We start from the raw sequence: 56,144 nt of genomic DNA on the forward strand, positions 1-56,144 counted from the left end.
TCGGACTGCCATCTGTTCGATGAAAGTGGCGTCGCATTCGAGCGACGGGTGGACATGTCTGCAATTGCGCTCGGCCTGTAAAATGCGCGCGCGCCTTCATTCTCGTGATTACCACACCAGCCCACGCGCGGCGACCGGCTCGACGCGCGTGACAACACCGTTGCGGTGAAATGTCATCACGTCCTGAAGGTTCGAGACGACGCAGGTGTGATTGGGGACGATACGTATCTTCTCTCCAATGTCCGGTCGCTTGCCGGTACATTTCGACAGATCGACGGTACCGTGTTCTTCGGACAGGCCGGTTATGACGGCCTCGGGATATTCGACGATCAGTCCGTAATCGGAAAAGCCCAAAAGATCTGACGTCAGCGCCTTGGAGCCTGCGTCCAGAATGGCGCGGTCCGGCGTCGGGCGGGAGACAACCGTGGCCAGAATGGTCATGGCGCAATCTTCCACCGTGCAGTGGCCTGCACGAACCATCGAGCGATCATTATAAACATATGTTCCGGCCCGGTGCTCCGTTGCGGATGGCACGAGGTGCGCGTCGAACAGGCTCGGCGATCCACCATTGGTGACGATAGCGCATTGGATGTTTTTCGACTTCAGTATCGCGATTGTGTGGGACAGAAATGCTTCGACCGCTTCAGCGCTATCCGGTTTGGGATAGGTCATCAGGCCGCCGAAATGGAGGCCATCAGATGCGGCGATATGCGATGCCAGTGCCGCCGCATCTTCCGGGCTTTGCACACCGCAGCGGCCACCACCGGTGTCACACTCGACAAGAACCATCAGCGGACGATCTTGAGAAAAGCGACGCGCAAGGCCGTCAACGGTCGCTGCGCTATCGGCCACAACCTTCAGGCCGCTAATGCGGGCGTTGAGCGCGTGCAGACGATCCAGCTTTTCTGGTCCGAGAATATTGAAGGTGATCAGGATATCTTCAAAACCGGCATCGGCAAAAACCTCCGCTTCCGTCACCTTCTGGCAGTTGATGCCCTTGGCACCGAGCTTGACCTGCAATGCCGCGATTGCCGGGATCTTGTGGGTTTTGATATGTGGTCGAAAAGCGAGATCATGCTCGTCCATATAGGTCTGGACGCGCTTTATGTTGGCTTCCATCCGGTCTTCGTCAATCAGCGCCAACGGCGTGGAAAGATTGTGGATGGGATCGCCCGGGCGTCCGTTTTGGAGTATCATGTCAGCCTGCCTCGTCGCCATGGGGATTATCTACCATCGGCCATATATCACGCGGCGCATGTTGATAGGGCGTGGTTGCGGGATTGTTGGGATAGGGTGTTCCAGCCGAACAATAGATGATGTCGGACGCGATCTTCGAGAATGCTGCGTAGAAATGATTGGTCGATTTGATGACGAGGATTTTCTTCGACATCGGATCGATGCCCATCGCTGAAAAGAGCGACGGATCGTAGCTCTGGGCGCGAATGGAATTCAGAATGATATCGATGCCGTTCAGGCGGATATGCGCTGAATCGCCGAAAGGCGCGATGCTTTCTCCGAAACGCATTTCCGCACCGCGCACCAGACGGATGATCGTCACGCGACCATCGATGGGATTGCCGGTGCCGGGGGCGGATTTTGCGCCGAATCGCAATGGAATTTCCGCACCTTCGCCAGCAGCCATGCAGATTTGAACGGCAATCGGGTCCCATATGGTGCCGATGGCAGCATCGGTGACATCTCGATCAAATAGTTCAGCGAGCACAACCGTCGCGTCACCGGCCGTGCCACCTCCCGGATTGTCCCACATGTCGGCAATCACCACCGGGCCCTTTGGTGCCGAGATAGCCTTGGCGACGGCCTCTTTCTCGTCGGTCCACGGCATCATGTGTTTGCCGCGATTGGCATACAGTTCCAGACCAAGATCGCGCGCCAGGCACTCACCCTTGTCTTTTTTGCCGTTTGTAACAGCGATCGTCTTGGTTCCCATTTCAGGAACATCACCGGCCATGAAACCATGGATGACCGAGAGCGAAAGCACATCGTCGTCCTCTCGTTCGATCTGTGTCAACTTGTCGACAAATGATCGCATCGGCTCGCGGGAGGTCGGGAAGACGTCGATCATGCGACAATCGAAGGTGGACATGACGGGTTTGACCCGACCCTCAAGCGTATCGATTGCGATCCTCCAGAGATCGTGTGCGCGGTCCACGAAATCCGTGTGCGGGAATTCCTTGAACACCACGAAGAAATCCGCAGCAGTGACGCGTTTTTGTGTCAGATGGCTGTGCGGGTCCAGTTCGGCGCAAACGAGAATATCCGGCCCGACGATCTCACGAATACGCGTTAAAAAATCGCCTTCCGGATCGGCATATCCGTCCGCCACCATGGCGCCGTGCAGACCGAGAACGACGGCATTCACCGGCATGGCTGCGTGCAACTGCCCCAGAATTTCGTCACGTAAACCTTCATAAGTCTGGCGATTGACCAGTCCGGCCGGGTCTGCCCATGCCGCACTGCCCTCTATCAGCGTCCAGCCTTTCTGCGCCATCAAACGGCGGCCGACGGGAACCGGGGCGGTGCAGAGCGTGGCTGTTTCTGGATGCTGGCCGGGACCAGCATAAAAGGATTCCTCGAAAGCCTTCCTATCGATGCAGATCGGTGAAAACGTGTTGGTCTCGGTTGCCAGTGCAGCAGTGAAAATGCGCAATGTCTTGCCTTCTTATAAAGCGCTGCCCATTGGGTTCGGTAGGTAGCCGGTAAAGCCGCTGATCTTCCAGCGACCGTCGTGGAATCGGCAATAATACAGCGTCTGCCACTTCATGACATCAAGCGAGCCATCGGCCTTGCGAATGCCGCCATCGAACTTCTTGCGCACCAGTGCGGTGTCGCCTTCGATCTCGATCTCTTCAAGCGTTGTTGTCGTAAAGATCGCACTGCGGGTATCTTCGGCAAAACTCTGCGTCTGGAAATCCCGCGCCTGACGCAGCCACTCGTCGCGATATGCGATTAGATTCGGAAATCCAAGACGCCATTTGTCGGGGTTGTCAGCGCGGTTTGCGTTGATCGCCAGAAAGCCGTCTTCGACGAAATCACCTTCCACTTTGGACCAGTCCGCTGCCAGAAACGCATCGATATCGCGCGGCACAAGCATTTCCCAGATGGCGTGGCGCGCAGCATCTGTTTCAGGGAAGGGGTTTTTGAACGGGTCGCGCATGCAAGTGATCCGATATTGAAATTATTTTCATAATTACTGTTTTTCACTGGCAAAGATCCCTTTTCTATGGTGTCCTGTCAACGAATAAAGAAAATAATTTGCATTGGTGCTGATAATGACGATCAAGCGTTACGGGGCTGAGAAGGCCGGTGCAGGCGGGCAGAGACTGCCGTTTGCAAGAGCAGTCGAGGCCGATGGTTGGCTGCATGTTTCCGGTCAGGTCGCAATGGTTGACGGCGAGATCATCGCTGGCGGCATCGTGGAGCAGACGCATAAAACCATCGAGAACCTGATCGCCATTTTGCACGAAGCCGGTTACGGCGTCGAGCATGTGGTGCGGTGCGGCGTTTGGCTGGATGACCCGCGCGACTTCTGGAGTTTCAACAAGATATATGAGGGTTATTTCGGAGAACATCCTCCCGCCCGCGCATGTGTGCAGGCGTCGATGATGGTTGATTGCAAGGTTGAAATAGACTGCATCGCTTATAAAGCCAAAGTCTGACCTTTGGCATCAATCGGAGCGATGTGGTAATGGATATTTTTGCGAAATTGCAGGACAATAAAGAGCAGTTTTCGCAATCAGAACGGCGAATTGCGGATATTCTGCTGGCCGATTTTGAGTTCGCCGTCAATGCTTCGATCATCGAACTGGCTGGACGTGCGCAAGTTTCTCCGCCAACGGTGACGCGTTTCTGCCGCAGGCTTGGTCTTCAAAGTTTTTCCGATTTCAAGGTCAATCTGGCAAAGACCGCCTATGTGGGTGCGCGCTATCTCAACCCGGAGATACCCCGGACTGGGCCTTCGGATGTCGCTGAAGACATCCTCACAAAGGCGCAAGATGCGCTTTTCCTGCTCCACCGCACACTTGACCCTGCCGTTCTGGCTCAGGCTGCCGCTACCATTTCGGGCAGTGGCACTATCTATGCATTCGGGTCAGGCGGGAATTCCTCGATGATCGCGGGTGAAATCCAGAACCGTCTTTTCCGTCTGGGCCTGCGCGTGACCACCAGCAGCGATCACAGCATGCAATTGATGATGACGGCTGCCGCCCGGCCGAATGACGTGATTGTCGGCTCGTCCTTTTCCGGAAGAAATATGGAATTGGTGAAGTGCTTCAAGCTGGCGCGTGAGATGGGCGTTTCCTCGATCGCTCTCACCCAGAGTGACAGCCCGGTGGCGCTTGCGGCAGACATCGTTGTTCCGGTGGATGTGCCAGAGGGCAGCAATATCTTCAGGCCGACATCATCGCGCTACGCTTATCTGGCTGTTGTCGACATGATCGCCAGCCTCGTTGCTTACGAGAACAAGCAGCAGTCCATGATCACGCTGCGCCATATCAAGCAACAACTGATTGAACATCGGGACGGCGATGACCGTCAGTTGCTCGGCGATTGACCGAAGAAGAGGTATGAGGATGGCGGAAACGATAGCAGTAGTCACCGGTGGGGCAGGCGATATCGGCCGTGCCATCGCAGTCAAGTTGGCGGAAAGCCACGACCGAGTGGTGCTGGTAGATATCGATGGTGCCGCCGTGGAGCGTGCGGTCGCGACGCTTGGCGGTTCGGCTTTTATCGCGATGGCCTGCGATGTGACGGACGCGACAAGCCTTGCGGATCTGTCCGAAAAAATTTCCGCCTTGGGCTCGGTTCGCACGCTCGTCAACAATGCCGGTGCGGCGAAAGCCGTCAGCCTGCATGACACGACGCCGGAGATTTGGCGTCACGACAATGCTCTTAACCTCGAGGCACCGTTTCTGTGTTTTCGCGCCTTCGAGGACGCACTGAAACAGTCCCAAGGGTCGCTCATCAACATCGCTTCGGTCAACGGCATGTCCGTCTTTGGCCACCCGGCCTATAGCGCGGCCAAGGCCGGGCTCATTCATCTGACCAAGCTGATCGCCGTCGAATACGGGAAATTCGGCATCCGCGCCAATGCCGTGGCGCCCGGAACGGTGCGCACGCAGGCGTGGGAAGCCCGCGCAGAAGCCAATCCGCAGGTCTTTGAGGAAGCAAAGCACTGGTATCCACTCCGGCGGATCGTTTTGCCTGATGATGTGGCCAACGCCGTCGGTTTTCTGGCCAGCGATCAGGCCGCTGCCATCAGTGGCGTCTGTTTAGCCGTGGACTGCGGTTTGACAGCCGGTCAAGCGCCGCTTGCGCACACATTTTCGCAATCAGAGCACTACTGAATTCCGGCCAGCAAGGTCGCAGAAATACAAAAGGGAACGATCATGACGCTTGCACAATACCGTCTTGAAAATGCGTGGCATCCCAATAAGGATGATCCAAGTGGCGGTTTCGTCTTCACGCTGTTTAATCTTTCCAACAAGCCCCTGAAAGACTTCCGTGTTGTTTACACGTCACTGACGCGTACGATCGACAAGCCGGTCTGCGGCAATGCCGTGTATCTGCGCCGTAACGCCAATTTCCATGAATTTGCTCCTCCTGCTGGTTTCGAACTGAAACCGGGTCAGGCATGGCGTTTTACGGTCGATGGATTATTACGCCCCGCACGCCATCGCACGGATGGCGCAAAATCCGCCTATGTCAGCCTTTCCGATGGTACGCATCGCACGGTTGCCGTTGGCGATCTCATCCTGGAGGGTCGTCACAGCGAACCGCCGCCTGTGCTTTTGCCTGAGGGAGAACTGGACTTGCCGTTCGCCATCCAGCCGTGGCCGGCGGATGTCTCGGCTGCCGGTGGGGATGCGTTTCCCGTCGCACTGTTCCCGGCTGAGGGTGCAAAACCGGATGATGTTCTGGCGGTTGACACGGCAATTTCGCTTTTCCGCAGGCTCTATACCAGCGCCCATGTGCCGTTTTGTCTCGCGCCTGTCCATGAAGGACGCACGTTGACGTTCGAGCAAAAGAGCGGGCTGGAGACGGAAGCCTACTGCCTTTCTTTTTCCGAAACCGATGTGGTTCTGGAGTACTCGGGATCTGCAGGACGGCAATATGGCCTGACAGTGCTCGCACAATTGCTGCATGGCGCACGAACAGAGCCGGCAAAATTCCGCTTCCCGATCTCGGGTACCATCAAAGACGCGCCGCGCTACAGCTGGCGCGGATGCCATCTGGATGTGTCGCGCCAATTCTATCCGACCGATGATGTCGCGCGGCTGATCGACATCATGGCCTGGTATCGCATGAACCGCTTCCACTGGCACTTGTCCGATGACGAGGCATGGCGACTGGAGATCAAGGCCTACCCGCTTTTGACGACCGTGGGCGTGAAGCGGGGCCCAGACGAACCTCTATTGCCGCAGCTCGGCAACAGTGCAGAGCCGGTCGAGGGGCATTATACGCAGGATGACATCAGGGTCATCGTTGCCCACGCCGCTCTGCTGAATGTCGAGGTTGTCCCTGAGATCGATATTCCTGGCCATAGCACGGCGGCGCTCGTTGCCTATCCTGAACTGACCGACGGGCAGGAAGCACCGGATAGCTATCGTTCCGTTCAGGGTTTTCCAAACAACGCGCTCAATCCGGCAATTGAATTCACCTATGAGTTCATCGGCAAGATATTCGATGAAATGGTTGACCTCTTCCCATCCAGGCTTATCCATATCGGTGGTGACGAAGTCGCCAATGGCTCATGGCTTGCCTCACCGCTCGCCAAGCAACTGATGGACAGGGAAGGGCTGGACGGCACTTTCGGCATCCAGTCCTATTTCATGAAGCGCATTCAGGGCATGTTGCACGAGCGCGGTCGCGATATTGCCGGCTGGGACGAGGTGTCTCATGGTGGTGGCGTCAACCCGCAAGGCACATTGCTGATGGCATGGCAGAAGCCTGAAGTCGGCATCGAGCTGGCGAAGCAGGGTTACGATGTGGTGATGACGCCGGGGCAGGCCTATTATCTGGATATGGTTCAGGATGAGGCATGGCAGGAGCCGGGCGCCAGCTGGGCTGGAACCGTGCCGCCTTATCACACCTACCATTACGAAGCGGAAGGTGATTTTCCTGATGACCTGAAGGACAGGATGAAGGGCGTACAGGCCTGCATCTGGACCGAGCATTTCCTGACGCGTGATTATTTCAATCATCTCGTCTTCCCACGCTTGCCAGCCATCGCGGAAGCGGCATGGACGCCGAAAACGAAGAAAGACTGGCTACGTTTTGCCGCCATTGTTCCTTCGCACCCGGTCTTTTAAGAGAGGTTTTCATGCGAATTGCGTTCGGTGGAATTCATACGGAATGCAGCACCTATTCGACGGTGCTGATGCAGGTTGAAGATTTTCGCGTTTTCAGGGGCAATGAACTTCGCGGCATGGACTATTTCAATTTCCTCGATGCAGACGGTATCGAGCACCTGCCGCTCCTGCATGCGCGCGCGGTTCCGGGAGGGCCCCTTTCGCGTGAGACCTACGAAACCTTCAAGGAGGATTTTCTGAAGCGGCTGAGCGCCGCTCTGCCGGTGGACGGGCTTTATCTTGCCATGCATGGGGCGATGAATGTGGATGGCATGGATGATGCCGAGGGGGACTGGATTTCAGCGGCGCGCGCCATCGTCGGGCCCGATGTGATCGTTGCGGCAAGTTACGATCTACACGGCAATGTCAGCCAGAGGATCGTAGACCAGCTCGATATATTCGCTGCCTATCGTACCGCCCCGCACATCGACGTGCGCGAAACTATGGTGCGTGCGTGGTTCATGCTGGTGAATGCGCTGAAGACGGGCGTGAGGCCAGGGGTCGCATGGGCCAAGGTGCCCGTTCTTCTGCCGGGCGAAAAAACCTCCACCGAGGATGAGCCCGCAAAAAGTCTTTATTCTGCGCTGCCAGCCTTCGATTCAAGGCCCGGCATATTGGATGCCAATCTGATGATTGGTTATGTCTGGGCAGACGAACCCCGCGCGACGGCCTGTGCTGTCGTGACCGGCACGGACGTGGCTGCTGCGGAGCAGGTGGCAACTGAGATTGCGCAATCCTACTGGGATGCGCGCCAGTCGTTCCGTTTTGGGCCGGTGACGGAGGTGCTGGACGACATTCTCGATATTGCAGAGACGACCGGAACGGGACCCATCATTCTAGCCGATTCCGGCGACAACCCGACGGGCGGTGGCGTCGGCGATCGTGCAGATGTGTTGCAGGCACTGATCAAACGAAACTGGCAGGGCGCGCTTTTGGGTGGCATCACCGATCGCCCGGCAGTTGACGCATGTTTTGCAGCAGGCGAGGGCACCATCATCGACCTGAAGATCGGTGGCAGTCTTGATCCGTCCAGCCCTTCTGTCGAGGTCGCCGCAAAGATTTTGAAGCTGGACGATCAGGAGGCTGCGAACGAGCGGCAGGCCGTCGTCGAAATCGGTGGTATCATCGTCATCCTCGCGTCTCGACGTCGGCCCTATCACATGATCTCGGATTTCACGCGCCTTGGCTTTGATCCCGCCAAAGTCAGGCTTCTGGTTGTCAAATCCGGCTATCTTTCACCGGAACTCGCTCCCATTGCCAATCCCAATCTGATGGCTTTGACCAACGGTGTCATCAAACAGAATATAGAAAGCCTACGGAACGAACGCAGAGAAGGAAATATCTATCCTTTCCAGGCGAATTTCCAGTATGTGCCGCAGGCACGACCATCTTCGCGCTGGCATCGGCTGTAGACATCAGCCGACGGAAACGCCTGCTTTAGACGATTTTTGGCTGCCAGCCTACAGCAGGACATAAGACCATGCGCTCCGCCTTTTCCATCGTCGTTAGAAACCCATCGATAAGAGTGGCTGCACTTGCCATTCTGTTTTTTGGTTTCTCCAATGCAGCGACAGCGCCCTATCAGGCGGTCATCGGCATCCGGGAACTGGGGCTAGGCGATGGCGTCTACTCGCTATTGATGCTGGTCGCTGCCGTCATCAACGTCAGCGCCAGCGTGTTGATGGGCATCCTCGCCGATCGGCTTGGTGAGTATCGCAGGCCGATACTGTGTATCGCGCTGTTTGGTATCTCTGGCTATTTCCTGGTATATTTTGCGGCAAACGCGCCTGCCTTCATCGCCGCCAAGTTGCTGTTGTTGCCGATTTTCGGCGCCATGAATTCACTGATCTTCGCACATGTGCGCGCTGATGCCAAAGACCTGCCTCCAAACGAGATGATATCGGTAAACTCCGTCATGCGGGCAACGATCTCGCTCTCATGGGTGTTGGTCCCGGGAATTGTCGGCATTTTTCTCGCCGCCTCAAACAACATGCTGTCTGCGTTTCTGCTATCGGGCATCTTTGCGACTGTCTGTTTCCTGTTGGTCGCATTTTATCTCCCAAAGACTGCTGCACCGGTCGTGCGAAGTGGCGAGGGGCGGTTCGGCCTTTTTGCGTCACTACGCGAAATCTGTTCGCGCCATGTCTTGCTGCGCGTCATCAGTATCGCGCTGATCTCCTCCATGCTGCATCTCAATGATTTCGTACGTGCGCTGATTATTACAGGTTCCGCTAATGGAACGGTCACAGATGTCGGCATCGTCGTCGGCATTGTTGCTGGACTAGAGATTGTTTTCATCATCATGTGGGGCATGGTGGAGCGGCGCTTTGCGCAAACGACTACCCTTGCCGCAGGGGCCGTCATCTATTCAGTCTACCTTGTGTTGCAGGGGTTCGCTACGCAGCCTTGGCACATCTACGCGCAAACACTGATCAGCGGGTTGGGAGCCGCAGCCCTTATCAGCATACCCATAACCTATCTTCAGGAGTTGATTGCCGACCGACCGGGGCTTGGCAGTTCGCTGATTGCGGTCAACATCTTTCTGAGTGCGGGTATCGGCTCCTTGGTGTTTGCGATCGGCACCTATGTCTCCGATTATTCGGGAGCATCGATCCTTGGTGCTGTCTTTGGTTTGGCAGGCATCGTCATGCTCTTTACCCTGGATGGACCAGGAAAACGGCGATAGCCCGTATTTTTGCAAATCATGCCAGTTCAGCTTATGGATGCAGATGAAAAGGAATTCCCATGATTCTTGAGATTTGCGTCGATGACGGTGCCGGGCTGGACGCAGCGATTAGGGGCGGAGCAGATCGTATCGAGCTTTGTGCGGCGCTTTCCGGTGGTGGTGTGACGCCATCCAAAGGGTTCATGCAGCTTGCTGGCGCCAAGAATATGCCCGTCAGTGTCATGATACGCCCGCGTTCGGGTGATTTCGTCTTTGAACGTGCTGAAGTGGATATGATGAAGCACGATATCGATGCCGCGCGAAGCGCGGGTGTTTCAGGTGTCGTGCTGGGTGCTTCTCTTGGGAACGGGGCACTTGACACCAAAACGTTGGAGGAGCTCTGTGCTCATGCGCATGGTCTCGACACGACGCTCCACCGTGCCGTAGACGTCGTGCCCGATTTCCCTGAGGCGGTCGAAGCGGCGATTGCGCTGGGGTTTTCCCGAATTCTGACATCGGGCGGTGCAAGGTCAGCGCTTGAGGGAATCGACCAACTCGCGGAGATGATCGAGGTCGCGCGCGGGCGCATCTCCATCATGCCAGGGGCTGGCATTCGGCCACATATGGTTGCCGATATTTTGCACCGTCTCGTCATCAACGAAATCCACGCATCCTGTTCCGCCAATGTCCCATCCGGGACAAATGGAAAGCTTTCGATGCTTGGGTTCACAGGCCCTGAGCGCAAGCAAACCGATGAGGCAACCGTCCGTGAGTTGAAGCAGCTTTTGAAAACTTAGGGATAGTGAGGAACGGCGGCGTTTAAACTGCCACATGGTCGTTGAGGACCGTCTGATTGTCGTTCCGTCCGAGCGGCGTAAACCGTGTAGCCTTCATGGCCATATTGATCATGACGGCAAAGTTCAACCACATTGATCCTCAGGCATGGTTGGACGACGTTCTCAGTTCACCCGGATAGAAATTGCCAGCGAACCCTGCTCGACGTCGGCTAGAACGCCGGACGCACTTATCGTCGCCATGTACGGATAGCGTGTCGAGAGAGAGTTCGTTCGTCGGATGGATGATGTATGAGTGTGCAAGCCCGAGGCATATGTCGGTGTCGACTGCTCAGCTATTCCGGCTGGTATAACCATCGGGCATGTCAAAACGGCTCGGTATCGGCACATATTGGACTAAGCAGTAGAAGGAAGGCTAACTGGCCTTATCCGACGAGATCCTGAAAAAGGGAAAGCCCGGTGATCCCTGGCGGGATTATTGACGTTACGACCGTCGCATCCGTTAAACGCAAACAAACGAGATCGGTCTAGCCTGCCGGTATGAGCGGCAGGCTAGCGCGCACAAGCGTTAAAGAACGCTGACGTTTTCTGCCTTCGACTTGCCCGTCTTACGGTCCTGGCCGATTTCGAAGCTGACCTTGTCACCTTCTCTAAGCGAACCACCCTGCTGCAGGGAAGACACGTGAACGAACACGTCTGTTCCGCCGTTTTCAGGTGTAATGAAGCCGAAGCCTTTGTCGTCGTTAAAAAATTTCACAGTACCGGTAGGCATGACAGTTCCTTTTTATTTCCGTAGCCGTTTGACTCCGCGACAAACTCTTTATAGCGCGTTTGCGCCTCCATCAACTCCCAAGGTTATAACAGAAAGCCAATGAGTCAAATTAAACGCGATTAGAGACCAAAAAATCTCTTATCAGCGGGTCGCCACGGCAAATTTGCGCTCAAGATGGGCTCCAAAAATCGTCAGCGGGCAGCACATCACGAAGTAGAGGGCGCCGACGATGCTGAAAACGGTCAGCGGTTCGAATATCTGGTTTGAGATAATGTTGCCGGCGCGCGTCAGTTCTGTGAAGCCGACGATGGAAGCCAGCGACGTTCCTTTGATCAGCTGGACAAGGAAACCCACCGTTGCCGGAAGCGAGATTCGAATCGCCTGCGGCAGAACGACGTCTTTCGTACGGGAAACATAGCGAAGGCTGAGAGCCTTCGCCGCTTCGATCTGCCCCTTGGGAACGGCATCGATGGAGCCGCGCCAGATTTCCCCCAGATAGGCGCTGGCATGAAGGGTCAAACCGATGGCGACCGCAATCCAAGCATCGAGCCGCAATCCGATGAGCGCGAGCCCGTAATAAACCACGAAGAGCTGCATCAGAAGCGGCGTGCCCTGAAACACGGCTATATAGGCAGACGTCAACCGCTCCAGAAGCACGATGCCGGATGTTCTCGCCAGTGCGACCAGAAGCCCTGCCATGCAGCCAAACACAAACCCGACAGCCGACAGCGCGACTGTCCACTTGAGACCGATCAACAGGAACACAAATTCATCATAACCCATATCGCAGCTCCTACTTGACGGGGTAAGCGAAGTAGCGCGCCGAAAACAGGGAGAAGAGGCGCATCATGATCCAGGACATCACGAGATAGAGAAGCGTGATGGTGAAATAGATTTCAAAACTGCGGAAGCTTTCGGATTCGATGCGTTGAGAGACCGACGTCAACTCATAGGCCGAGATCGCGGACGCAATGCTCGTGGACAGCGTCAGGAGGACGAACTGACTTGTCAGTGAGGGATAAATCGCACGCAGAGCGGGCTTGAGGATAATCAGCCGGAAGACTTGTGCCTTATGAAGGCCCAGGGCGAGACCCGCTTCCATTTGTCCTTTGGAGATGGACTGGACACCGCCGCGAATAATCTCGATCGCATAGGCACCACCGTTGATCCCCAGCGCGATGATCGCTGTTGGGGTCGGGTCGAGCCGAACACCCGCAAGAGGCAACGCAAAATAGATAAAGAATATCTGCACCAGAAACGGCGTGTTGCGGATGATTTCCACAAAGCCGATGACGAGCCATCGCACCGCCTTGAAACGGGAATCGCGCAAGGCGACGCCACCGATTCCGATGATGATCGCCAGAACCATGCCGCACAAGGCCAGCGTGAATGTTCCAAGGCAAGCAGACAGCAGGCTTGGAAGGCCGTCTATTACGGGTGTGAAATCGAGCTGGTAATTCATGATGCCTCCACGGTTGTCACCATGCCGACCATCGCCTGAATGGCCAGTTCATAGCCTGCGGCACCAAAGCCGATCAGAATGGAGGTCGCAACACGGGAGATCAGCGAAGTGTGGTAGATGCTTTCGCGGGCATGAACATTTGAAATGTGAAGTTCAATCTTGGGCGGATCGAACGTTTTCAGGGCATCCAGAAGTGCGATGGACGTGAAGGTATATCCGGCAGGGTTGATGATAATCCCGCAAGCTTCTTCGCGGGCTTGATGCACGCTCTCGACCAGTTCACCCTCGAAATTTGTCTGCCGGAATTCGATATCGAAACCCAAGCTGTTCGACTTTGCGATACATCGATCCTTGATGTCCTGAAGCGTGGTCGTGCCGTAGATCGAAGGTTCTCTCTGCCCCAGAAGATTGAGGTTCGGTCCATTCAAGATGAATATTTTTTTGCTCATGGTCGGGCTCTTCGGACTACCGTCAGATGCATATCGCGCGCTGGAAGGGTGCCGGTGGGCGTCGATTTGCGCCCACCGTTTTTCAGACAGAAAGGCCGGCCTGACGGCTATTTCGCGACGAAGGAAATGCCTTCGAGACTGTCCGGAAATTCCGGTACGGACACTTTCATCCACTTGTCGTAGATTGACTTGAGCTCGCCATTCGTTTTGATCTTGTCTATAAAGGTGTTGAGCGCAGCATTGATTTCTTTTTCGCCTAAACGTGTGCACGCGCCGTTGTAGAGCTTCTGGAATTCCAGCTTGTTTTCAAACTCGCCCGGGCGCGCTTTCTCGACGCGGTCCATGTAAAAAATATTACCGCCCAATGCCTGCACCTGACCGGAAGCCAGAGCCTGAACGCTTGCCGCGTCGCCGTCATAACGGCGGATCGTTGCGGTCGAAGGCGCATTTTTCGTGACCTGGGTGTCCTGCGCTGCACCCTTTGCAACGGAGATCGTCAGGTTTGACATGTCGTCATTGGTCTTGATCGACATCGATTTCGGACCGATCAAGACGATGGTGTTTGCAACATATGGCTTGCTGAACTGCACGGCTTTTGCGCGGTCTGGCAGCATGGCCATGGTTGCAAACAGAAGGTCAACACGTCCACTGGTCAGGGCGGGAATACGGTTGTTGACCTCAAGCGGCACGAATTCGACGGGTACGCCGAGTTCCTTGCCGAACAGTGTGGCAATATCCGCGTCAAGCCCGTCTTGTTTTCCTGCGCTGGTGACAAAGCCCCAAGGCGGGTTGTCTCCTTGGATTCCAACAATGAGCTTGCCTCGAGCCTTGATCTCATCGGGTGTAATCGCAGCAGCCGGTTGGGCAAGGCCCAGTCCTGCTGCCATCATTGCTGTCGCCAGCAAGATATGTCGACGTGTCCACGTTGATTTGAACATTGAATTCCTCCTCCTGTTTTGAAACGGCATGTGCCTTGCAGCTATTCCTCACCCTTCACTGCTCAACACATATTTGCAGTAACTGATATGCAAATCAACAGGTATTATAAAAAACATATTCTAATTTGTAAATTAGAGTTGTCAGGTATCAGGAGAGAAAACCGCTTTTCAAAACATGTTCGACGCCGCTCAAGATATGATTTCTGACGATTGCTTTTGCGCCTACGATATCTCTCTTAAGAGCGGCTTCGAACAGTAGTTTGTGGTCACTCACAACCGCAGCGCCGCGAAATGTCTTTGCGAGCAAGTGGTAGCGCAGAAAACGATCAAACACGGATGACAAGGCTGCCATCAATGTTAGGGAATTACAGGCTGAAACGATTGCATGATGAAATTCCCAGTCGTAGCGCACCCAGTCGATCGTGCGCGACGCGTCGCCGCTCAAAAGTTTGCGCTCTGCCGCAGACAGCTTGTAATGGGCTGCTACGATGCACCCTTCCCAGTCAAGATCACCTTCGACGAGGGCTAATCCCAGCGCGTGTGTTTCCAATACGATCCGAAGATCAGCAAGTTCGGAAAGCTCTTGTCGTGATACCGGGCTGACTTCAAAGCCGCGCTGCCCCTCGGCCACGACGAGATTTTCCATGGCCAAGCGGCTGAGGATCTCCCGCAACGACGGAATGCTGATCTCGTAGCGCTCTTTGGTCTGCTCCAGCTTTATCTTGGAGCCGGGTAAGAGATCGCCCGAAATGATATCCTGTCTAATCTGCCGAAAGACCACGTCTCCGATGGTTTCCGCAGGCGTCTGGGTCTTGTTCAGCATGGTTTTGGTCCGACAAAATGAGATAGGGTGATATCGAATGGCGTTGGGGCAGCTTCAAGCACTATCGACTTTCGTTCGAGATGCGCTTTTGAAAAACATATGATGTTTTCATGATCGTCAGATGTATTGTATAAAGACGCGTTCAAGCAAGTGGTATTGGAGGAGCTTTGCCAGCGTTCCCTCCGATTGCGCGCGCGATCGGCAAGAAGCTCTGAGACGGTTCAGAATGTGGATCGGCAGGTTTGTCTCAGTGTGTTGACGGGTCTATCTGCCCGCGAACCGCTCGGCAACGTCAATCGAGCCCGCAAGGCAACGCACTAGCAGTCGGCGCATTTTCATCAGCGGTTCAACACCTGCCCGATTCATGAGCCTCCAAGCAGAAGCGCGATGTCACGCTGCCGAGCCATTCATGTGGCCGCTCAAATCTCCCGAAAGGCGGACTATGCTGGCGCGATTGGGCACGTCGCGTGGCTGTGCTCCCGCTTTTCATTGCCAAATAAATGGGCATTAAATTTATCAAACGATAAAAAATTTATCATTTGATAAAAATAACAAACTTGCTACCTTCGAAATCACTGTTTTTGCCGTGCATCGGCAACTGGCACGGAACCTGCTTTCAATGTTTCAAACGTTCAACACGGGAATAAGAACTGGAGGATGCATATGGAAATCGGTGTTTTCATTCCGATTGGGAACAATGGCTGGCTGCTTTCGGAGAACGCTCCGCAGTACAAGCCGAGTTTCGAACTCAACAAGCAGATCACGCTAGCGGCTGAGAAATACGGGTTTGATTTCGCACTTTCGATGATCAAGCTGCGTGGCTTCGGTGGCAAGACGGAGTTCTGGGACTACAATCTGGAATCCTTCACCCTCATGGCGGGGCTTGCAGCCGTAACCTCGAAAATCAAGCTTTTCGGAACGACTGCCACGCTGGTCATGCCGCCGGCGATCGTCGCGCGCATGGCGACGACCATTGACTCGATCTCGGGCGGTCGCTTCGGGATCAACTTGGTTACGGGTTGGCAGCGACCGGAATATAGCCAGATGGGCATGTGGCCGGGCGACGACTATTTCGGTGATCGCTATGAATATCTCGGCGAATACACGACGGTGCTTCAGGAGCTTCTGACGACTGGTCAGTCGGACCTCAAAGGCAAATATTTCACGATGGACGATTGCCGGATGAAGCCGGTCCCTGAGGGTAAGGTCAAGCTGATCTGCGCCGGTTCGTCCGACAAGGGCATGGCGTTCTCAGCCCAGTATGCAGATTACAGCTTCTGCTTCGGTGTCGGGGTTAACACGCCCAAAGCCTTTGCGCCTACCAATGAGCGATTGCTGGCTGCGACTGAGAAGACGGGACGTGATGTGAGATCCTGTGTCCTGACCATGGTGCTGGCCGAGGAGAAATCTGAGGACGCGTGGGCAAAATGGGAACACTACAAGGCTGGCGCTGACCAGGAGGCCATCAAGTGGCTGGGGCTTCAAAGCTCAGTCGATACGAAATCGGGCGCCGACACAAATGTGCGGCACATGTCGAATCCGGTTTCCGCCGTCAATATCAACATGGGCACTCTCATCGGCTCCTATGAAGAGGTTGCCGCCATGCTGGACGAAATGAGCGACGTGCCGGGTACCGGTGGCGTTATGCTGACATTTGACGACTTTGTCGAAGGCATTGAAAAATTCGGTAAATATGTGCAGCCTCTGATGAAAAGCAGGCAGCATGTAATGGCCGCTTTGGAGGCTGCGGAATGATGGATACAGTGGTTGCAGGTTATAACCCGCCCAAAAGCCTCTCGGGCAGCGTGACGCTCCCCGCAAGACCAGAACCGATTTCGTTAAAGCCCAGCGAAACGGCCGTCGTGGTTGTCGACATGCAGAACGCATACTCCACCGAAGGTGGTTATGTCGATTTGGCCGGGTTTGATATTTCAGGCGCAAAAGCCACCATCGCAAATATAGGCAAGACAGTGACGGCCGCCCGTGCTGCTGGCGTGCAGGTCATCTATTTCCAGAACGGCTGGGACAGCGATTATGTTGAAGCAGGCGGCCCCGGCTCTCCCAACTGGCACAAGTCCAACGCGCTGAAGACCATGCGCGCACGGCCGGAACTGCAGGGCAAGCTGTTGGCAAAGGGCACATGGGATTATGCCATCGTCGATGAGCTTGAGCCACAGCCAGGTGATATTCTCGTTCCGAAAACACGCTATAGCGGTTTCTTCAACACCAATATGGACAGTGTCTTGCGGGCCAGGGGCATCAGAAACCTCGTTTTCGTTGGTATCGCTACCAATGTCTGCGTGGAAAGCTCGCTGCGCGATGCTTTCCATCTCGAATATTTCGGGGTCATGCTGGAGGATGCGACCCATCATCTGGGTCCGGATTTCATTCAGCAGGCCACCGTCTACAATGTCGAAAAATTTTTCGGCTGGGTGGCGACCGTGAATGATTTTTGCGCCGTCATCTCGCAGGCCGCCCCCATCGAAGACTGATCTATCGCAATAAAAGAGGAGAACAGACAATGCCGAAAAAAATCATCGTACCCGAAGGTACAGCCAAGCCAATCGCACCGTTTTCGCCTGGAACACTGGCGGATGGCATCGTCTACGTGTCCGGCACGCTGCCCTTCGACAAGAATAACGACGTCGTGCATGTGGGGGACGCGGCAGCGCAAACCCGCCACGTGCTGGAAACCATCAAATCCGTTATCGAAACCGCTGGGGGCACCATGGAAGATGTCACCATGAACCACATCTTCATTACGGATTGGGCGAATTATCAGGCCGTCAATGGGGTTTATGCCGAGTATTTTCCCGGTGATAAACCCGCACGTTACTGCATTCAGTGCGGACTGGTTAAGCCGGACGCCCTGATCGAGATCGCAACCGTTGCCCATATCGGCAAGTAAGGGGCGGGATCGGTGACGGTGTATTTCGAGGTTCACGGCCGCAAAGAGCCCGACGCGCAAACCATTCTTTTGTCGTCCGGTCTTGGCGGGTCGGGGGGATACTGGGCGCCGCAAATGGAGATGCTGGAACAGCACTTTCGTGTGGTTGTCTATGACCATCGTGGCACGGGACGAACGGGTGGCGCGGTTCCCGCAGATGGCGGCATTTCCGCGATGGCGGATGATGTGCTTGAGATTGCAAGCCAGCTGAACCTCGAAACATTCCACTTCATGGGCCATGCGTTGGGCGGTTTGATCGGGCTTGATCTTGCGCTACGCAAGCCCGGCCTTTTGGACAGCCTCGTCCTCATCAACGCCTGGAGCAAGGCGGATCCCCATTCCGGGCGTTGCTTCGACACCCGCATTTCACTGCTGGAAAATTCCGGCGTGGAAGCTTTCGTCAAAGCGCAGCCTCTTTTTCTCTATCCGGCAATATGGATGTCTGAGAATGCGGAGCGATTGGCCAAAGATGATGCGCATGGCGTGGCGCATTTTCAGGGCAGGGATAATGTTTTGCGTCGCATTGCAGCCCTCAGGGCTTTCGATGTCGATGATCGGCTGAGCGAGATCGGCAACAGAACGCTCGTAGTGGCCGCGAAAGACGACCTGCTCGTACCTTACACACGTTCGATGCGACTTGCAGAGGGCTTGCCAAATGCCGAGCTCTTCATGTTGGATGAGGGCGCTCACGCGGTAAACATTACCGATGCCAGAGGTTTTAACGTGGGGGTAGAGAAATTCCTGCTCACTCCGAAATCGATATAATTGAGGATTTTCACGATGACTTTGGATCAACACGCGCTTGCCACTGTGTTTACGGAAGCCCGCTCGCACAATGGATGGTCTGACAAGCCGGTTAGCGACGCATTGCTGCGCGATGTTTACGACCTGACGAAAATGGCGCCCACTTCGGCCAATTGTTGTCCGGCGCGTTTCGTCTTCGTGCGCTCGCCCGAGGCGAAGGAAAAGCTGAAGCCTTCCCTGTCGTCGGGCAACTTGGAAAAGACCATGACCGCACCGGTTACAGTCATCGCCGCCATAGACAGCGAATTCTATGAAAAACTGCCAGCGTTGTTCCCGCATGCGGATGCCAGATCGTGGTTTACGTCCAGCCCGGCCGTTGCCGAGGAAACAGCGTTCCGGAACGCCACGCTTCAGGCAGGCTATCTCATTCTGGCGGCACGGTCGCTAGGGTTGGATACGGGCGCGATGTCCGGTTTCGACAAGGCGAAAGTCGATGAGGCTTTCTTTGCCGGGACGACATGGAAATCAAATTTCCTCATCAATCTTGGCTATGGCGATCCCTCGAAGCTGTTTGGTCGCTTGCCACGATTGCCATTTGAAGATGCCTGCCTGTTGGCGTGATCACGTATTAGGAAAGGGTCGGTTTGATGCAGACATTGTCTCGTGAAAAGGATACCGCAATGGAGACGAAGACGGCCGAGGATTTGAGCCTCGGCTTCCGCAACGCCATGTCGCGACTGGCCGGTGCGGTGAACATCGTCACGACAGATGGCCCGGCAGGCAAAGCGGGTTTTGCGGCAACGGCGGTATGCAGTGTGTCGGATAGCCCGCCCACATTGCTCGTCTGCCTCAACCGCAACTCTTCCGCTTACAAGTCCGTCGTTGAGAATGGCGTTGTCTGCGTTAATACGCTTGCCGCTGATCAGGAGCAATTGAGCAGCCTTTTCGGTGGCAAAACCCCCATTGAGGAGCGCTTTGCCGCTGGCGAATGGAGTACGCTCGAAACGGGTTCGCCGGTGCTGACTGGGGCTCTTTGCTCGTTCGATTGCCATATCCGTACCATCCATGATGGCGGCACCCACGATATTCTGATTTGTGACGTGCGTGACACGGTGGTCAACACAGGCGAGGAGGCTTTGATCTATTTCAAACGGGCCTATCGCCACATCTGAAACGCGACAAGCTGTCTCTATAAAAAACCCGGCGATATCTTCGCCGGGTTTTCTACTGTCGTGCTGACTATTCCATCTTGTGGATGTCGCGATCTTTCGTCTCCGGCAGGAACAGGAGGCCGACGACCACTGTAATGCCTGCGAAGATGATCGGATACCAGAGGCCGTAGTAGATGTCGCCCTTGGCAGCACTCATGGCGAATGCAGTGGCAGGCAAGAGGCCACCGAACCAGCCGTTACCAATGTGGTAGGGCAGGGACATGCCGGTGTAGCGAATCCGGGTTGGGAAGAGTTCGACCAGAAGTGCGGCGATCGGGCCGTAAACCATCGTTACGTAGATGACGAGAACTGTCAGAACGGCGATGATGGCGATCCAGTTGACCGCAGCAGGATCGGCAAACATCGAAAATGCTCCACCGCCGGCAACGGTGTAGACAGCCATTTCGGTCACGCCGTTGACTTCTGCAGGTGTCAACAGTTTGTCTGCGACCAGCTTGTCTGCAGGCACCGTTTTGGCAGGTGTTGCGCGGACCGCATCGGCGTTGAGGCCGAGTTCGGGGTTCGCCGCGACGAAGGCGTCCAACTTTGCGGCTGGAACCTGTGCTGCACCACGAACCAGCGGGTAACCGCTATCGTGAAGCGCGATGTTGATCTGCTTTTGGAACGCTCGGTCGTTTGCTGCGGCATTTGCGCCTGCTGCTGTAGCGTCATAGCTTGCGATCGTCGTATTGCCGATTTTGACGGATGCAGGCTGACCAGCAGGACCCTCAACGACATCATAGGGAACCGAGTTTCTGGTCAGAAACGAGGTCGCGATATCGCAGGAAGTGGTGAATTTTGCCGTACCTGTCGGGTTGAACTGGAAGCGGCAATCACCGGGAACTGCCGTCACCGTCGCACGAACCGTTGCTTGAGCCTGTGCAAGAGCAGGATTGCCCGCCCATGTCAGTGCTTTGAACAGCGGGAAATAGGTCAGCATTGCAAGAACAAGGCCTGCCATGATGATCGGCTTGCGACCGATCTTGTCGGAGAGCCAGCCGAACAGCACGAAGAAGCCTGTGCCGAGTAGCAGCGCGCAGGCGACCATGATGTTGGCAGACTGTCCATCAACCTTCAAAATACTTTGCAGGAAGAAAAGCGCGTAGAACTGGCCCGTGTACCAGACGACGGCCTGACCGATGACAGCACCGACCAGCGCGATGATCGCGATCTTGGCATTCTTCCACTGACCGAAGGCTTCGCTGAGTGGTGCTTTCGATGTCTTGCCCTCTTCCTTCATTTTCTTGAAGGCAGGCGATTCGCTCATTTTTAGTCGGATCCAGACGGATACGCCCAGCAGAATGACGGAAAGCAGGAACGGGATGCGCCATCCCCAATCGGCAAAAGCTTCTCGACCGACGGCAAACTGTACGCCCAAAATAACGACGAGAGACAGGAAGAGACCAAGCGTCGCCGTAGTCTGGATCCACGAGGTGTAGTAACCGCGACGGCCGTTTGGTGCGTGTTCAGCGACATAGGTCGCGGCACCGCCGTATTCGCCCCCAAGTGCCAGGCCCTGTGCCATGCGCAAAACGATGAGGATGATCGGTGCAGCTATACCGATTTGTGATGCATTGGGCAGAACACCGACCAGAAACGTGGAAAAGCCCATGATCAGAATGGTGACGAGGAAGGTGTATTTGCGACCCACGAGGTCACCGAGCCGACCGAACACCAGCGCACCGAAGGGGCGAACGAGAAAGCCTGCCGCAAAGGCCAGCAGAGCAAAGATATTACGGGTTGTTTCCGGATATTGGCTGAAGAAATTCGCGCCGATATAGATTGCCAGTGAGCCGTAGAGATAAAAGTCGTACCACTCGAACACCGTTCCCAGAGAAGAGGCGAAAATCACCTTCTTCTCTTCGCCCGTCATGGGGCGGGCCTTTTCAGGCTTTGCAGTTGCTATAGTCGCCATTGTCTGTCCTCCACAGAGTAAATGACACATCGCGGAAGCCTGTTTCTCCCCCAGGCCATCCTTGCGGCGCGATGCACCTGAAGACAGAGTGACAGAAAACAAACGAAAGGAAGAGCAATGCTTTCGGCTTATGACTTTAGTCTAAAGGAGCGCTCGATGAATGTGGCGGATGATATCGGATTCAGCTGCGTAATGACCGAAATGGCGGGTGTTTACGCTTGACAGAAATTGGAAACACCATAATAGCTTTGCCACGAATAGGAGCGCGATCTTGATCAGACATGTCACCGACATGGTTGTCTTGCAGCATCCGGCAGAACCTGCCGGTGGTCAATTGTGCTTGTCTTACTCCATCCGAATTACGGCCAAAACGACGATTAAAACCGTCTGACGTCTCTGGCCCACCGCTCTCTCCCCGGTTTGGTCGGGGAAAAGGAAGCCGCAGCCATGCGGGTTCCCCTCACCAAAAAGAGGAGAGGCAGAAAGAGAGCTTTATCATGGGTTTCAAAGTTGCAATCGCAGGTGCCACCGGTAATGTCGGTCGCGAAATGCTCAATATTCTTTCCGAGCGTGGCTTTCCGGTCGATGAGGTCGTTCCGTTGGCTTCCGCCCGTAGCCAAGGTACGGAAGTGTCCTATGGCGATCGCACGTTGAAGGTTTCCAATCTGGAGAATTACGATTTCTCCGATACCGACATCTGCCTTATGTCGGCTGGTGGTGATGTCTCCAAGAAGTGGTCGCCGAAGATTGGTGCGCAGGGCTGTGTGGTTATCGATAATTCATCTGCATGGCGCTATGATCAGGATGTTCCTTTGATCGTGCCAGAGGTGAATGCCGACGCTATCGAAGGCTTCAGAAAGCGCAACATCATTGCCAATCCCAATTGCTCCACGGCGCAACTCGTCGTTGCGCTAAAGCCTCTGCATGACTTTGCCAAGATCAAGCGTATCGTCGTCTCCACCTATCAGTCGGTCTCAGGCGCCGGCAAGGAAGGAATGGACGAACTGTTCCAGCAAACCCGCGCCGTGTTCGTAGCGGACTCGATCGAGGTCAAGAAGTTCACCAAGCGTATCGCCTTCAACGTCATCCCGCACATCGATGTGTTCATGGAAGACGGTTATACGAAGGAAGAGTGGAAGGTTTTGGCCGAAACCAAGAAGATGCTCGATCCGAAGATCAAGGTAACCTGCACCGCGGTGCGCGTGCCGGTGTTCATCGGTCACTCGGAATCTGTCAACATCGAATTCGAAAATGAAATCACCGCCGATCAGGCGCGCGATATCCTGCGTGAAGCACCCGGTTGCCTTGTCATCGACAAGCATGAAAACGGTGGCTATATCACGCCGGTCGAGTGTGCGGGTGAAGATGCGACCTATATTTCGCGTATTCGTGAGGATGCGACCGTCGAAAATGGTCTCAACATCTGGGTCGTTTCCGACAACCTCCGCAAAGGCGCTGCCCTCAACGCCATCCAGATTGCAGAGCTTTTGGTCAATCGTGGATTGATTAAGCCGCGTAAGGCTGCTGCCTGATACGGTTTTTTAACAAATATTAACTATAACCCGTCCACTCCACTGCGAGAATGGGCGGGTTTTCGAGTTTGTTGCTATCACGGGCAGTTTATTTGCTGGTTTTGATGTTGGCAGGCACTTTGAAATCAACACATTCTCTGTGACGTGGCCACAGGCTGGGTATAATCCCCGAAATATTGAAGGCAGGTTCTGATGCGGGCAATGAAAGCTTTTTCCGTTGGCGTGGTAATGGTTTCGGCATTGGCGGCAACGCCGACACTGGCCGCACAATGCGGCAACACCTCGGCCGGCTTCGATGCCTGGGTCGGTGCGTTCAAGCAGGAAGCGGCGGGCCGTGGTGTGAGCGCTTCGGTTCTGGACCGCGCATTTTCGAACGTTACCTACAATCGACCGACCATCAGCGCAGACCGTGGACAGCACAGCTTCAAGCTTTCCTTCGACCAGTTCATGCAAAAGCGCGGTGGTCAGGCGATCATTTCGCGTGGCAAGGCTATGAAGAAGAACAATGCCGCATTGTTCGACAACATCGAGCGCGCCTATGGCGTTCCAGCTGGCCCGCTTCTGGCAATTTGGGGCATGGAAACTGGTTTTGGTGGTTTTATGGGCAACCAGCACACGCTGTCTGCCGTCGCTACCTTGTCTTACGACTGCCGTCGCTCTGACTATTTCACAGAGCAGCTTTACGCCGCTCTGAAACTGGTCGGCAGCGGTAACCTGAGCGTAACGGCCAAGGGTGCTGCTCACGGTGAAATCGGCCAGACGCAGTTTCTGCCGCTCAACGTCGTGCGCTACGGCGTCGATTTCGACCGTAACGGACGCATCGATCTGGTTGGTTCACGTGCAGATGCTCTCGCATCGACAGCGAACTTCCTGGTTGGCCACGGCTGGCAGCGCGGTGCCGGATATCAGCAGGGTCAGACGAACTTTGCTGCTATTCAGGGCTGGAACGCCGCCAGCGTTTATCAGCAGGCCATCGCCTATATCGGCAAGGCAATCGACGGCCAGTAGAACCGGCCGTCGCACATCAAGAGCGATCACACATCCGGGCGGCGAAAGTCGCCCGTTTTGCCGTCCATGACCCACAATTCGCCGGTCGAGATGTCGAACCAGGCGCCGTGCAGCTTCACTTGGCCAGCGGTTTCCTGTGCCTTTACGAAGGGAAAAGCACGCAGATTGCTGATCGAGTTTCGAATCGAAACCCGCTCCAGCGCTGTCTGGCGCTCAGACGTGGTCATGACGTCATTGCTCTGTATTTGCTCGGCTGCGGATTTGACCATGTTCATCCATTTGCCGATGAAGTCACCCGGAGAAAGAGACTCGAAATTGGGGTCGAGCGCAGCCTGAATTCCGCCGCAGCGGCCGTGACCCATGACGACGATGTTCTTGACCTTTAACACCTGCACGGCATACTCAATGGCCGCCGATGTCGCGTGGTACTGCCCATCGGGTTCGAACGGTGGCACCATGTTCGCCACGTTTCTCATCACGAAGAGCTCGCCCGGGCCGCAATCGAAAATGGTTTCTGGCGCAGAACGGGAGTCGCAACAGGCGATAATAAGGGTTTGCGGCTTTTGGCCGGTATCGGCCAAGACACGATAACGTTCGCGCTCGTCGGTGTAACGACCGGCCATAAAATTCTTGTAGCCATTGAGAAGGTAGTCGGGGAAATCTTTCATGGATATCTCGGTACCATTATGCTGGGCCAGTATCGTAAAATGATGCTTGGCGCGTTGAAAACCCTTTTTTTGCTCCGCTATGTGCGCTTGCTTCGCGACGGATGCAAGAGATGGCGCATCTGAACCATGGCCATGGGTGTGGAAAGGCTTGAGGCATCAGTTTCCAGTGTCAATTCATTGACACCCCGTTTCATGGTTCGAGCCAATACCTCAAAGACGCTTGCCGTGGCCAATTGCAAGGCTTTTTCGTCATCGAGACCCTGAAGCAGCCGCGCCAGGAAAAGCGCAGCGAACAGGTCGCCCAGGCCGTTCGGCACATTCTCTATCGAGCGATGTTCAGCCAGCAAAGCATGGCGACCGCTCAGATACAGATTTCCTATGCCACCCGCCATCATTGGAACGGCCGAGGTTACCAGCATTTTCGCCGGTCCAAGTGCCAGTGCCGCGTCCATGATCTCGTTGTTTGTTTCAAGCTCCGCCCCGCTCATCCAACCGAGTTCATAGCGGTTTGGTGTGGCAACGGTGGCAAGAGGGATGAGTTCGTCGCGTATCGCTTGTGCCGTCTCGACCGGCACATAAAGCCCGCCTTTGTCGCCCATGACCGGGTCGCATACATAGATGAGGTCGGCGTTGCGCTCCTTCAGCGCGCGGATCAGCGTCGCTGTTGAGCGAACTTGTTCCACGCTTCCGAAATAACCCGTCAGAATCGCCCGGACTTCACCCGCCCATTGGCAGCCGGCTAGATCCTGCAACGCTTTATCGAAATCACCATTGTCGAACCTCAGCCGAGTGGACGGCCCATGGCCTGGATGCCACGGCATGACGATGGTGGGCACGGCCCATACCGGAAATCCAAGTGTTTCAAGCGCAAACACAACGGCTCTGTTGCCGACTGAGCCGCGCATGACGTGGCTTGAAATAACGATGACGGAGCCGTTGGTACTATCCTGCATGGCATACTCGTTCAGCTTGGCGACGGACGGGACATTTACTCGAAAGCACCGGTTGCCTGGTAGGTCCCTCATGGCATATTGGCGCGCTGCTTTCCACTGCTATATCGGCGCGTTTTGCTGGGTCTATTTGGCTGCCCGTTCCAGTGCCTTGAGAACGGTGCGTTCGGAAAGGTTCAGGTATTGCTCCATCTGAACGGCGGCCTCGATCACGTCGCCCTTTTCGACGAGCGAGAGGATCTGGTCATTCATATCGACAAAGGGAGAGTGCAATTGCTCCGGGTCTTTCAAAAGCCCGAAGCTGAGACGCAGTTCCGCAGCAACGCGGGCATAGAAATCGCTCAGTCGGCTGCTGTCGGACAGATCGACCACGGCTGCGTGGAACCTCATATTGGCGCTGCCGACTTCACGCCATTGCTTCAGATCGCGGTGTATCTTGGCGTATTCAACCGCGTCGCGCATGGTTGCCGTTGCCGGGTGCTTGGGCCATGCCTGCCGTAACGCGCTGCATTCCAGCATGCGGCGTACGCGGTAGATATCGATGATCTGATCCGTACTGGGCGCGGAAACGAAAACGCCGCGATTGGCTTCATGCCGCAACAGGCCGTCTTTGGTCAAAAGACGGAAGGCCTCCCGCAGCGAGTTTCGAGAGACGTCGAGGCGTTCGCTGAAAGCCGCTTCCGACAGACGCTGCCCCGGCGCCAACGCGCCGGTGATCAGAAGATCACGAATATCCTTGGCCACACGATCTGCAAGCGGCAAATTTTCCGTCATGGCATTTCCTCAAAGCTCATCAGTCGGGCATCCATCGCCCGATGGCGTTTTCGGCGCGCCGAATATGCGGGTGCAATATCACAAATTGTGAGCAGAACAGGTAAAAATCGTGCTTATTTTCCACGCATATGTTCCAAAGATTGCGCAGAATGAAAGAACGATATAATTTTATTGTTCAACAATATTGACAATTTTGTAGATGACGCCAAGATCACTGCACAGCATCCGCGAGGGGCGGAATGCGATAAGGAGAAAATCCATGGAGCAGAACAAGCTTGCCCAGAGTGTCGAGTTTGCGAAATCGCGGCGCGCATCTCTGACCGCCGCCATCTTCCTGATGGCAACCTCGGCCATCGGCCCGGGCTTCATCACGCAGACGGCCACGTTTACCACCAAGCTGGGCTCGGCCTTCGCTTTCGCCATTCTCGCGTCGATCGTGATCGACTTCGTCGTCCAGTTGAATATCTGGCGGATCGTAACGCTCACCCGCATGCGCGCTTCCGACATCGCCAATGCGGCAATCCCCGGCTCCGGCTATGTGCTGGCCGTTCTTGTCATCGTCGGTGGTCTTTTCTTCAACATCGGCAATATTGGCGGCTCCGGCCTTGGCCTCAACGCCATGCTCGGGCTTGATCCGAAGTGGGGCGGAGCGCTGAGCGCACTTCTGGCCATCGGCATCTTTCTGTCCAAACGCGCGGGTATGGCCGTCGACCGCTTTATCATTTTCGCCGGTATTCTGATGATCGTCTTGACAGTCTATGTGGCATTTTCATCCAACCCGCCGGTTGGCGATGCGCTTTTCCAGACATTCCTGCCTTCCACAATCGATTTTGCGACAATCACCACCATCGTTGGCGGTACTGTCGGCGGTTACATTACCTATTCGGGCGCCCATCGTCTCCTCGACAAGGGCATGGTCGGAGTTGAAAATCTTCCGTCCATCAATCGCGCCGCACTCACCGGCATCGCGGTCACTGGCGTCATGCGTTACGTGCTGTTCCTTGCCATTCTGGGCGTCGTCGCCAGTGGCGTCATCATCGACGTTTCGGGCAAGGGCGCAAATCCTGCCGCTCAGGCGTTCCAGTCCGCCGCCGGTGATATCGGTCTGAGAATATTCGGCGTCGTTCTGTGGGCCGCAGCCATCACCTCGGTTATCGGTGCTGCCTACACCTCGGTGTCCTTCATCACCGTCTTCAAGCCGGACATCAGTGAACGTGGACGCAATATCGCGACCGTCATCTTCATCGCCGTTTCGCTGTTCTTCTACATGGTCATCACCACACCACCGGCACAGATGCTCGTCTTCGTCGGCGGTCTCAATGGTCTTATTCTTCCAATCGGCCTGTCGATCTTTATCTACGCCGCATGGGCGCGTTCTGACCTGATGGAAGGGTATCGTTATCCCCGCTGGCTTCTGGTGCTTGGCATTCTGGTCAGCGCGCTGACCTGGTACATGGGCTACAAGTCAATCGGACCCATCTTTGCGCTTCTGACCGCATAAGGAGAAAGACATGGCTTCCATTGATCTGAACAGCGATCTTGGCGAAAGCTACGGTGCGTGGAGCATGGGAGACGATGGCGCGATGCTATCCGTTGTTTCCAGCGCCAACATTGCCTGCGGTTTTCACGCAGGCGATCCGGCGGGCATTTTCCGCACCGTCAAAGCGGCTGCCGAAAATGGTGTCGTCGTGGGAGCCCATGTCTCCTATCCGGACCGCGTCGGCTTTGGCCGCCGCGATCTGGACGTGACCTCGGAAGAATTGATTGCCGATGTCATTTACCAGATCGGCGCGCTGAAAGGCATCGCCGCCGCTGCCGGAACGCAGGTGCGTTACGTCAAACCGCATGGCGCGCTGTATAACCGCATCGCCAATGATGCGAAACAGGGACAAGCGGTTATCGATGGCATCAAGGCCATCGATCCATCTCTGGTTCTGATGGGCCTTGCCAATGCGCCCATTCTGGAGCTTGCCCGCAAATCGGGGCTGGCCGTTGTTGCCGAAGCCTTTGCCGACCGTGCCTACACGCCGCAAGGCCAGCTCGTCTCCCGCCGTGAGGCCGGTGCCGTGTTGCATGATGCGGAAAAAATCGCCGACCGCATGGTGCAGCTTGCCCGCGAAGGCACACTTGAAGCCATCGACGGCAGCATCGTTAAGATCGAGGCGCAGTCCATCTGCGTTCATGGCGATAGCCCCGGCGCGGTTTCCATCGCACAGCAAATCCGTCATCGGTTCGAGGCCGAAGGCATCGAAATCCGGTCTTTCGCCTCCAGCCTGTAAGGTGTTCATATGACGATCCCAACTTCCTACCTGAATCACACGGATGCGAAAGCGGCCCGGAAGGCGCGTGACGATTATCGGGGCGGTCTTGTTGCCCCAACATCCGGCATCGCACCCGGTTTCACGCAGGCCAACATGATTGTTCTGCCGCGGGACTGGGCCTTTGATTTCCTGCTGTATGCGCAGCGCAACCCCAAGGCCTGCCCGGTTCTGGATGTGTCCGACCCGGGCGTTCCCACCACTGTGCTTGCTCCCGGTGCCGATCTCAGAACAGATTTGCCGCAGTACCGCGTCTGGCGGGATGGCAAGCTGGCGGAGGAAACCGCAGATGCCACCGCCGCGTGGGCAGAGCGCGATGACCTCGTCTCCTTCCTCATCGGGTGCAGCTTCACGTTTGAAACGCCTATGGTGGAAGCGGGCATTGAAATCCGCCACATGACGGATAAATCCAATGTACCGATGTATCTGACCAACCAGCCCTGCCGTCCTGCCGGTCGGTTGAAGGGCAACATGGTCGTGTCCATGCGTCCCATTCCCGCCGGGCGCGTGGCAGATGCCGCAACGATTTCGGGTCGCTTCCCCGCCGTACACGGATCGCCCGTGCATATCGGTTCTCCGGCAGAACTCGGCATTGCCGACCTTGCGAAGCCGGATTTCGGCGATGCGGTGCGGATCGAACCCGGCGAAATTCCGGTGTTCTGGGCCTGCGGTGTGACGCCACAAGCCGCCGTGATGGCATCCGGTGTACCGTTCGCAATCACGCATTCTCCCGGCTACATGTTCATCACCGATATTCCCGATTCCGCCTATCATGCGTGAGGACACGATGCGTTTTTTACCCGTCAGTCTCACGACCATTCTGGTGGAACTTGCTGATCTCGATCAGACGCTTGCGCTGTTTGCATCGCTTGAGGCCAACCCCATCGAAGGTATCGAGGAAACGGTTCCAGCCGCCCGCACGCTGATGATCCGGTTTCGGCCTGATACCATCGACGCGCAGGCGCTGGCCGCCGAGATCGCCACCCGTGATCTCTCCGCAAAGATTACCCCGTCCGACAATCTGGTGGAAATTCCAGTTCGCTACGATGGCGAGGATCTGGCCGATGTCGCCGAACTGACGGGCCTCAGTGTCGAAGAGGTTATCCGCCGCCATACGGACAGTGAATTTACGGTCGCATTCTGCGGTTTCGCACCCGGTTTCGGCTATCTGGTGGGCGGTGATCCGGCGCTGCATGTGCCGCGCCGCAAAAGCCCGCGTACCCGTATCCCTATGGGCTCGGTCGCCCTTGCCGGTGCATTCAGCGGCGTTTATCCGCAAAACAGCCCCGGCGGCTGGCAGATCCTTGGCACCACACCGCTGAAAATGTGGGATATCGACCGCGATCCCGGCGCGCTGTTTCAACCGGGTTATCGCGTCCGCTTTTTCGATATGGACAAGGCAGGACGCAGCATCGACATCCACGCTGCAAGGCCTGCCGCCGCGAAATCTGTGGTAAATAGCGACGCCGCGCATTTCGAAGTGCTGGCCGCACCCATGCCCGCCTTGTTTCAAGACCTTGGCCGGTTTGGCCAGACGGGGCAGGGCGTGTCGGCCTCCGGTGCGCTGGACCGCTCCGCCTTCAACGCGGCAAATCGCATCGTCGGCAACCCGGCCAACACCGGCTGTCTGGAACTGACGCTGGGTGGCTTTTCGTTCAAAAGCACCAGCCGCTCCGTCATCGGTGTGGCAGGCGCATCCTGTACCATCACGGTCAAATCTGACGCCTACAGCGTCGAAGCAAGCCCTTATGCACCGATCTCTCTGGAGGCAGGTGATGTGGTAACATTTGGAAACCCGGCAAAAGGCATGCGTTGTTACCTCGCCGTTCGCGGCGGTTTCGAAGTCGCGCCGGTTCTCGGCAGCACATCCACGGATACGCTTGCGGTCGTCGGGCCGGATACGGTGACTGCCGGTTCGATCCTCAATCTGAAACAGAATAAAGCCGGCCTTTCCAGCGTGTCCATCAATGAGGTTCCAGCCTTTGATCTGCCAACGGCGGGCGATGTGGTCACGCTGGATGTCGTGATGGGTCCACGCACCGACTGGTTCACACAACGGGGTGTTGAAACACTGACCAGCCAGCTCTGGCAGGTCACGCCACAGTCCAGCCGCGTCGGCATTCGCCTTGCCGGTGAAACGCCGCTGGAGCGCAAGGACAGCGCGGAATTGCCAAGCGAAGGCACGGCAACAGGCGCAATCCAGATACCCCATAGCGGTCAGCCGGTGCTGTTTCTTGCCGATCATCCGCTGACGGGTGGTTATCCGGTCATCGGTACCGTCGCGGAATACCACTTGGACCTTGCGGGTCAGATACCCATCAACGCCAAAATCCAGTTTCGCCCGCTTGGGCCATTCGCCGAAATTGCGGCGGTTAAGAACACAGAGCTTTCGGGAGAACGTCCATGAAAAAAGTGCTGATTGCCAATCGCGGTGAGATCGCGGTGCGTATCATTCGCGCCTGCCGGGATTACGATATCGGATCGGTCGCGGTTTATGCCGATCCTGATCAGGATGCAGTTTTCGTGCAACTGGCTGACGAAGCCTATGCGCTGGACGGCGTGCGTCCTGCGGAAACCTATCTCGATATCGAAAAGCTGATTGCCATCGCCAAGCGCTCCGGTGCGGACGCGGTCCACCCCGGTTATGGCTTCCTGTCGGAACGCGCCGAATTTGCGCAGGCCGTTATCGACGCGGGCTTGATCTGGATCGGTCCCGATCCGGACGTGATCAAAGTGCTGGGTGACAAGGTGGAAGCACGCCGCATTGCCACCAGCGTCGGCGCGCCTCTGGTTGCGGGCAGCGATGGCCCGGTTGAAACGGCAGCGGAAGTCACCGCTTTTGCGCAGCAGCACGGCCTTCCGGTTGCCATCAAGGCCGCCCATGGCGGCGGTGGGCGCGGCATCAAGGTTGCGTGGAAGATGGAAGAGATCGCCGATCTCTACAGTTCCGCCGTGCGCGAAGCGACAGCCGCCTTCGGGCGTGGTGAATGTTTTCTGGAACGCTTCCTGGACCGCCCGCGCCATATCGAAGCGCAGGTCATTGCCGACAAGCACGGCAATGTGCTGGTTCTCGGCACCCGTGATTGTTCGTTGCAGCGCCGAAACCAGAAGCTGATCGAAGAAGCGCCAGCGCCGTTTCTGACACCCGAACAACGCCAGAAAATCCACCAGTCTGCCAAGGCGATCTGTGCGGCGGCGGGTTATTCCGGTGCAGGCACCGTGGAATTCCTGCTGGGCGTGGATGGCACGATTTCTTTCCTTGAAGTCAACACACGCCTTCAGGTGGAACATCCGGTGACGGAAGAAACCACCGGCATCGATCTCGTCATAGAGCAGTTCCGCATTGCTGAAGGCCATAAGCTGCGCGTCCTCGAAACGCCGGAACCACGCGGCCATTCCATGGAATTCCGCATCAATGCCGAAGATCCCGGTCGCGGCTTTCTGCCCACACCCGGCAAAATCACCCTGTTCGATCCGCCATCCGGCCCCGGTATCCGTCTGGATAGCGGCGTCGTCACCGGTTCAACGATCCCCGGCGTGTTCGATTCGCTGATGGCAAAACTCATCGTTACCGGTGCGGACCGCGATCAGGTTCTGCGCCGCGCCCGCCGCGCCTTGAAGGAATTCCGCATCGAAGGCATCGCCACGGTTTTGCCTTTCCACCGCGCCGCCATTGATACGGATGATTTTATTGGAACCGATGGTTTCAAGGTTCACACACGTTGGATCGAAACCGACTTTGCCGACATGCCGGAGGCCATGGAACGCCCGGCCCCGGCAGACAACGCCACGATGACCCGCACATGGCTGGAAATTGACGGCAAGCGCGTGTCGGTCGGTCTGCCGCATCTATTGCTGGCGGGTTTTACCGGTGCTGGCGTACGTTCCGCAGAAGCAGTCGAGGCGACCCCTAAAAATGAAGGCGTCCTTGCACCCATTTCCGGCACGCTCCAATCTTTCAAGGTCGAAGACGGTGCTGATGTCACCGAAGGCGATCTCGTTGCCGTCATGGAAGCGATGAAAATGGAGACGCAGGTGACGGCTCCAAAAGCAGGCAAGGTCCGTCTTGTGGCCAAAGAGGGCGAGTATTTGCAAGCGGGTGAGGTTCTGATCTCGTTCGATTGATCGCTGGACAGCATTCAATCACAACATGATCTCGCGGTTGGGAATGACCGCGAGACGAGAGAGTTTTGGGTCTTGTCAGATGACGAGCTTGCGCAGCTGTTGCGAAATAAGGTCCATCACGGTCACCGTCAAAACGATGATGATGATGATGGCGGAGGCTTGTGGGTAATAGAAACCACGGATGGTTTCAAACAGGATCTGGCCAATGCCGCCCGCGCCGATCAGGCCGAGCACGGTTGCCGAGCGGACATTGGATTCCAGTCGGTAGAGCGAAAACGAAATCCACAGAGGCAAGACCTGCGGAATGACGCCGAAGATGACCTGCTGCACTCTGGACGCACCAGTGGTTCGGATCGCTTCGACAGGCCGCGGGTCGATGGCTTCCACCGCTTCCGAAAACAGCTTTGCGAGGATGCCGGTGGTATGGATGAACAATGCCATCACGCCTGCGAACGGACCAAGCCCCACAGCGACGACAAAAAGGACCGCGAACACGACTTCGTGGATGGCGCGGAACATATCCATCAACCGCCGAACCGGCTGGTTGATCCACCAGGGCGTCATATTGTGGGCCGAGAGAATGCCGAGGGGGATTGAGACAAGAACCGCCAGAAATGTACCCCAAAGCGCGATCTGAACCGTCACCATCATCTCTTCAAGATAATAAGGCCATGTCTTGAAGTCCGGGTGCAAGAAGTCCTTGGCATATTCAGCCATGTTACCGCCGTCGGTAAACAGGAAGGTCCAGCGACCCATTTCGGTTGGACCCCAACTGAAAATCAGCGCAGCCGCCAGACCGAGCATCAGGCTCCAGTTGCGAATGCTGCCCGGTTGCCTGCCGCTTGGCGGGCTGGTGAAGGTACCGTTGGAAAGGGTTGTCTCGCTCATGGCACACGATTCCGGTTCTTTAAAAGAGGGGGCGGGCAGCTTGTACCCGCCCCTTAAGCGTGGTGGTGACCTCAGGTCTTGGAGGCTTCTGCGAGTTCGGCTTCGAACTTGGTCTTCTGGTCCGTCAAAGACTTGATCTTCTCAGCTTTGGCTTCTGCAGAAAGAGACGTGTCGGCTTGGACCTGCGAGAGTGATTTCGTCAGTTCCATCACCCGGATTGGCAAAAGCTGCTTGTCGGTCGATGGGCGGAATGGTCCCCACTTCAGAGCAGCCAAGATTTTCTTTTCTTCCGCAACATTGCCCGTCGATTTTTCGGTGCCATAATTCACGAAGAACGTACGGATTTTTTCCTTGGTCGCATCGGGCAAATCCTTACGCCAAACGATCGGGTCGGACGGGATCAGCGGCGAGCGCCAGATTTCGCGGATTTTCGCAAAAGCGTCCGGCTTGTTCTGCTTGATCAAGGCCATGTTTTCGGTGTTGTTGGCCGCAGCATCGACCTGCTTGTTGGCAACTGCCATCGCGTTGGTTTCGTGGTTGGCGTTGGTGACATTCTTGAAGCAGGTTTTCGGATCGATGCCGCGGGCGCCGAACACGAAGGTAATCGGCACGAGATAGCCGGATGTCGAGTTCGGGTCGCCCAGACCGAAGTTGAGCGACTTGTCGCACTTCAGCACGTCATCGATGGTCTGGATCTTGCTGTCGGCAGGGACAATAACGACGGACCAGTAGCCCGGATCACCGTTGAGCGGCATGCTCTGGACGAAGACCTCGCCATCGGCGCGGTCGACCGCTTCCATCGCAGACTTGTTGCCGTACCAGGCGACCTGCACCTTGTTAAAGCGCATGCCCTCGATGATCCCAGCATAGTCGGACGCGAAGAAGGCCTTAATGTCGAGGCCTGTCTGCTTCTTCATGTCGGCCAGAAGCGGGTCCCAGCTGGTCTTGAGGTTTTGCTGGGATTCCGTGGAAATAATGCCGAAATTGATCGTGTTGTCCTGCGCCAAAGCTGCGGAGGAGATCGTCAAGGCGACAGACATCGCCGCCATGCTTTTCAGTATCGCGTTCATGAGTGGTCTCCGGTGGTCGTGAGTCAGACGCCTAAAAGGGCCAACTGACGGTGTTGAGGCTCCGCACAGGGTTGGGGAGCCGGGTACTCCGCCGGAGCTTCCGGCAGGACGAGTTCTTCCGACGCCGAACCGTAGAGTTCGGCAAGGAATGCGTTGGAAAGTTCGCTCGAAGCACCGTCAAACACGATTTCGCCGTCGCGCATCGCAATCGTGCGCTTGCAATATCGTCGCGCATATTCGACCTGATGCAGCGATACGAGAATGGTGATGTTGTCTTGCGTGTTGATGGTTGCGAGAACGTCCATGACCCGTCGTGCAGAAGAGGGATCGAGCGCAGAAATCGGTTCGTCCGCGATCAGAATTTCAGCACCCTGGACCAGTGTCCGCGCGATGGCCGCTCGTTGCTGCTGGCCGCCGGAAAGGGTCGAAGAGCGCTGGGTCGCCACTTGCGGAATGCCGACGCGGGCTAGGGCTGCGTGGGCCGCGTTCTTTTCCGCACGGTTGAAGAGACCCAGCGTGCCACGCCAGCGCGGTATCTGGCCGAGGTGACCGATGAGAACGTTGGTGAGAACCGACATGCGACCCACCAGATTGAACTGCTGGAAGATGACCGAGACCGCGCCGCGCTTGACCTTGTCGGTCAGGCGTCCGGCGCTCTGTGATACATTGCCTAGAACATCGATCCGGCCATTACGACCATCGCCAGTCTCAAGGCCCGCAATATGGCGGATCAGGGTGCTTTTGCCGGAGCCGGATGCCCCGATGAGGGCGACCATCTCGCCTTTTTCGACCATCAGGCTGACACCGGACAGCGCTCGGGTCGAACCGTAAGTCTTCGAGAGATTGGAAACCATAATCGCCGTCATTGCCCGTCTCCGTGCGTGGGTCTGTTCAAAGAGATTGGATGGCTTTTGATGATCGTTCAGTGACGGTTCGGTGAATGTTTCATGTCAACCGCCATAACGGCTGATGAATTCTTCGGCTGGGAGATCGCGGAAATCCTGAAGTGCTTCGAAAAGGCGATCATGCGACCAGTCCCACCATGCAAGGTTGTCCATGCGCTGGCCGGTCTGTGCATCGAAGCGAGCCCGGATCAGACGGGCGGGGACACCGCCGACGATGTTGTAGGCGGCGACATCGCGGGAGACGACAGCACCCGAACCGACGACGGCACCATTGCCGATGTTCACACCGGGAAGGATCGTGGCGCCATGGCCGATCCAGACGTCATGACCGATCACCACGCGTTTCGCACGCCTTGCCGCAAAGAAATCGGCCTCTTCTTCGCCTTGTGGCCAATAGTCTGCGGCGCGGTAGGTGAAATGATGCAGGCTTGCCCTGTCCATCGGGTGGTTGGTGGCATTGATGCGGACACTGGCGGCGATATTGGCAAACTTGCCGATGGTCGCGCACCATACCTGGCCGTTGCGCTCGATGTAGGAATAGTCATCGAGGATCGTCTCCGAGATACGGCATCCCCCGGCGATCTCGGTGTAGCGCCCAAGCTGGCAGTCGCTGACCTCAGCTGTCGCGTGGATCAAAGGTTCTAGGGAGAGCTTGGTCATGCTGACATCTTTCGGGCGGAGAAGGTCGATACATCCAGAATGCGGCTTGCCACCGCGTCCCGCACGGGTTGATCATGGAAAATTCCAAGCACCGCTGTTCCAGCGTCGGTCTTTTCCGCGATCATCGCAACCACGATGTCGCGGTTTTCCGAGTCCAGTGACGCTGTGGGCTCATCGAGAAGCAAGATCGGGTGATCTGTAATAAAGCCGCGCGCAATGTTGACGCGCTGCTTTTCGCCGCCCGAAAAGGTCGCCGGCGGCAGGCTGAAAAGCGTCTGCGGCAGGTTCAATCGCAAAAGCATGACCTCTGCACGCTCCAATGCTTCGTTCCGGGCAATGCCGCGGGCCAGCAGCGGTGCTGCAACGACATCAAGAGCGGAGACACGCGGCACGGCTCTTAAAAACTGGCTGACATAACCGATGCTTTCGTTTCGCAGTTCCAACACCAGTCTTGGATCGCCGCTTCCCAGGTTGCGCATAGTTCCAGACTTGGCATCGCGGACCCAGATCTGGCCACGGTCGATGGCGTAATTGCCGTATACCATCCGCAATATCGACGATTTTCCGATGCCAGACGGTCCGCCGAGCACCACGCATTCACCCCGATGCAGCTCAAAATTGACGTCGTTGACGACGGGCAGAACAAGTCCGTCGCGCAGATGCATGGTGAAGGATTTGGCGACATCCTGCACTGACAACAGAACGGTCTCGTCAGCATTGATGGACGGTTGATGAAGGCTCATCTCAACTCTCCGGGATCGAGGCGACAAGAAGCTGCGTATAGGCATGTTGCGGATCGTCAAGCACGCGGTCGGTCAAACCGTTTTCAACCACCCTTCCGTCCTTCATCACGAGCATCCGCTGCGACAAAAGACGCGCGACAGCGAGGTCATGGGTGACGAGAACGACAGAAAGGCCAAGGTCGCTGACCAGCCCGCGAAGAAGATCGAGAACACGCGCCTGAACGGAGACGTCCAGACCGCCAGTTGGTTCGTCCATGAAAATCAAGCGGGGGTGGGTCACCAGATTGCGAGCGATCTGCAATCTCTGGCGCATACCGCCCGAAAACGTCACAGGCTGATCGTCTATGCGATCAATGGCGATTTCGACGCGCGCCAGCCAGTCGCTGGCAGTGCTGCGAATATCGCCGTAATGACGCTCACCGACGGCCATCAGCCGTTCACCGACATTGGCACCGGCGGAAACACGCATCCTCAGACCATCTGCAGGGTTCTGGTGGACGAAGCCCCAGTCCGTGCGCATCAAAAAGCGTCTCTCAGCCTCCGATAGATCGGCAAGATCGGGAAAACGCCCATCGCGCATCCGATACCGAACGCTACCGGCAGAACGATCCAGCCGGGCTGAAATACAGTTCAGCAATGTGGTCTTGCCGGACCCGGACTCGCCGACGATTGCGATCACCTCGCCCGGCCAGACGTCGAACGAAACGCCCGTGCAGCCGATGAATGCGCCATATCGGCGCTCAAGATCGCGCACGGACAATATCGGATCACTCATGGCTGCTCTCCCATTGCCGTCTGCGGCATTCCGGGACCGTGATGGCCGTCTGCCTGTCTCGTTTCGCAATGATCGGTGTCGGAGCACACGAACATGCGTCCGCCTCGGTCGTCTGTCACAACTTCATCGAGGTAGACGCCGGTTGCGTTGCAAAGAGCGCAGGGTGCGGTGAATTTCTGGACCTCGAACGGATGGTCTTCGAAGTCGAGGCTGACGACTTCCGTAAACGGCGGAAGCGCGTAGATCCGCTTTTCACGACCCGCTCCAAACAGTTGCAGCGCGGGCGAATTGTGCATTTTCGGATTGTCGAATTTCGGGATAGGCGAGGGGTCCATCACATAACGGCCCTCAATTTTGACGGGGTAAGCGTAGGTCGTGGCGATATGGCCGTGTCGGGCGATGTCCTCATAGAGCTTGACCTGGATCAGGCCATATTCTTCCAGCCCATGCATAATGCGGGTCTCGGTTTCGCGCGGTTCGAGGAAGCGTAGCGGCTCGGGGATCGGAACCTGATAGACGATGGTTTGACCGGCCTTCAGAGGTGTTTCGGGAATGCGGTGGCGCGTCTGGATGACACTTGCTTCCGTGGTTTTCGTCGTCGTTGCCACGCCTGCGGTCTTTGCGAAAAAGGCACGGATCGAGACTGCGTTGGTCGTGTCGTCTGCACCTTGGTCGATGACCTTGAGAACATCGTCCGGGCCGAGGATCGCAGCCGTCACTTGAACGCCGCCGGTACCCCAACCATAGGGCATGGGCATCTCCCGGGAGGCGAATGGCACCTGATAGCCGGGTATGGCGATGGCCTTCAGGATTGCCCGGCGGATCATGCGTTTTGTCTGTTCATCCAGATAGGCGAAATTATAACTAGGCAGGTTCATTCTGCTGCCTCCTTGCTGGCCGAGGTCTCTTCGTTTTCCTGCCGCAACCTGCGCAGCAGGCCGAGCTCCGCCTGGAAATCCACATAGTGCGGCAGTTTGAGATGCTCGACGAAGCCGGTGGCTTCGACATTATCGCAATGGGCGAGCACGAATTCCTCATCCTGTGCCGGTGCTGTTCGTTGCTCATCGAATTCATCGGCGCGCAACGCGCGGTCAACGAGGCTGACGGCCATTGCCTTTCGTTCTGACTGCCCGAACACCAGCCCGTAGCCCCGCGTGAAGCGTGGACCGTCTGCCGTTGTACCCTTGAACTGCGACACCATCTGGCATTCCGTGACGCGAATGGAGCCGATGGAAACGGCAAAGCCAAGCTCCGGGACATCCACCTCGACCTCGACAAGCCCGATGCGCACTTCTCCGACAAAGGGGTGGGTGCGGCCATAGCCTCGTTGCGTGGAGTAACCGAGCGACAGCAGAAATCCTTCGTCTCCGCGCGCCAGCGCCTGAAGCCGCAGCTCGCGGTTTGCCGGAAACGCTGTCGGCTCGCGGGTCAGATCCTTCGGCTCTTCTTCCGAATGGACATCAGGCTCGATCAGCCCTTCATCATTGAGGATATCCGTGACCAGTGGATAGGTGCTCTCTGGCTGGGCAGCGCGCCGTTCCGGCTGATCGACGGTCTCGTCGCCCGCCATGGCGGGGTCGATCAGACGATGGGTATAGTCGAAGGTTGGTCCTAACAGTTGGCCACCGGGGATATCCTTATAAGTGGCAGATACCCGGCGTTCGATCTGCATGGCCCCCGTGTCGATCGGTTGAGAATATCCGAAACGGGGTAGGGTGGTGCGATAGGCCCGCAGCAGAAAGATCGCCTCGATGAGATCGCCGCGCGATTGGCGCACCGCCATGGCGGCCAGTTCAGGATCATAGAGAGAGCCCTCGGCCATGACGCGATCGACGCCAAGCGAAAGCTGACCGGCAATCTGGGCCAATGTCAGCGCAGGCACATCGCGATCACCCCGGCGTCTATCGGCCAACAGCCTGTGGGCTTTGTCGATGGCGGCTTCACCGCCCTTTACGGCCACATACATTGGTTCAAACCTCCTTGATGCGCGTTGTGCGCGGCAAAGCCAATGCTCGGCTGCCACAAACGATGACGACATCGAGACCCAAGGGGTAAGACGCGTTGTTCTCCAGCGCCCATTTGACAAATCCTTCCGGCAGCCCGGATGGTGAAATACTGTGCGTGCTTTCAATTCCGGGGCCGGAGAGTTGCAGCATGGTCCCGCCTGTCATGGCGTGAACCGGAAGGATCAACGTCGCGGAGCGGTCGGGGTAGCTCATCGTACCCACAGCAAAACCTTTCCAGTCTTCAACTCGGCTTGTCTCACTTAGAACCGCAAAGCTTGCCTTGCCTTGCTCTGGTGTAACCGGTGCGCCCGAATGGAAAACCAGCCAGTCGGTAGCACTCTGCATGTCGCCCGCGTTTTCAAACCAGACCGGTGTGTCGTAATCCGCAAGCGTCAGCAAAATGGCAGAGGCAGCGCAGTTGAGGGGCGCAGGGCCAGTCGCGACGGTGCCGAGATCAACGCTCGTTCCAGGTCTGGAAAAGGCATCCATCACCGCACGGAAGACACCTTGGGACGCGAAAACAGGGTCGGTGAAGCCACCATCGAAAGTTGCTGTCTGCATCAGTCTTCTCCTCGTGTGACGGTGAAGAAATCGACCTTCGTTGCTTCCGTCTCTTCGGCGCGCTTCTGCTTTTCTTCATTGATTGTGGAGAGGATGGGTCGGGTGATTTCATCGTCGATGCGTTGCCGCCAGGCGTCGATTTGCCGTAGTGCATCGAGATGGGCGACGATGCGCGCCTTGTGTTGGTCCCGGCCCAGCACAATGGAGTGGCCGACTTCACCTGTGACAAGCTTGATCGTCGCACGGGTAACGCTCGCTTCGCCCAGATTATAGGCGGCACCACCACCGCCAATTCTGCCTCGAACCATGACGGTGCCGATTTCGGGGCCGCGTACCGGTGAAGCGATCGGCATCGATGGAGCCATCCGGGAATAATGCTCATCCAGAAGAGTTGCAGGCGCCGCCGACAGGATGTCGAGAGCGCTTTTTCTTGAAAGAACCGCAGTGTCGAATGGGTGCGCTGTGTCTGTCATGTTTGATCCATATTTGTCTAGTTGTGTAGACAACTGTTCATACTTGATTTATACACGTGAGACGGTGACAGGAGAATGACAGCCTGATGTTTACAGAGGCCCGCATGGACGATCTCGATGATGGCGTTTCACGCTGGCGACGCGTTGCAGACGGCATTCGCAATGCCATCAGCGAAGGGTCGATCAACGACCAATTGCCAACGGAGACCGCCTTGGCGTCTCAGTACGGGGTCAATCGTCACACCGTGAGACGGGCCATCGCTGCATTGTCCAGTGACGGGCTTCTTCGCGCCGAGCGCGGTCGCGGCACCTTCGTCAATGCGGTTCCCCAGCGCATCGTTTATCCGATCGGCACAAGGGCCCGCTTTTCCGAAAACATGTTGCGACAATCGCTGGAGCCATCGGGGCGATTGATCAATGCCGAGCTGATTGTTGCCAACGCTGCCCAGGCAAGACTATTGGAGTGCAAGCTTGGAGCGCCGCTGCATCGCATGGAGCATCTGGCCGTGGCAGCCGGTGTTCCGCTGTCCAGATCGACCTCTCTTTTTTCCTCGGAACGGTTTCCGGGGATCATCGCCGCCTATGCGGAGACCGGCTCCATCACCAAAGCACTGGAAATGGAGGGTCTTGCGGATTATCGACGCAAGGAAACGAGATTGACCGCAGAACGGGCGTCATCGCGCGATGTCAGTTTTCTCACCTGTGCGCACGATAGTATTGTCCTTGTCAGTCAGGCAATCGATATCGATCAGAACGATTCACCCGTGCAAAGCATCGTCACGCGTTTTTTGGCAGACCGCATGGAACTTGTCTTCTCGAATTCGAGATAGCTTCTATCTTTCCTGATCACATTCAGCGCAAAACTGAAAGATCGACCGGGATTTTACAAAATTTTTCGGAATAGAAAAGACAACTGTATCAAGGTTGTTCTCACCGCTTAAGCTGTTAGAACCAGAGGACCAAGCCCATCGTGTGAAAGGATGTTCCGCATACGGTCGGTTAACCCTGGAGAGCTTTGTCGATGGATTATGCCGCCCTTATCTCGGAGCTTTCGGAAACGTCTGAAAACGTTTCAGACACCGACCCTGCCAAAATCCGTAAACTGCTCGATCAGGCTGTTGTCGCGGTGCGGGACTTGAGAGACAAGATCGACAGACATCCCGCGCAAAATGTCCGCGATGCCGTGACGTTTCTGGAGAAGATTTCCGCTGATTTAGCAGTCGGTGACGTTCCTGTCGATCAATGTCGAAGCGCGTTGAAGGACGCCTCGGTCATGATCGAAGACCTCGCAGCAAGATCGCGTGCCAAGATTTATTAGAACATGACCCTCCATTTTGCGAAGCTACGGTTGAAGATCAGACCGCGTCAGCAAAAACCATTCAGCTTCAATATCTTGTGTGCCTCGATCGTCGCTTGAAGCGCTGCTTCTGATGTGCGGTCGCCTTGGTTGCCATCCGGGTGATGCATCTTGAGCCTTTCCCGGTAACGGCGCCTGATGTCTTCAGGCGTCGCATCGGCTTCGAGGCCTAGCGTGTCGAAAGCCTTTGCTTCGAGAACTTTGAGCTTCCGTTTCTGAAGATCGGCTTTTTGCGCCTGACGCTGAGCTGCCGTCTTGCGCTGATTCAGTGCTTTTGCTGAACCGGAGCGTGCCGTCGACGGCATCGGAATTTCAGTCCCCCGGTCGACCCGTGTTCCAAAGGTCGCGCGACGACCTTCAGCGGCTTCTTTCTGGTAGCGCGCCACTTCATCGCTCGATGGGGCTGACGTGAAGCTGTATCCCTTGTTGTAATCTCTGACATGCTCGATGCAGAACATGAGATACAGGCCTTCGGCCATGGGTCCGACAGGTGCGCGATGCGTACCGGTCTTGTCGCAACCATCCCACTGGCATTTCGGACCTGTCGGCTCGCTAGCGCTTGTTGTTTTTTTGCGCGCGGACTTCAGTCCGACGAATATTTTTGAATCAGACGTCATGACGTGTGTATGGACTCAGTGCGCCATCCCGGCAAGGGTTTTTGCGTGACCTGTCCAATGGTTTTTGCGCACCCGATATGCATGGAGGGAATTGCGTGCAATTTATCCGTAAAATGATGGGCGGGAATTGATGATGAATTCGCCGCTGCCGATCGTGTAATGATCGCATCATTGTGTTCATGACACATCGTGCGGACTTGTTAAAAAATCACAATTGCTCTCTAGATTTCATTAGAGTTGATTCAGGACGTCAATAAGGAATAACGCTGAATGCGCATGAAGTATGGTTTTGTTGGCTTAATTCTGTTTGTTGCGTCCTCTGCTTTTTCCCAAGAGCTCGCGAAACCTCCTGTTCTGGAGCCGTCCAGAACTCAGGCGCAAGCCGCCAATCTGAGCGCGCAGTTTCTTGGCCGGTATGCCTATAAGCCTGTTCCTCTCGATGACGCGCTTTCTGCAAAAATCATGGACAAGTTCATCAAGTCCCTCGATCCGGACAGGATGCTGTTCATGCAGGCCGACATAGACACCTTCATGGTTGGCAAGAACAGCATCGATAACGGGATATTGGACGAAAATCTCGAAATTCCGTTTTCCATTTTCAACGTTTACACCCAGCGTGTCGTGGATCGCATGACCTACGCCCGCGGCCTGCTCAAGCAGCCGTTCGACTTCACAGCGAAGGAGGAATACGCCCTTTTCCGTGAGGATGCTCCATGGGCGCAATCTGCGCAGGAGAGCAATGAGCTTTGGCGCAAGCGGGTCAAAAGTGACTGGCTGCGTCTGAAGCTGGCGGGTCAGGCCGACACGGCGATTCGTGACACTCTGGACAAACGCTACAAGAATATTCTGGAGCGCGTTTATCCGTATAAGAGCGACGACGTGTTCCAGACGTTCATGGCCGCCTACACAACGGCCGTAGATCCTCACACCGACTATTTCGGTGCCGCAGCGTCCAACGAGTTCGACATCTCGATGAGACTTTCTCTGGTTGGTATCGGTGCCGTTCTGCAGGAACGTGATGGGTACACCACAATTCGCGAGCTCGTCGCAGGCGGTCCAGCCCAATTGTCTGGCAAACTTGCCGTGGGCGACCGCATCATCGGCGTGGGGCAGGGGCAGGATGGCGAGATAAAAGAGGTTGTCGGGACCCGGCTGGATGAAGTGGTCCAAATGATACGTGGTGAAAAAGACTCCACTGTTCGGCTGGATATATTGCCGTCTGATGCAGGTGGAAACGCAAATCACCGTGTGATCAGTCTCATCAGAGATAAGGTTAGCCTGGAAAAACAGGCCGCACAAAAGACTATTGTCCCAGTGGTCAAAGATGGTGTCACGCGCAAGGTCGGCGTGATCACGCTGCCTACGTTCTACGAGGATTTTGAAGCGCGCCGAAAAGGTGACAAGAATTATAGAAGCGCCAGCCGAGACGTTGCCAAGCTGCTTGGAGAGTTGAAGCAGGAGAATGTGGACGGCGTGCTTGTCGATCTGCGTGACAATGGTGGCGGCTCCTTGTCGGAGGCGATTGATTTGACCGGCTTGTTTGTCGGCAAGGGTCCGGTTGTCCAGCAGCGGGATGCAGAGGGCAAGATCAAGGTCGAAAGCGATGATTTGTCAACGCCGGCCTGGTCAGGGCCCGTCGGCGTTCTGATCAATCGCGGTTCTGCTTCTGCCTCGGAAATTTTCGCAGCCGCCATACAGGACTATGGCCGTGGTGTAATCGTGGGCGAGCCGAGTTTCGGTAAGGGTACGGTCCAGACAGTTGTCGATCTCGATCAGGTTGCCCGCAACACCAATCCCGAATTTGGCCAGCTGAAACTCACGATCGCACAGTTTTTCCGTATCGATGGTGGTACGACCCAATTGCATGGTGTCACACCCGATATCAGCCTGCCCGGTCTTTCCGACCCCAAGCTGCTTGGTGAATCGAGCTACGACAACGCATTGCCGTTTTCCGAAATCAAGCCCGCGAAATATGCCACTAAGGGAACGACGAGCACTCTGTTGCCGCAACTCGAAAGCCGCCATGAGGCCCGGATCAGGGACGATAAGGCCTTTCAGCGATTTGTAGCGGATGTTGCCGACCTCAAGGCCCAGCGCGAGAAACGAACTTTGTCTCTCAATGAAGCCGAACGCAGAAATGAGATGACCGCATTGGCGGATCGTCTGAAAGCGCGGGGAGAGGCAGACGACGGGATGATGCGGAGTAGTGATGACGGTCTGCAAGCAAACGAGCGCAGTCTGAGCGCCAATCTCGCGATCGAGACCGCCCGTAAGAATGCAAAGGACGTTCTACAGATCGAGGCGGCAACGATCGTTGCTGATGAGGCAGACCTGTCGCAAGACGTAAAGAAAAAGCAGTAAAGTCTGCAAGAAGGTTCAAAAACATCAAGCCGCCGACCAGGAGCCACGTGCGGGTCGGCGGTTTTTTTTGACCCTGTGTCGCTGAAACGATGTCAGCTTCTGGATCGACGTTTTGTGTTCATAGGGGATGGCTTCCTGGACGTCGATGGCTGACATGTGCGGCCCAATCGAGCGGATTGTCGAAAACAAAATCGCGATTGCGACAGTACCGAGGTGGCACTCGATGCCGTCTGACGGCCCTATCACTTTAGCATTTTAAGCCGCGAGATAACGATATTTCTGGAACCTGTTGGCGTACCACCAGTTTGCTTCCCGGTACCCAAAAGGAGAAATGTCATGAGAGATATCAACCCGACCCCGGATAACCCCGTGGAAACGCCACGCGGTCCAACTTCGACACCCGGCATTCCAGATCGCGTGCAGGAAAAGCCACCTGTCCCGCCAATCAACGATCCCGGTGACACGAAGAACCCCAATGATCCCACACTCAACCCGGCATTGCTGCCAATCGGCGATCCTGCCGGCGCAGCCTGAGGTTTATGAAATTTTGAATGAAGGCGCGGTCCAGCCGCGTCTTTTTGGAGTCCGAGCGGTAGGTGGCTCACCAACCCACCTCCAACACCGCTGCGTCAAAGTTGGTCGTGAAGATTCTATTCGTTTTCATGCAGATGTGTAATGAAGACGAACGCGTCGCAGGAGAGCGTTTAACGTTCTCACGGAAACATATTCTCAATTTTCGAGATAGCTTTCGCATTCATGGTGCTTGCTCACTCTGAGCGGGTCCTGCTCGTTCCGCGTCATTTCCAGCAGCCCTGAAATAGCTTTCGCATTCTGTTGGCGTGAAGCTGGACATCAGTTCGCCGACCGCGTCCCATAGAAGAGCATCGATTTTTCGCTCTCTTCGTGCCCGCAAAAATGGCCTTCGACTTCGAGGAAGCAATCTCAAAAGGATTGAAGTGGGTGCTGCAATCCCGGCCTGCGCGGGGCACGCAACTCGCTCATCGTCTACAAGGGGCGATTGGATACGTAAGGGTTGAATATTCAGTGCTGGCGGACATTGAGTCAAACCGCTGAACCTACGCACCATCAGCGCCAGGTGCGGTAGTCACCGGATATTTACCATCAAAGACTGAATCCGTTCATTCAACGACCATGCTCCTACGCCCTGCTTGCCAGTTTTTGACTCCGCTTTTGACAATGGCGGCGGTGCAAGGGGGCGCGGTCTGTCATGCGCCATCATCGGACATCAATGTCCACCATCCGTGGAGTTAACGATGCCGTGGGCAGACGCCGCCTGCCTACCTTCATATTCGGTCGTCGCTCCGGGTAGCTGCACCATCATCCCGAATCCGAGGGATGATGCTTTCGTCCATCGCTGGTTCATGCCAGTCTTAGGGCCTGTTACGTCGAGATTAGCAATGGTCGCAGCGAATTGAGACCTGCTGCGAGATCCTCGAAATTGGGAGCACCCAGACAAAGCCGCAGTCCCGACTGGCCATCTCCGGAGCCTTCGACCGAGCTTGAGGGTGTGATGGCAATACCATTCATGACCGCCGCCGACACGACCTGCTCGGCCTTTTCGGAGGGCATCGGCAGCCAGATGTGGAAGCCTCCGTCCTTGCATTTGAGCGGGACATCCGGGCCCAGTAGTTCTTGCGCCGCCCGTGTCCGGCGTTGCGATTCTGTACGCACTTCGTCAATGATGATCTGGGCGGCACCAGTCTCGATCAGGCGAGAAGCAATAATCGTATCAAGGGAACTTGCCGTGATCATGGTTGCTTGTATCCGACTACTAATCCCGCTGAAAAAACGGTCGTTGGGCGCAAGGATAAATCCCGTTCGCAGAGCGGGGCAGACGGTTTTGGAAAGGCTGCTGATGTAAAAGCAGATGTCCGGTGCCAGCGCCGCCAGTGGCGGTGGTGCTCCAGGGATAAGGGCGCCGTACACATCATCTTCAATAATTATTAGATTTAACCGTCGGGCAATCTCGATGATGTCCTCCCGGCGCTTCAGGCTCATCACGCTTGTTGTCGGATTCTGCAGGGTCGGCACCAGATATGCAACCCGAGCACCCGTTCGCTGGGCTGCCTCTGCCAGGGCTTCGGGCACAATCCCTTCGTCGTCCATGTGGACAGCACACAGCCGAAGATCGTTCTGCGCTGCCGCAGATCGAACGCCCGCATAGGTGAAGCTTTCAACCAGCACGCTGTCTCCCCGCGCCGTACATACGGAGAATGCAAGGCTGATAGCATGCTGCGCCCCTTTGCACACAGCCATCCTTCTCGAGTCTGCCGGCAGGCCCTGCGATGTGATCCATCGTGCGAAAGAGCCCCGGTGCTCATCGAAGCCTGCTGATGGACCGTAGCTGCAGAAGTCGATCCAGCTTTCGGGTTTGTGTCCGAGTTCGGCAAACACGTCCGCGAGACGATAAAGCGACTGGACCATCGGTGGTTCATTGAGTGCAAGATTGAGCGTCGCGAAATTGCGGTTACGGACCTCTTCGGATCGTGGTGTTGCAATGGCGGTGCCACTCGTCTGACCGACAGGGGCGACAAGCCCGCTGACGCGTGTGCCTCGCCCAACATGCCCTTCAATCAATCCACGCATCTCGGCCTCGAGATAGGCCCGCGTAATCGTGCCGGGGCTGACTCCCAGTGCCTTTGCAAGGTTTCGATGGGGCGGCAGGGCGTCACCGCCGACAAGATTACCCGACGCAACGTCACGCGACAGGGCCTCAACGATGCGCAGATAGATCGGCGCGGCGTCGACCGATCCTGTGCCTATTTTAGGCATCCACATTTCATCTCCTTCCACTTGACTCATTTTTTATTACGTGACATTTTGTACTAGTGCATATAGTGCAATTTATTAGATAATGCTCTAGTTCATTTTTTGACCGACGATATTATCAGCTGCAGATGCTTGCAGAAGGAATTGTCTGAATGGCCATATTGCAGAACGCAGGCGCGCGCACCACAACCTCAGCTCATGAAAATATCGGTCTCTTACTCGGAACGATAGCGGTTTTGGCCTTCTCTCTTACACTCCCTATCACGCGCTATTTAACGCACTACCTCAGTACATGGGATATTGGTTTGGGTAGAAGTTGTCTTGCTGCAATTGGTGCAGTGTTCGTCCTCATCGTCACTCGGCAGCGCCTTCCAACAAGGCGGCAATGGGGGCGACTTGCCCTGACGGCTTCAGGCATTGCGTTCGGTTTTCCTCTGCTGACGGCGCTGGGTATGAAAACGGTGCCAGCCAGCCATGGAGGGATTGTCCTTGGTAGCCTTCCCCTCGCAACAGCACTTATCGGCTGCCTTCTTTCCAAGGAGCGGCCATCTTTCGCCTTTTGGGTGGTTGCGTTGGTTGGCTTCGCTCTGGTTTTCATTTTTTCGCTCTACAGCCAAGGTGGCACGGCGGATCTGTCGTTTTACACCGGTGACTTGGCGCTGATCGGTGCCGTCGTGATGGCCGGCATTGGTTATGCGCAGGGAGGCATACTGGCCCGCTCCCTAGGGGGGTGGCAGGTTATTTGCTGGACCCTGGCCGCCAGCCTGCCGCTCCTCATACCTGCCACGATCGCGACGGCCAGCTGGGACAACTTCGCTGCTTTGCCGCTTATGCCGTGGGCCGCCTTTGCTTTTCTTGCGCTTGTCAATTCACTGATCGGTTTTTTCTTTTGGTACCAGGCTTTGGCGATCGGTGGCATCGCTCGCGTCAGCCAAGTGCAACTTCTCCAGCCGTTCTTCACATGGCTTTTTGCCGTCTGGTTCCTCGGCGAGGATTTTAGTCTCGTAACGCTGGTGTTCACGGCATTGACCATTGCCACCGTGATCGTGGGTAAGAGAACACTCGTTCGGTAATGTACTAGATCAATAATCCAATATTGTTATATATCAATTTAATTTTACAGTAAATATTTTCAATTATGCAATTAGGGGAGATAGAGATGCCTCGAGATAACGCTTGCCCGCGCCTAGAATTTGGTTCCACCGGCAGCACAAGCCGTCATTCAATTAGGACTGAAAGCGCCGAATTCGGCTCGCGCTATTCGCGTTACGGCTGGGGAATCGATGTCCGCGCGACATATGCACATCTTCCGTGCCAGTGGTTCTGGACTTGGCTGACCGGGAAATATCCTGTCCAGCGCGAGCCGCGCCGTCCGGTCGAAACGTTGCTCGCACCCTGGCAGCTCGGTCTACAGATTCTGTGGTCGTGGGGCCTGATCGCGGCATCCCTGGTCCTCGGCGCCCTCCTTTACAGCAGCCCGGATATCGGCGTGGTGACCAAGGTGGTCTGCACGCTGCTACTGTGGGTGATCGTAACCAACAGGAACCGCGGCCTGCTCCATACTTTCCACTATACCAACCATGGTGCCTCCATCCGCAATCAGCGGCTGGCACGGCTCCTCGGTAAGTGGTTCATGTCAATTCCGGTCATGCACCTGACCTGGGACGAATATCATCGCATCCATGCAGGCGACCACCACGCCAGCACATCACTCTGCACCGAGGATGATCCGGATGAACAGTTCATGACGGACCATGGATTCTATCCGGGTATGCCGGAGAGGCTGTTCTGGCAGCGCCTTGTGCTGGCACCATTTCACCCGCGAGCGATCTGGAACCACATCCTATTTCGGCTGCGACACAATTTCGTTATTCCGGAGCGCTCTGAAATCATTTCGCGTGTCGCCTTCTGGACGGCGGTGCTTACCGCCGTCGCGGCCACCGGTACGATGGACATCTTCCTCATCTATTACATGGTGCCACTTTTCTTGGTTACCCAGTATTCGTCCTGGCTGCAGCACACGACCGAACACCTCTGGTTTGCCACCCGGCCGGCCGATGTCCCGCCGTTCGTTTTCTACGCATCACTGACGTGGGGGCGTTTCCTCGGCCGGCCCTATCCGCGCGATGAACGGGGCTATCGCGGCTTGCTGTTGCGAGGAGCATGGTGGGCGCAGATTTTCCTCGTCGATCTTCCGGTCAAACTGTTTTCCTTCATGCAAGATCTGCCGAGCCACGATTTCCATCATCGCTCCCCACGCGTGAATTTCTGGTCGATTGCCCGTGAACGCGCCGCTGCCGAGGGGCTGCCCTCCAAATATGGCCCGATGGCCGAGACCTGGAGCCTTCTCGAAAGCTGGAAAGTCGTCCGCGATCAGGTTTGCTATGGCGAGGCGGATGCCTTCGGTATCTGGACATGGGCACGCGAACGCGAACGTGCCGCACGACAGGCGAGCCAGTGCCCATTGTGGGACTCGGCTCAGCGCGGGCGGGAAACCGCCTAAGTTTCAACTTTCACGTTTCCAATTTTTTTACAGTTCGTCAGGAGAAAGCAATGACGCCGGAAGCCGCGCGTGCCCACAACCTGTCCCATGGCTTTATAGACAGGGGCCTCAGTCAAACCATCTTGAAGGAAATAGCGAGCTCGGCCAAGGCGCCGCCATCCGCCCCCTATGAGGCTGAAATCAATCTCGACCTGGAGATGCTCCACCGCCGTTATTGGGAAATACGCAGCTCGATACCCAGCTTGCAATGCCGCAATCTGCCCTTCTACCTGATGATCAAGGAGAAATATGCGGATTTCAGGTGGCATATCTCCGACGACGGGGTCGTCATCGACTATCATTATAAGGGCCTGAAACCGAGCCTTCTATCGCTGCTGATGGAGCGGGTTCCGCATTACAATGCTGCGGTACAGGCGGATCCGCTCGATCGCATGTTTCCCGACATTGCCGCCGAAATCCGCGCGGTATTTCACCAAGTCGGGATCGTCGCACCGGAACAGGCGCAGATGGAGAAGGTAGCGCTCTGGCTGCGCAAGGGTCTCGATGGCGAGACCCTGACCATCGTTTCGCCCGTCTGTCCTGACTATGCGGTGGAGCCCATCAGTGAGACGGAGGAGGCGGCCGGTAACGGCCCCGGTCAGCGCATGCGCGCCCGCCGCCATCGGTTCACATTCGCAGGCCTTGGCGAGGATATCGGCGTAACGGCCGCGCATCTGTTCCAAGCGGCGCCACGGCTGCACACGTTGTTATGCGAGCGGCTGGGCCTAGATGTCCGATATCTCGTCGCGCCGGGCGATTTCGAAGGGTTTTCCGACGAGACCTGCCAGCGCCTTGGCGTTGATGATGCGACCTTCCTGACCAAGGTCGCGGCCCAGGCGCGGACAATCGAACAGCAGGCCCCCATTGCGGTGGCCAGCCGTCCCTTCACGGACCTGTGCGGCGGACGACAGGGCTGGATGGTGCGATGGAAGGATATGCTTTTGCGCATACGGGACGGCGACCTGTCCGCCATCGGGCGGCAACCATGGGTACGTGCCACCGCGCTCGGTCGACGCGAGCTCTATGATCGCTGGTACGGCTGCAAGAATCGGGAAGACAGTTTCTATCTCGATATCGCCCTCAGGCAAGCTGCGGAATATGCGGCCATGGGGCAGGTCGTTGCCGCAAGCAAGGACCTGCAAAATCCCCTCATCCTGGGTGCGGACGACCATAAAATGGGGCGCTTTTATTCCATCGCCTCGGAAATTCCTGTCCTCTATCTGCAACGAAACTATGAGTAGGACCAATATATGCTGAAGAATGTTGTTGACGTCAGTGCGTTCCAGCCCGTCCCGATCCCGATCACCAGCGAGCATTTCGATATGCTCGCCGATACCGGTACGGCGATGTTTTCCCCCGAGATTATTTTCACGCCGGAAGAGCTCCAGCGTATCGACACGGCGCAGTCGCAATTGCCGGAAGAAAAGGTTCTGATCGGCGACGCGGGAGAGCCCAATCTACTGCATGTCCGGCGGATCGTGGTGGATCTTGCCGGCGAACTGCCGCGCCGGGTCAATTCGCCTCATTCGGATGCAATCCTGGCTATCCTCGACGACGAAAGCCGGCGCGATTTCTTTCGGCGGTTGCTTGGCAAGGAGAAACATCTTCGCCGCTGCCAGATCAATCGCATGACGCAGGGGTCATTCATCGGTCGTCATGTCGATCGCGACAGCAACCCGGACTACGACGTGGCAGTCGTCGTCCAGCTGGGCAAGAGCTTTTCAGGCGGCGAATTCGTCGTGCATCCCGCAGAAAGCGAACCAACTGTGTTTCGTCCCGAATACGGTACCGTGCTGGTCAGTCGTTGCGAGGTCCCGCACGAGGTGCTGACCGTCAACTCGAACGAGCGTACGTCACTCGTGTTCTTCCTGTCGGATCATGCCGGTGAAAATCGGCGCGTCCTTACCTAATACGCCGGTCCTGCAGCCCGTGACCGCGAGCTGCAGGACACCCTCGCTGGGCAAGTCCAGTCGGCCAACGAAGGTGAGCCGTTCTGTCCAAAGTGCGGAGACACCGATCTCTACAGCATCCGCCACCGCTGCTTCCGTTGTGCGGACGATGACTGCATGAAGGAGTTCTCGGTGACCTCGGGCACTTTATTCCATTCCCGCAAGCTGTCTTTCAAAAAGCTCATCATGGCGCGCTCGGAGGCATGACCGCTGTGAAGCGGGTTGAGAGGTGAGACCTATGCTGATAGCAATCGAGAAGCTTTCCGATCGGTGTGCTCTCCAGTATCTTCGTGTCAGGTGCAGCACCGAATCTGTCTACCTGCGCTTTGAGATCACGCGCCCACTTCTCAGCCTTCAAACTTCGTATCGAACGATTTGCAATGGGGCTTCATGCCACGACAACGAACTTGTGCTTGCCAACATCCTCCAAGTTTTCTGGTCGTCGCCATCTCAATCTCCATTTGCGATCGACATGACGTGTAGGATGCCTCCTTTGAGGAGGCTAAAGATAATTCCAGTACGTCCGCCTTGGCCAGAAGGACCAGACAGGTTAACGTTGGCGAAACAAATCGAAGACGACGCATGGCAGCCAAGACCACACTCAACGCAAAGAACCTCGAGGCACTTGGCGCACAAAGGCTTGCCGAGCTTCTCATCGAGATCAGCACCGGCAGCGCCGCACACAAGCGTCGTCTCCGGATGGAGATCGCAGGTATCCATAGCAGCGCTGATGTTTCCAGAGAGGTTCGCAAGCGGCTTTCCAGTATCGTGCGCGCACGCACCTTCATCAATTGGCGCAAAGTCAAGGCAATGAAGATGGATCTGGAGACCCAGCGCAAGACGATCGTTGATACGGTTGCGCCGCACGATCCAGTTGAAGCGTTCGAACTGATCTGGCAGTTTCTGGCTGTCGCGGATCCGCTGTTTGGACGATCTGACGATGGCAGCGGGTCGTTGATCCAGAGCTTCCATCAGGCATGCACTGATGCCGGGGCGATCGCCAAGGCTGCGAATATCGACATCGACGTGCTGGCCGAAAAGATATTCAAGGCATTACAGGACAATGGCTATGGGCAGTTTGACCGGCTGATCACGGCCATGATCCCAGCGCTGGAGAATGAGGGCCTTACCCGCCTCAGAGCACTTTTCGTGACCTGGTCGAAAGAACCAAAAGAGAAAGCTCGCAAGACGGAGCGGACAGTCATAGGCTGGAGCAGTGCCGGCGCGATCTACGAGGACGAGGTTTACGGCAACCACAACGACCTCACGATCCGCATCGCTCTCCAGCAAATCGCCGACGCCTTGGGCGACGTGGATGCCTATATCGCACAACAGCCTGAAAAGACACGTGCAGCGCCTATGGTTGCAGCAGACATCGCCCACCGCCTCGTATCAGCGGGACGAGCCGAGGAAGCTCTGAAGGTGCTCGACAAAGTCGATACGAGCGGACGAACGGATGTCCCATTCGAGTGGGAGTTGGCTCGCATTGAGGTTCTGGAAGCACTCGGGCGTGGTCAAGAAGCGCAGGCATTCCGGTGGAGGTGTTTTGAGCAGTCGTTGCACGATGAGCATCTGCGCGCCTACATCCGACGCCTGCCTGACTTCGATGACGTTGAGGCGGAGGCGAAGGCGTTCGGCTACGCCCAGGCATTCCCGAACGTCCATCGTGCTCTGCACTTTTTCCTGCGCTGGCCGTCGCCAGCAGAGGCGGCAAAGCTGGTCATGAAGCGAGAGGTGGAACTGGATGGCGATCTCTACGGACTGATGACGCCAGTTGCAGACGCGCTGTCCACGAAACACCCGCTAGCAGCGACCGTTGTTCTTCGATCCATGATCGACTTCACTCTGAGGAGTGGCCGGTCGAGCCGATACAAGCACGCAGCACGACACCTTGCAGAATGCGGATCGCTGGCGAGCCAGATCGAGGACTTTGGGAGCAGACAGTCGCACGATGCTTATGTAGCTGACCTGAAACGAGAGTACGGGCGGAAGTCGGGGTTCTGGAGCCTGGCGCAGTGATCCTAACCTGAGCTTGCCAGCGTCCTCTGAGTTTCCGTCTCGTCGCCATGTGATCTCCAATCGATATTGAAGATCACGCATAGGATGCCCCTGAAGGGAGTTCCAAGTATGATGCTGGCGGATTTTTAAACTCGAGAGCCTTGAACCAACTATCTCGGTCGATGTTGCCCGACGTTCTGCAGCGCCTATCTTCATGGCTTCGCAAATGTAATAAGACATTCCGAACCAATGGAGCGCAGCTTGTGATCAGAGATACTCAGGAACAAAGCATTGTCGATGGCCTATCCCAGCGACACGGCGTCAGCCAAGGCGTCATCGAGCATCTTGCAATGGCGTTGATTGCAGGCCACACCAATCAGGCGCAGTTCAATCACTCCGAACTTGGCGGGATGGGGCAATGGTCGAACGGTGGCATGATCATGGTCGGCGACATGTTCAACAATGGCCTGAAGCATCGTGTCGACATGCTCTGCTCGGAGATCGCCGATTACATAAGGTCGGGTAAATTGTCCGGTCCGAAACCAGTTCGGTCTCATCAGTCACAGAGCCAGGGAGACGGCAGCAGCTTTTTCTACCAGTCAAGTTCGCACAGCAGTGCCTGGCCAGAACATCTGGGACAGGCTTCGTCGACTGGTGCCCAGAACAACCTTCGCTACGCGTTCTTTCCTGCAAGCCGCCGATTAGCCATCGATGTCAACGGAGAGATCACCGTTTACGATACGAAGGACCACAACATTGGCGGCTTTTCCCAGCAGCAGAGCGGGGACCAGTCATTAAGTTTCACATCTCAGCATGGTCTCATCCGTGTGGCTGATCTCGATGTCGTCCCTACCGCCGACAGCCCACAGACGCCTCAAGACGCGCAGAGAGCGGTGCCTACTCAGGTTCAACCGACACCAGTTCCGTCTATGGCGCTTCCAAGCACAAGTGTTGTCCCTGGTCCGACAACTTTTGATCAAGACGATA

General features: G+C 56.3%; 56 protein-coding genes and 2 pseudogenes (2 of these 58 cut by a window edge). 32 read left to right on the top strand and 26 right to left on the bottom strand.

The window, feature by feature from the left end; all coding sequences use genetic code 11:
• Positions 1 to 81, top strand: partial view of an ABC transporter ATP-binding protein gene (locus RMR21_RS20960; RefSeq protein ID WP_498671339.1) — the 3' portion only. Its footprint begins 1,032 nt before the window's first position; only the last 81 of its 1,113 coding nucleotides appear in the window; the start codon falls outside the window, past its left edge; its stop codon occupies positions 79 to 81.
• A gap of 27 nt (positions 82 to 108) precedes the next feature.
• Here the strand turns inward: RMR21_RS20960 and RMR21_RS20965 are convergent, their stop codons facing one another.
• Genes RMR21_RS20965 through RMR21_RS20975 form a run of 3 tightly spaced genes read right to left on the bottom strand, consistent with a single transcriptional unit; the run spans position 109 to position 3,175 of the window.
• Complete coding sequence (locus tag RMR21_RS20965) at positions 109 to 1,197, bottom strand: D-TA family PLP-dependent enzyme (protein ID WP_498671340.1); 1,089 nt, start codon at positions 1,195 to 1,197, stop codon at positions 109 to 111.
• 1 nt (position 1,198) lies between these two features.
• Entirely contained in the window at positions 1,199 to 2,668 is a 1,470-nt protein-coding gene (locus tag RMR21_RS20970) for a M81 family metallopeptidase (RefSeq protein WP_498671341.1), read from the bottom strand.
• Between the two features lie 12 nt (positions 2,669 to 2,680).
• On the bottom strand, positions 2,681 to 3,175 hold the full coding sequence (locus tag RMR21_RS20975) for a general transcription factor IIF subunit 2 (protein WP_498671342.1): 495 nt from the start codon (positions 3,173 to 3,175) through the stop codon (positions 2,681 to 2,683).
• Positions 3,176 to 3,290: 115 nt separating this feature from the next.
• Between RMR21_RS20975 and RMR21_RS20980 the strand changes: the two genes are divergently transcribed.
• The 8 genes and pseudogenes from RMR21_RS20980 to RMR21_RS21015 form a co-directional block, all read left to right on the top strand.
• Entirely contained in the window at positions 3,291 to 3,677 is a 387-nt protein-coding gene (locus tag RMR21_RS20980) for a RidA family protein (protein ID WP_498671343.1), read from the top strand.
• 29 nt (positions 3,678 to 3,706) lie between these two features.
• Positions 3,707 to 4,570 carry a MurR/RpiR family transcriptional regulator gene (locus RMR21_RS20985; protein ID WP_498671344.1) on the top strand — a complete coding sequence of 288 codons (864 nt, stop codon included), beginning with the start codon at positions 3,707 to 3,709 and terminating at the stop codon, positions 4,568 to 4,570.
• A gap of 19 nt (positions 4,571 to 4,589) precedes the next feature.
• Positions 4,590 to 5,363 carry an SDR family oxidoreductase gene (locus tag RMR21_RS20990; protein WP_498671345.1) on the top strand — a complete coding sequence of 258 codons (774 nt, stop codon included), beginning with the start codon at positions 4,590 to 4,592 and terminating at the stop codon, positions 5,361 to 5,363.
• A 42-nt stretch (positions 5,364 to 5,405) separates the two neighbouring features.
• Positions 5,406 to 7,328 carry a beta-N-acetylhexosaminidase gene (locus RMR21_RS20995; RefSeq protein WP_498671346.1) on the top strand — a complete coding sequence of 641 codons (1,923 nt, stop codon included), beginning with the start codon at positions 5,406 to 5,408 and terminating at the stop codon, positions 7,326 to 7,328.
• Positions 7,329 to 7,339: 11 nt separating this feature from the next.
• Positions 7,340 to 8,779: a M81 family metallopeptidase gene (locus RMR21_RS21000; RefSeq protein ID WP_498671347.1), complete on the top strand. Its 1,440-nt coding sequence runs from the start codon at positions 7,340 to 7,342 to the stop codon at positions 8,777 to 8,779.
• A gap of 68 nt (positions 8,780 to 8,847) precedes the next feature.
• Positions 8,848 to 10,053, top strand: a complete 1,206-nt coding sequence (locus tag RMR21_RS21005) for an MFS transporter (protein ID WP_498671348.1) — start codon at positions 8,848 to 8,850, stop codon at positions 10,051 to 10,053.
• A gap of 59 nt (positions 10,054 to 10,112) precedes the next feature.
• Positions 10,113 to 10,829 carry a copper homeostasis protein CutC gene (locus RMR21_RS21010; RefSeq protein ID WP_498671349.1) on the top strand — a complete coding sequence of 239 codons (717 nt, stop codon included), beginning with the start codon at positions 10,113 to 10,115 and terminating at the stop codon, positions 10,827 to 10,829.
• 74 nt (positions 10,830 to 10,903) lie between these two features.
• Positions 10,904 to 10,996: pseudogene (locus RMR21_RS21015) on the top strand (transposase domain-containing protein); the annotation flags it as partial.
• Between the two features lie 398 nt (positions 10,997 to 11,394).
• Here RMR21_RS21015 and RMR21_RS21020 read toward each other — a convergent pair.
• The 6 genes from RMR21_RS21020 to RMR21_RS21045 all read right to left on the bottom strand — a co-directional run bounded on the left by RMR21_RS21020 (position 11,395) and on the right by RMR21_RS21045 (position 15,270).
• Positions 11,395 to 11,598, bottom strand: a complete 204-nt coding sequence (locus RMR21_RS21020) for a cold-shock protein (RefSeq protein ID WP_045229194.1) — start codon at positions 11,596 to 11,598, stop codon at positions 11,395 to 11,397.
• A gap of 141 nt (positions 11,599 to 11,739) precedes the next feature.
• On the bottom strand, positions 11,740 to 12,381 hold the full coding sequence (locus RMR21_RS21025; RefSeq protein WP_498671350.1) for an amino acid ABC transporter permease: 642 nt from the start codon (positions 12,379 to 12,381) through the stop codon (positions 11,740 to 11,742).
• 10 nt (positions 12,382 to 12,391) lie between these two features.
• Positions 12,392 to 13,060 carry an amino acid ABC transporter permease gene (locus RMR21_RS21030; RefSeq protein WP_498671351.1) on the bottom strand — a complete coding sequence of 223 codons (669 nt, stop codon included), beginning with the start codon at positions 13,058 to 13,060 and terminating at the stop codon, positions 12,392 to 12,394.
• Complete coding sequence (locus tag RMR21_RS21035) at positions 13,057 to 13,509, bottom strand: type II 3-dehydroquinate dehydratase (RefSeq protein ID WP_498671352.1); 453 nt, start codon at positions 13,507 to 13,509, stop codon at positions 13,057 to 13,059. The genes RMR21_RS21030 and RMR21_RS21035 overlap by 4 nt, the downstream gene beginning before the upstream one ends.
• A 107-nt stretch (positions 13,510 to 13,616) precedes the next feature.
• Positions 13,617 to 14,447 (bottom strand): transporter substrate-binding domain-containing protein, encoded by an 831-nt coding sequence (locus RMR21_RS21040; protein WP_498671353.1) that lies wholly within the window; start codon positions 14,445 to 14,447, stop codon positions 13,617 to 13,619.
• 148 nt (positions 14,448 to 14,595) lie between these two features.
• Positions 14,596 to 15,270 (bottom strand): GntR family transcriptional regulator, encoded by a 675-nt coding sequence (locus tag RMR21_RS21045; protein ID WP_498671354.1) that lies wholly within the window; start codon positions 15,268 to 15,270, stop codon positions 14,596 to 14,598.
• A 663-nt stretch (positions 15,271 to 15,933) separates the two neighbouring features.
• On the opposite strand from RMR21_RS21045, the gene rutA reads away from it, so the two are divergent.
• From rutA to RMR21_RS21075, 6 genes are read left to right on the top strand one after another with little or no spacing between them, the layout of a single operon-like run.
• Positions 15,934 to 17,025, top strand: coding sequence for a pyrimidine utilization protein A (gene rutA, locus RMR21_RS21050; RefSeq protein ID WP_498671355.1), 1,092 nt, complete (start codon positions 15,934 to 15,936; stop codon positions 17,023 to 17,025).
• Positions 17,022 to 17,762, top strand: coding sequence for a pyrimidine utilization protein B (rutB, locus tag RMR21_RS21055; RefSeq protein ID WP_498671356.1), 741 nt, complete (start codon positions 17,022 to 17,024; stop codon positions 17,760 to 17,762). Before rutA ends, rutB begins: the two co-directional genes overlap by 4 nt.
• Before the next feature lie 29 nt (positions 17,763 to 17,791).
• Positions 17,792 to 18,178 carry a pyrimidine utilization protein C gene (gene rutC, locus RMR21_RS21060; protein WP_498671357.1) on the top strand — a complete coding sequence of 129 codons (387 nt, stop codon included), beginning with the start codon at positions 17,792 to 17,794 and terminating at the stop codon, positions 18,176 to 18,178.
• 18 nt (positions 18,179 to 18,196) lie between these two features.
• On the top strand, positions 18,197 to 18,982 hold the full coding sequence (rutD, locus tag RMR21_RS21065; RefSeq protein WP_498671863.1) for a pyrimidine utilization protein D: 786 nt from the start codon (positions 18,197 to 18,199) through the stop codon (positions 18,980 to 18,982).
• 15 nt (positions 18,983 to 18,997) lie between these two features.
• Entirely contained in the window at positions 18,998 to 19,582 is a 585-nt protein-coding gene (locus RMR21_RS21070) for a malonic semialdehyde reductase (protein WP_498671358.1), read from the top strand.
• A 26-nt stretch (positions 19,583 to 19,608) separates the two neighbouring features.
• A complete protein-coding gene (locus RMR21_RS21075) occupies positions 19,609 to 20,133 on the top strand; it encodes a flavin reductase (RefSeq protein ID WP_498671359.1) in 525 nt (174 codons plus the stop codon).
• A 67-nt stretch (positions 20,134 to 20,200) separates the two neighbouring features.
• Here RMR21_RS21075 and RMR21_RS21080 read toward each other — a convergent pair whose 3' ends face one another.
• Complete coding sequence (locus tag RMR21_RS21080) at positions 20,201 to 22,087, bottom strand: MFS transporter (RefSeq protein WP_498671360.1); 1,887 nt, start codon at positions 22,085 to 22,087, stop codon at positions 20,201 to 20,203.
• A gap of 497 nt (positions 22,088 to 22,584) precedes the next feature.
• On the opposite strand from RMR21_RS21080, the gene RMR21_RS21085 reads away from it, so the two are divergent.
• Positions 22,585 to 23,619, top strand: a complete 1,035-nt coding sequence (locus RMR21_RS21085) for an aspartate-semialdehyde dehydrogenase (protein WP_498671361.1) — start codon at positions 22,585 to 22,587, stop codon at positions 23,617 to 23,619.
• A 192-nt stretch (positions 23,620 to 23,811) separates the two neighbouring features.
• Entirely contained in the window at positions 23,812 to 24,627 is an 816-nt protein-coding gene (locus tag RMR21_RS21090; RefSeq protein ID WP_498671362.1) for a lytic murein transglycosylase, read from the top strand.
• Positions 24,628 to 24,653: 26 nt separating this feature from the next.
• Here the strand turns inward: RMR21_RS21090 and RMR21_RS21095 are convergent, their stop codons facing one another.
• The 3 genes from RMR21_RS21095 to RMR21_RS21105 all read right to left on the bottom strand — a co-directional run bounded on the left by RMR21_RS21095 (position 24,654) and on the right by RMR21_RS21105 (position 27,019).
• A complete protein-coding gene (locus RMR21_RS21095; protein WP_498671363.1) occupies positions 24,654 to 25,295 on the bottom strand; it encodes a carbonic anhydrase in 642 nt (213 codons plus the stop codon).
• Positions 25,296 to 25,372: 77 nt separating this feature from the next.
• Positions 25,373 to 26,248: a pyridoxal kinase PdxY gene (gene pdxY / locus RMR21_RS21100; RefSeq protein ID WP_498671364.1), complete on the bottom strand. Its 876-nt coding sequence runs from the start codon at positions 26,246 to 26,248 to the stop codon at positions 25,373 to 25,375.
• 123 nt (positions 26,249 to 26,371) lie between these two features.
• A complete protein-coding gene (locus RMR21_RS21105) occupies positions 26,372 to 27,019 on the bottom strand; it encodes a GntR family transcriptional regulator (RefSeq protein WP_498671365.1) in 648 nt (215 codons plus the stop codon).
• Positions 27,020 to 27,278: 259 nt separating this feature from the next.
• On the opposite strand from RMR21_RS21105, the gene RMR21_RS21110 reads away from it, so the two are divergent.
• The 5 genes from RMR21_RS21110 to RMR21_RS21130 are packed head-to-tail and all read left to right on the top strand — an operon-like array spanning position 27,279 to position 33,462.
• A complete protein-coding gene (locus RMR21_RS21110) occupies positions 27,279 to 28,520 on the top strand; it encodes an NRAMP family divalent metal transporter (protein ID WP_498671366.1) in 1,242 nt (413 codons plus the stop codon).
• A gap of 10 nt (positions 28,521 to 28,530) precedes the next feature.
• Positions 28,531 to 29,298 (top strand): LamB/YcsF family protein, encoded by a 768-nt coding sequence (locus RMR21_RS21115; protein ID WP_498671367.1) that lies wholly within the window; start codon positions 28,531 to 28,533, stop codon positions 29,296 to 29,298.
• A 9-nt stretch (positions 29,299 to 29,307) separates the two neighbouring features.
• On the top strand, positions 29,308 to 30,117 hold the full coding sequence (locus tag RMR21_RS21120) for a putative hydro-lyase (protein ID WP_498671368.1): 810 nt from the start codon (positions 29,308 to 29,310) through the stop codon (positions 30,115 to 30,117).
• Positions 30,118 to 30,124: 7 nt separating this feature from the next.
• Positions 30,125 to 31,744, top strand: a complete 1,620-nt coding sequence (locus tag RMR21_RS21125; protein ID WP_498671369.1) for a 5-oxoprolinase subunit B/C family protein — start codon at positions 30,125 to 30,127, stop codon at positions 31,742 to 31,744.
• Entirely contained in the window at positions 31,741 to 33,462 is a 1,722-nt protein-coding gene (locus tag RMR21_RS21130) for an acetyl/propionyl/methylcrotonyl-CoA carboxylase subunit alpha (RefSeq protein ID WP_498671370.1), read from the top strand. Before RMR21_RS21125 ends, RMR21_RS21130 begins: the two co-directional genes overlap by 4 nt.
• A gap of 75 nt (positions 33,463 to 33,537) precedes the next feature.
• On the opposite strand, the gene phnE is transcribed toward RMR21_RS21130, so the two are convergent.
• From phnE to phnG, 10 genes are all read right to left on the bottom strand, one after another.
• Positions 33,538 to 34,350, bottom strand: a complete 813-nt coding sequence (gene phnE, locus RMR21_RS21135) for a phosphonate ABC transporter, permease protein PhnE (protein ID WP_498671371.1) — start codon at positions 34,348 to 34,350, stop codon at positions 33,538 to 33,540.
• A gap of 71 nt (positions 34,351 to 34,421) precedes the next feature.
• Positions 34,422 to 35,420 (bottom strand): phosphonate ABC transporter substrate-binding protein, encoded by a 999-nt coding sequence (phnD, locus tag RMR21_RS21140; RefSeq protein ID WP_498671372.1) that lies wholly within the window; start codon positions 35,418 to 35,420, stop codon positions 34,422 to 34,424.
• Positions 35,421 to 35,443: 23 nt separating this feature from the next.
• Positions 35,444 to 36,286, bottom strand: coding sequence for a phosphonate ABC transporter ATP-binding protein (gene phnC / locus RMR21_RS21145; RefSeq protein WP_498671373.1), 843 nt, complete (start codon positions 36,284 to 36,286; stop codon positions 35,444 to 35,446).
• Positions 36,287 to 36,370: 84 nt separating this feature from the next.
• Positions 36,371 to 36,985 carry a DapH/DapD/GlmU-related protein gene (locus RMR21_RS21150; RefSeq protein WP_498671374.1) on the bottom strand — a complete coding sequence of 205 codons (615 nt, stop codon included), beginning with the start codon at positions 36,983 to 36,985 and terminating at the stop codon, positions 36,371 to 36,373.
• The gene (gene phnL / locus RMR21_RS21155; protein ID WP_498671375.1) at positions 36,982 to 37,728 is read right to left on the bottom strand and encodes a phosphonate C-P lyase system protein PhnL; all 747 of its coding nucleotides are present in this window, start codon (positions 37,726 to 37,728) and stop codon (positions 36,982 to 36,984) included. The genes RMR21_RS21150 and phnL overlap by 4 nt, the downstream gene beginning before the upstream one ends.
• Before the next feature lies 1 nt (position 37,729).
• Entirely contained in the window at positions 37,730 to 38,503 is a 774-nt protein-coding gene (gene phnK / locus RMR21_RS21160) for a phosphonate C-P lyase system protein PhnK (protein ID WP_498671376.1), read from the bottom strand.
• On the bottom strand, positions 38,500 to 39,381 hold the full coding sequence (locus RMR21_RS21165) for an alpha-D-ribose 1-methylphosphonate 5-phosphate C-P-lyase PhnJ (RefSeq protein WP_498671377.1): 882 nt from the start codon (positions 39,379 to 39,381) through the stop codon (positions 38,500 to 38,502). Before RMR21_RS21165 ends, phnK begins: the two co-directional genes overlap by 4 nt.
• A complete protein-coding gene (locus RMR21_RS21170) occupies positions 39,378 to 40,469 on the bottom strand; it encodes a carbon-phosphorus lyase complex subunit (protein WP_498671378.1) in 1,092 nt (363 codons plus the stop codon). Before RMR21_RS21170 ends, RMR21_RS21165 begins: the two co-directional genes overlap by 4 nt.
• Before the next feature lie 4 nt (positions 40,470 to 40,473).
• Positions 40,474 to 41,070: a phosphonate C-P lyase system protein PhnH gene (phnH, locus tag RMR21_RS21175; protein ID WP_498671379.1), complete on the bottom strand. Its 597-nt coding sequence runs from the start codon at positions 41,068 to 41,070 to the stop codon at positions 40,474 to 40,476.
• The gene (gene phnG, locus RMR21_RS21180; protein WP_498671380.1) at positions 41,070 to 41,543 is read right to left on the bottom strand and encodes a phosphonate C-P lyase system protein PhnG; all 474 of its coding nucleotides are present in this window, start codon (positions 41,541 to 41,543) and stop codon (positions 41,070 to 41,072) included. Before phnG ends, phnH begins: the two co-directional genes overlap by 1 nt.
• 86 nt (positions 41,544 to 41,629) lie before the next feature.
• Between phnG and phnF the strand changes: the two genes are divergently transcribed.
• Together phnF and RMR21_RS21190 are read left to right on the top strand one after the other, a co-directional pair.
• Positions 41,630 to 42,373 (top strand): phosphonate metabolism transcriptional regulator PhnF, encoded by a 744-nt coding sequence (gene phnF / locus RMR21_RS21185; protein ID WP_498671381.1) that lies wholly within the window; start codon positions 41,630 to 41,632, stop codon positions 42,371 to 42,373.
• Between the two features lie 191 nt (positions 42,374 to 42,564).
• Entirely contained in the window at positions 42,565 to 42,861 is a 297-nt protein-coding gene (locus RMR21_RS21190; protein WP_498671382.1) for a hypothetical protein, read from the top strand.
• 47 nt (positions 42,862 to 42,908) lie between these two features.
• Here RMR21_RS21190 and RMR21_RS21195 read toward each other — a convergent pair whose 3' ends face one another.
• On the bottom strand, positions 42,909 to 43,517 hold the full coding sequence (locus tag RMR21_RS21195; RefSeq protein WP_498671383.1) for a J domain-containing protein: 609 nt from the start codon (positions 43,515 to 43,517) through the stop codon (positions 42,909 to 42,911).
• Between the two features lie 270 nt (positions 43,518 to 43,787).
• On the opposite strand from RMR21_RS21195, the gene RMR21_RS21200 reads away from it, so the two are divergent.
• Positions 43,788 to 45,878 (top strand): carboxy terminal-processing peptidase, encoded by a 2,091-nt coding sequence (locus RMR21_RS21200; protein WP_498671384.1) that lies wholly within the window; start codon positions 43,788 to 43,790, stop codon positions 45,876 to 45,878.
• A 336-nt stretch (positions 45,879 to 46,214) separates the two neighbouring features.
• Positions 46,215 to 46,412 (top strand): hypothetical protein, encoded by a 198-nt coding sequence (locus RMR21_RS21205; protein WP_498671385.1) that lies wholly within the window; start codon positions 46,215 to 46,217, stop codon positions 46,410 to 46,412.
• A gap of 220 nt (positions 46,413 to 46,632) precedes the next feature.
• Here RMR21_RS21205 and RMR21_RS21210 read toward each other — a convergent pair.
• Positions 46,633 to 46,843: pseudogene (locus RMR21_RS21210) on the bottom strand (hypothetical protein); the annotation flags it as partial.
• A 436-nt stretch (positions 46,844 to 47,279) separates the two neighbouring features.
• A complete protein-coding gene (locus tag RMR21_RS21215; protein WP_498671386.1) occupies positions 47,280 to 48,701 on the bottom strand; it encodes an aminotransferase-like domain-containing protein in 1,422 nt (473 codons plus the stop codon).
• Between the two features lie 119 nt (positions 48,702 to 48,820).
• Here RMR21_RS21215 and RMR21_RS21220 point away from each other — a divergent pair, with 119 nt between their 5' ends.
• The 6 genes from RMR21_RS21220 to RMR21_RS21245 all read left to right on the top strand — a co-directional run.
• On the top strand, positions 48,821 to 49,741 hold the full coding sequence (locus RMR21_RS21220; RefSeq protein WP_498671387.1) for a DMT family transporter: 921 nt from the start codon (positions 48,821 to 48,823) through the stop codon (positions 49,739 to 49,741).
• Positions 49,742 to 49,827: 86 nt separating this feature from the next.
• The gene (locus RMR21_RS21225; RefSeq protein WP_498671388.1) at positions 49,828 to 51,171 is read left to right on the top strand and encodes a hypothetical protein; all 1,344 of its coding nucleotides are present in this window, start codon (positions 49,828 to 49,830) and stop codon (positions 51,169 to 51,171) included.
• 50 nt (positions 51,172 to 51,221) lie between these two features.
• A complete protein-coding gene (locus tag RMR21_RS21230; protein WP_498671389.1) occupies positions 51,222 to 52,451 on the top strand; it encodes a hypothetical protein in 1,230 nt (409 codons plus the stop codon).
• A gap of 9 nt (positions 52,452 to 52,460) precedes the next feature.
• Positions 52,461 to 53,120: a 2OG-Fe(II) oxygenase gene (locus RMR21_RS21235; RefSeq protein ID WP_498671390.1), complete on the top strand. Its 660-nt coding sequence runs from the start codon at positions 52,461 to 52,463 to the stop codon at positions 53,118 to 53,120.
• 621 nt (positions 53,121 to 53,741) lie between these two features.
• Positions 53,742 to 55,178, top strand: a complete 1,437-nt coding sequence (locus RMR21_RS21240) for a DUF6880 family protein (protein ID WP_498671391.1) — start codon at positions 53,742 to 53,744, stop codon at positions 55,176 to 55,178.
• A 329-nt stretch (positions 55,179 to 55,507) separates the two neighbouring features.
• Positions 55,508 to 56,144, top strand: the 5' portion of a protein-coding gene (locus RMR21_RS21245) for an SHOCT domain-containing protein (protein WP_498671392.1). The gene runs 101 nt beyond the window's last position; only the first 637 of its 738 coding nucleotides appear in the window; the start codon lies at positions 55,508 to 55,510; its stop codon lies beyond the right edge, outside the window.

The organism is Agrobacterium sp. rho-8.1, from assembly GCF_033957725.1.
Classification (GTDB): domain Bacteria; phylum Pseudomonadota; class Alphaproteobacteria; order Rhizobiales; family Rhizobiaceae; genus Agrobacterium.

Bases quoted from the DNA above. Each gene is read 5' to 3' on its own strand.
- RMR21_RS21215 (WP_498671386.1), bottom strand. From the start codon at position 48,701: ATGAGTCAAGTGGAAGGAGATGAAATGTGGATGCCTAAAATAGGCACA.
- RMR21_RS21110 (WP_498671366.1), top strand. From the start codon at position 27,279: ATGGAGCAGAACAAGCTTGCCCAGAGTGTCGAGTTTGCGAAATCGCGG.
- RMR21_RS21170 (WP_498671378.1), bottom strand. From the start codon at position 40,469: ATGTATGTGGCCGTAAAGGGCGGTGAAGCCGCCATCGACAAAGCCCAC.
- RMR21_RS21020 (WP_045229194.1), bottom strand. From the start codon at position 11,598: ATGCCTACCGGTACTGTGAAATTTTTTAACGACGACAAAGGCTTCGGC.
- RMR21_RS21195 (WP_498671383.1), bottom strand. From the start codon at position 43,517: ATGACGTCTGATTCAAAAATATTCGTCGGACTGAAGTCCGCGCGCAAA.
- rutC (WP_498671357.1), top strand. From the start codon at position 17,792: ATGCCGAAAAAAATCATCGTACCCGAAGGTACAGCCAAGCCAATCGCA.
- RMR21_RS20990 (WP_498671345.1), top strand. From the start codon at position 4,590: ATGGCGGAAACGATAGCAGTAGTCACCGGTGGGGCAGGCGATATCGGC.
- RMR21_RS21150 (WP_498671374.1), bottom strand. From the start codon at position 36,985: ATGACCAAGCTCTCCCTAGAACCTTTGATCCACGCGACAGCTGAGGTC.
- RMR21_RS21120 (WP_498671368.1), top strand. From the start codon at position 29,308: ATGACGATCCCAACTTCCTACCTGAATCACACGGATGCGAAAGCGGCC.
- RMR21_RS20975 (WP_498671342.1), bottom strand. From the start codon at position 3,175: ATGCGCGACCCGTTCAAAAACCCCTTCCCTGAAACAGATGCTGCGCGC.
- phnE (WP_498671371.1), bottom strand. From the start codon at position 34,350: ATGAGCGAGACAACCCTTTCCAACGGTACCTTCACCAGCCCGCCAAGC.
- phnL (WP_498671375.1), bottom strand. From the start codon at position 37,728: ATGAGCCTTCATCAACCGTCCATCAATGCTGACGAGACCGTTCTGTTG.
- RMR21_RS21235 (WP_498671390.1), top strand. From the start codon at position 52,461: ATGCTGAAGAATGTTGTTGACGTCAGTGCGTTCCAGCCCGTCCCGATC.
- RMR21_RS21225 (WP_498671388.1), top strand. From the start codon at position 49,828: ATGCCTCGAGATAACGCTTGCCCGCGCCTAGAATTTGGTTCCACCGGC.
- RMR21_RS21115 (WP_498671367.1), top strand. From the start codon at position 28,531: ATGGCTTCCATTGATCTGAACAGCGATCTTGGCGAAAGCTACGGTGCG.
- phnH (WP_498671379.1), bottom strand. From the start codon at position 41,070: ATGCAGACAGCAACTTTCGATGGTGGCTTCACCGACCCTGTTTTCGCG.
- RMR21_RS21070 (WP_498671358.1), top strand. From the start codon at position 18,998: ATGACTTTGGATCAACACGCGCTTGCCACTGTGTTTACGGAAGCCCGC.
- phnG (WP_498671380.1), bottom strand. From the start codon at position 41,543: ATGACAGACACAGCGCACCCATTCGACACTGCGGTTCTTTCAAGAAAA.
- phnK (WP_498671376.1), bottom strand. From the start codon at position 38,503: ATGAGTGATCCGATATTGTCCGTGCGCGATCTTGAGCGCCGATATGGC.
- RMR21_RS20985 (WP_498671344.1), top strand. From the start codon at position 3,707: ATGGATATTTTTGCGAAATTGCAGGACAATAAAGAGCAGTTTTCGCAA.
- RMR21_RS21040 (WP_498671353.1), bottom strand. From the start codon at position 14,447: ATGTTCAAATCAACGTGGACACGTCGACATATCTTGCTGGCGACAGCA.
- RMR21_RS21000 (WP_498671347.1), top strand. From the start codon at position 7,340: ATGCGAATTGCGTTCGGTGGAATTCATACGGAATGCAGCACCTATTCG.
- RMR21_RS20980 (WP_498671343.1), top strand. From the start codon at position 3,291: ATGACGATCAAGCGTTACGGGGCTGAGAAGGCCGGTGCAGGCGGGCAG.
- RMR21_RS21190 (WP_498671382.1), top strand. From the start codon at position 42,565: ATGGATTATGCCGCCCTTATCTCGGAGCTTTCGGAAACGTCTGAAAAC.
- RMR21_RS21030 (WP_498671351.1), bottom strand. From the start codon at position 13,060: ATGAATTACCAGCTCGATTTCACACCCGTAATAGACGGCCTTCCAAGC.
- RMR21_RS21085 (WP_498671361.1), top strand. From the start codon at position 22,585: ATGGGTTTCAAAGTTGCAATCGCAGGTGCCACCGGTAATGTCGGTCGC.
- RMR21_RS21075 (WP_498671359.1), top strand. From the start codon at position 19,609: ATGCAGACATTGTCTCGTGAAAAGGATACCGCAATGGAGACGAAGACG.
- RMR21_RS21080 (WP_498671360.1), bottom strand. From the start codon at position 22,087: ATGGCGACTATAGCAACTGCAAAGCCTGAAAAGGCCCGCCCCATGACG.
- rutA (WP_498671355.1), top strand. From the start codon at position 15,934: ATGGAAATCGGTGTTTTCATTCCGATTGGGAACAATGGCTGGCTGCTT.
- phnD (WP_498671372.1), bottom strand. From the start codon at position 35,420: ATGAACGCGATACTGAAAAGCATGGCGGCGATGTCTGTCGCCTTGACG.
- RMR21_RS21200 (WP_498671384.1), top strand. From the start codon at position 43,788: ATGCGCATGAAGTATGGTTTTGTTGGCTTAATTCTGTTTGTTGCGTCC.
- RMR21_RS21220 (WP_498671387.1), top strand. From the start codon at position 48,821: ATGGCCATATTGCAGAACGCAGGCGCGCGCACCACAACCTCAGCTCAT.
- phnF (WP_498671381.1), top strand. From the start codon at position 41,630: ATGTTTACAGAGGCCCGCATGGACGATCTCGATGATGGCGTTTCACGC.
- RMR21_RS20965 (WP_498671340.1), bottom strand. From the start codon at position 1,197: ATGATACTCCAAAACGGACGCCCGGGCGATCCCATCCACAATCTTTCC.
- RMR21_RS21090 (WP_498671362.1), top strand. From the start codon at position 23,812: ATGCGGGCAATGAAAGCTTTTTCCGTTGGCGTGGTAATGGTTTCGGCA.
- pdxY (WP_498671364.1), bottom strand. From the start codon at position 26,248: ATGCAGGATAGTACCAACGGCTCCGTCATCGTTATTTCAAGCCACGTC.
- RMR21_RS21035 (WP_498671352.1), bottom strand. From the start codon at position 13,509: ATGAGCAAAAAAATATTCATCTTGAATGGACCGAACCTCAATCTTCTG.
- RMR21_RS21025 (WP_498671350.1), bottom strand. From the start codon at position 12,381: ATGGGTTATGATGAATTTGTGTTCCTGTTGATCGGTCTCAAGTGGACA.
- RMR21_RS21005 (WP_498671348.1), top strand. From the start codon at position 8,848: ATGCGCTCCGCCTTTTCCATCGTCGTTAGAAACCCATCGATAAGAGTG.
- RMR21_RS21205 (WP_498671385.1), top strand. From the start codon at position 46,215: ATGAGAGATATCAACCCGACCCCGGATAACCCCGTGGAAACGCCACGC.
- RMR21_RS20995 (WP_498671346.1), top strand. From the start codon at position 5,406: ATGACGCTTGCACAATACCGTCTTGAAAATGCGTGGCATCCCAATAAG.
- RMR21_RS21240 (WP_498671391.1), top strand. From the start codon at position 53,742: ATGGCAGCCAAGACCACACTCAACGCAAAGAACCTCGAGGCACTTGGC.
- RMR21_RS21125 (WP_498671369.1), top strand. From the start codon at position 30,125: ATGCGTTTTTTACCCGTCAGTCTCACGACCATTCTGGTGGAACTTGCT.
- RMR21_RS21230 (WP_498671389.1), top strand. From the start codon at position 51,222: ATGACGCCGGAAGCCGCGCGTGCCCACAACCTGTCCCATGGCTTTATA.
- RMR21_RS21045 (WP_498671354.1), bottom strand. From the start codon at position 15,270: ATGCTGAACAAGACCCAGACGCCTGCGGAAACCATCGGAGACGTGGTC.
- RMR21_RS21165 (WP_498671377.1), bottom strand. From the start codon at position 39,381: ATGAACCTGCCTAGTTATAATTTCGCCTATCTGGATGAACAGACAAAA.
- RMR21_RS21105 (WP_498671365.1), bottom strand. From the start codon at position 27,019: ATGACGGAAAATTTGCCGCTTGCAGATCGTGTGGCCAAGGATATTCGT.
- RMR21_RS21130 (WP_498671370.1), top strand. From the start codon at position 31,741: ATGAAAAAAGTGCTGATTGCCAATCGCGGTGAGATCGCGGTGCGTATC.
- RMR21_RS21095 (WP_498671363.1), bottom strand. From the start codon at position 25,295: ATGAAAGATTTCCCCGACTACCTTCTCAATGGCTACAAGAATTTTATG.
- phnC (WP_498671373.1), bottom strand. From the start codon at position 36,286: ATGACGGCGATTATGGTTTCCAATCTCTCGAAGACTTACGGTTCGACC.
- rutB (WP_498671356.1), top strand. From the start codon at position 17,022: ATGATGGATACAGTGGTTGCAGGTTATAACCCGCCCAAAAGCCTCTCG.
- RMR21_RS21010 (WP_498671349.1), top strand. From the start codon at position 10,113: ATGATTCTTGAGATTTGCGTCGATGACGGTGCCGGGCTGGACGCAGCG.